A 57,671-nucleotide genomic window follows, 5' to 3' on the forward strand; every position below is an offset into this window, starting at 1 on the left:
CGCCGCACGAGTTCCTTCAATCGGCTCACTTCCGTCTGCCCGACGACGACCATCAGCACAGTCCGTTCCTCTCCCGTATATCCGCCGATCGCTTGCAGCTTCGTCAGTCCGCGATCCAGCTCGAATAAGATCGCCTCGCGAATCGGCTCGGGGTCCTTCGAGATAATAAATGCGACTTTGGAAAAGCTGAACCCGAGCTGTACGACATTAATGGTCTTGCTCGTCACGAAAAGCCCGATCAGTGCGTAGAGCGCTTTTTCCGGCGACAATACGAATCCAGCCGTTACAATTACGGCGCCGTCCAGCATCGCCACGCAAAGACCGAGCGCAATGCCTGTATACCGGTGAATGATCTGTGCGGCCAAATCGAGCCCGCCTGTGGAGCCTCTTCCGCGAAATACTAGCCCCAAGCCGAAGCCGACCAGCATACCGCCGTAGATGCTCGCCAACAAAATGTTGTCCGTTAGCGCGGGAACATTCCGTGTGAGTAAAATCATGAAGGGCAGTACGAGTGAGCCGATCACGGTTTTCACGCCGAACTGGCCGCCCAGCAGCCATAGGCCGATCAAAAACAGCGGAATATTCAGCGCCCATTGGGTTAGCGCCGGCTCAATCCCGGTCAATGCGTTAATAATGATGCTGATTCCGGTTACACCGCCGGAGGCTACTTGATTCGGGCTCAGGAACAGATTGAAGCTGAGTGCGATGACTAGCGAGCCGAGCAGCAGCAGCGCATATTCCCACAATCGACGTCCCCACAAGCCTTCCCGTACCGTCCGGCCCTTCCTTCTTCGCCCGCGAAAGCTATCCTCCGCAACTCCTGCATTTTTCCTGCTCCGCGGTCCCAATCCGCCACCCGCTTCCGGTAATGCCTTACCATCGTCCTCCCGACCTTCTGCCGAATTCAATGTCCACCCTCCCTTGAAGCGCAAAAAATCCTACACCCGGCCCCTTCCTTCAGAGGCATGTATCATAAGTGTAGGATGAACTGGTATTTATCGTTTTATGTCCGGTTACGCTTCTTTTTCCGGTTTATTGATTTGTTGACGCAAGTAAGCGTCGATGAATGCATCCAAATCGCCGTCCATGACCGCCCCGATATTGCCGGTTTCCTCCGATGTCCGATGGTCCTTGACCATGCTGTACGGATGGAACACGTAGGAGCGAATTTGGCTGCCCCACGCAATATCCGACACTTCGCCGCGGATCTCGGCCAAATGCTTTTGCTGTTCCTCGATTTTTTTCTCGTACAGCTTGGAACGAAGCATCTTCATTGCGCGCTCGCGGTTTTTGATCTGCGACCGTTCGGTCTGGCAGCTTACGACAACGCCGGAAGGAATGTGCGTGATACGTACGGCCGAGTCGGTCGTATTGATGTGCTGTCCGCCCGCGCCGCTCGACCTGTACGTATCGACCTTGAGGTCTTCCGTCCGGATATCGATCTCTACGTCGTCGTCGATCTCCGGCATAACGTCGCACGACACGAACGACGTATGACGCCGGCCCGACGCATCGAACGGCGAAATGCGCACCAGCCGGTGAACGCCTTTCTCCGCTTTCAAATAGCCGTAGGCGTTGTAGCCTTTGATGAGCAGCGTCACACTCTTCACGCCCGCCTCGTCGCCCGGCAAGTAGTCGAGCACCTCAACCTTGAAATCGCGCTTCTCCGCCCAGCGGCGGTACATCCGCAGCAGCATTTCCGCCCAGTCCTGCGATTCGGTGCCGCCCGCGCCAGGGTGCAGCTCGAGAATCGCATTGAGCCGGTCATACGGCTGGCTCAGCAGCAGCTGCAGCTCGAAGTCCTCGAGCTTCTTGACAATCGACGCAATGCCTGTTGTAATGTCGGCAGTCATGCTATCGTCCTGCTCCTCCTGCGCGAGCTCGGCCAGCACCGCAAGGTCTTCATATTCCGCAGCCAGCACCTGGAATTGATCGACACTGCCCTTAATCGCATTCATCTCGCCGATCAGCTTCTGCGCCTTCTCGTTATCGTCCCAAAAATCCGGAGCGGACATCTTTTCCTCATAGTCGGCGATTTTCTCCAGCTTCAGATCTAAGTCAAAGAGACCCCCTAAGCTCAGCCAATCGCTTGGCCGTTTCTTGCAAATCCCGTTTTACATCTGCCTCTAACATACGCAACACCTCTACCCGAAAGTTTTCGTTTCTTTTTCTCAAAAAAGAGACCGGAGCGATTGACCCCGACCTCCTGCTTTCTGCTGCTTACTTCTTATTTATACTCCGTGGCACTGCTTATATTTTTTGCCGCTGCCGCAAGGGCACAAGTCGTTGCGGCCGATGACATCGTTGTTGATGACCGGACGCTTCGGCGCCGGCTCTCCGTTCGTAGCCATTTCATGCTCCTCAACGACGGCTTCGCGGACCAGATTTGTCTCCACATGAGCTTTCATGATGTAAGTGGCGACTTCCTCCTGGATGCTCTGCACCATCTCCTGGAACATTTCATAGCCTTCGAACTGGTATTCGCGAAGCGGATCGGTACCGCCGTAGGCGCGAAGATGGATACCGGAGCGCAGTTGGTCCATCGCGTCGATATGATCCATCCACTTGCTGTCTACCGCACGCAGCACAACCACTTTTTCGAATTCGCGCATGAATTCTTCGCCGATCTGCTGCTCCCGCTCTTCGTAAATGCGTCTCATGAGATCTTTAATATAATCGATGATCTCATCTTTTTCCTTGCCCCACAGTTCATCTTTGCTCAGCTGTCCTTCGTGCAGGAACGTGCCGTTGGCGTAGTCTACGATAGCCTGCAGATCCCATTCCTCCGGAACGAGATCGGGCGGACAGTGCGCTTCGACCATACGGTCGACGACCGGCATGATCATGCCGAGCACGATGTCGCGAATGTTCTCCGACTCGATGACCTCGCGGCGCTGCTTGTAAATAATTTCGCGCTGCTGGTTCATGACGTCGTCGTACTGCAATACGACTTTCCGCACGTCGAAGTTGTTGCCCTCCACCCGCTTCTGCGCGGACTCAATGGCCTTCGTGATCAGCTTACTCTCGATCGGCTGATCTTCCTCGAAGCCCAAGCGATCCATCATGCCCATGATGTTCTCGGCACCGAAACGGCGCATCAGCTCATCTTCCAGCGACAAATAGAACTGCGATGAACCCGGGTCCCCTTGACGACCGGCGCGTCCGCGAAGCTGGTTGTCGATCCGACGGCTCTCATGCCGCTCCGTACCTATAATATGCAGCCCGCCGAGATCGGCGACACCTTCGCCGAGCGTAATGTCCGTACCGCGGCCCGCCATGTTGGTCGCAATCGTGACCGCTCCCGGCTGACCCGCACTAGATACGATCTCCGCTTCCTCCGCATGGTACTTCGCATTAAGCACTTGGTGCTTAACGCCTTTTTTCTTCAGCATCTCGGACAGCCGCTCCGAGTTCTCGATCGAAACGGTACCGACCAGCACCGGCTGGTTGTTTTTATGACGCTCCACAATTTCGTTCACGACGGCCCGGAACTTGCTGCCGATCGACTTGTAGACAACGTCCGGCATATCTTTACGGATCATCGGCCTGTTCGTCGGAACGACGATAACTTCAAGGCCGTAAATTTTCTTCAATTCTTCCTCTTCCGTCTTCGCCGTACCGGTCATCCCCGACAGCTTGCGATACATTCGGAAGTAGTTCTGCAGCGTGATCGTCGCCAGTGTCATCGATTCATTCTGAACCTTGATCTTCTCTTTCGCTTCGATCGCCTGATGCAGCCCTTCGCTGTAACGGCGGCCCGTCATCAAACGGCCGGTAAATTCGTCGACGATAATAATTTCTTCTTCCTGAACGACATAATCGACGTCGCGGCGCATGATGACATGCGCTTTGAGCGCTTGCTGTACGTGGTGGTTCAATGTCACATGCTCATGATCGAACAGGTTCTCGATGCCGAACGCTTTCTCCGCTTTCTCCACGCCCGCTTCCGTCAGCGCCACGGAACGAAGCTTCACGTCAATCGTGTAGTCTTCCTCTTCCTTCAAGCTGCTGACGAAATGATCGGCCATATAATACAAATCCGTGGACTTGGCAGCTTGTCCGGAAATAATAAGCGGCGTCCGCGCCTCGTCGACCAGGATGGAGTCCACTTCGTCAATGACCGCGTAGTACAGCGGGCGCTGCACCATCTGCTCTTTATATACAACCATATTGTCACGCAAATAATCGAAGCCGAACTCATTGTTCGTCCCGTACGTAATATCACAAGTATATGCGCTCTGTTTCTCTTCATGCGCCATATTGGGCAGGTTCACGCCGACCGTCATCCCGAGGAAATCATAAATCCTGCCCATTTCGCCGCTGTCGCGCTGCGCCAAATAATCGTTGACCGTTACGACGTGCACGCCTTTGCCTAGCAGCGCGTTCAAATACACCGGCAGCGTGCCGACCAAGGTTTTCCCTTCACCCGTACGCATCTCCGCAATGCGGCCTTCATGCAGCACCATACCGCCGACCAGCTGCACGTCGTAGTGACGCTTGCCCAGCACCCGTTTGGACGCTTCCCGCACAACGGCAAAAGCTTCCGGCAGCAGGTCGTCCAAATCCTCGCCCTTCTCCAGCCGCTCGCGGAATTCGACCGTTTTATTGCGAAGCTCGTCGTCGGACAGCACCTCGATCGAAGGCTCCAACGAATTGATATATTCTACCGCTTTCCACATGCGTTTCAATTCGCGCTCATTCGAGTCACCGAATATTTTTTTCACGAGTCCTAGCATGCTGCTAATCCCCTTCCTTTATCGAACAGTAATCCATAGCCTAAATTGTAGCAGTTTGCGACACGTACCGCAACAAACCACTGCAATTCCCTTAACTACTAAAAAGAGCCTGCCCGAGCCGGCTAGCAAGGCACCGCCCGTCTCCGTGGAGACCTACGATGCACCCTGCCGCCCGCTTGCGGACAAGCTCATTGTCTATTCATGCAAGAACCAAATGAATCCGAGTCATCTAACGGGCCGGCTCGATCAAGCCATACTTCCCGTCATTGCGCTTGTAGACCACATTCACTTGCGATGTATCGGAATTGGCAAAAACAAAGAAGTTATGTCCAACCATATTCATTTGCAGAATCGCTTCGTCTACATCCATCGGCTTCAGCGTAAACTGCTTCGTCCGCACCAATTCGTAATCTTCCTCTTCATCCTGGATGTAGCTCATGCCGGATTCGACCCGGAACAAATCTTTGATGCCGCCTTCTTGGCGAATTTTACGGTTGGCTTTCGTCTTGGCCTTGCGAATTTGTCTTTCCAGCTTGTCCACCACAAGATCGACGGATGCATACATATCCGTATGCCGTTCTTCCGCACGGAGCATGAACCCAGGGAGCGGAATGGTCACCTCGATGGTTTGAAACCCTTTGGCCACACTTAATGTTACATTTACTTCAGATAGAGGGGGAGCTTCAAAGTACCTTTCAAGCTTACTCAGCTTTTTCTCAACATGCTCTCTCAACGCCTCAGTTACTTCGATGTTTTCACCGCGAATGTTGAATTTCATGTACAACTCCTCCTTTCATACCTACATTATACTATATTCCCCCTTCATCTTCAAAAATCCTTTACATCGCCGCGTAAATTAATGACAAATTGCTGCACACAAAAAAACACCCCGGATTGCTCCAGAGTGTTGTTTGTCGCCGCTGCTAAGCTCAAACCGTTAACCATCTATAAGGCGGCCTGACAGGCCGGATGATTACAACTTGATTACGTTAGCCGCTTGAGGTCCGCGTGCGCCCTCTACGATGTCGAATTCTACAGATTGTCCTTCTTCAAGGGTTTTAAAGCCGTCTGTCTGAATTGCGGAGAAGTGTACGAATACGTCGCCCCCGTCTTCGCGCTCGATGAAACCGTAACCTTTTTCAGCGTTGAACCATTTTACTTTACCTTGCATGTAAAACATTCCCTTCATTATCAAATAACTGCAAGCTCTTGCTCACAAATTGACTATATCACTGTCCGAACGCCCATGTCAATCAATACCAGCCATGTTAGCAAAATATTTAGAAAATTCCAGTATTAACATCCAGTGAACAACTCATACACAGCTGAAAACCTTGTCCCATCGCGGTTTTCCGACATTTTTCGCAAAGTTATCAACAGAGTTATGCACATTGTCCACAGGGCATGTGTGAATTGCAAATAAGGCCCTTTTTACAAAGGACCCTAACCTCGATCTACTCATTCATCATTTTTTATAATCGAAAAACATGCTGTCTGTGGTCACATACTCTGCTTCATAAGCGCTTTTTTGGGTGCGACCTCTCTGAACTTTAAGTAAATGTTGTCTTGCTTCATCCTTGAGATTATTCATTGTTGATAAGATGAGTTGGTCTGTTAATAAGAGATTCGAGACGCGTCTGCCGTAGTTTTGGCGTTCTAATTCCGATAACCCCTGCTGCTTCATATTATCAATAATCTCTTCGCGCTTTACCACAAAAGACTCTAACTCTTCAAAATCTGCGATCTCAAGTCGCGCGATCATCTGATTAGTTAGCTGTTCAAGCTCAACAATCCATTTATCCATGCTTCGACGCGCCCGATTGGGAGGATTGCTTGGCCGCTTCAACCCAGGTGCTCTTTAACTCCACTAAATAGCCGAGCACTTCTTCAGCGGGTTCTGGGCGCTTCTTTAAATTTGCTTCGGCAAGACGCTGGTTAAAATATTCATAAAGTTGGAGCAATCCCTCGGCAATAGACGCCTTTTGATCCAACGAAGACATGAATTCGTTAATAATATTTTGTACCTTGCACAGATTCAAATGTGATATCCTATAGTCTCCTTTTTTCATGCCTTCAATACCGATCCTGCAGAATTTTATTGCTCCATCTATTAAGAGGATGAGCAGTTGGGCAGGAGTTGCTGTCTGAACGGATGTTTCAAGATATTTATTTTGGTACGCTTGTTGCGGCAGCATACTATTCCCCCTGGTAACGTTATTGGTTGCTGGTAAACATGCTTGACAAGTATGAGGACTGCGAATTATAAGTGCTGATTGCCTTTTCCATTGCCGTGAATTGTCTATAATATCGATCTTCGATATCGATCAACCGCTTCTCCAAATTTCGAATATCGGTATCCATCTTGTATAATTGTTGCCCGAGAATACTCTGATCTTTATTGTCCGTTGTCGTTCCTTCTAAACCAGCTGTTGTCTTAAATTGGTCCATCGTTGTTTTCAAAGAAGCATACATGCGATCAGCAATACCCACATCCCCTTGACCGCTATTGCCATTGCCATTCGCTGAGAATAGCGCCACAATAGCATTGGGGTCTTCAGCGATCGCTTTTCTCAACTTTTCCTCGTCCTTCAGGTAAAGCTTCCCGTTCTCGGAATAGTTACCTGTCTCAATTCCGATTGCGTATAAAGAATTATATTTACTGCCATTGTCGACTGTGGAAATAGCCGCGGTTCGCAAGCTACTTATTGCACCGCTGATGTAAGGATCGTTTCGAAGCATGCCGCTTTTTGACTTTTCTTCCCACAGCTCAATTTCTTTATCTTTCATATCCGTCTTCTGCTCGTCCGAAAGCGGCGCAAAATCACGATATCTCGTTTCATTCACTTTATCTTGTAAAGTCTTGAGAAATTCATTATATTCGTCTACAAACTTCTTAATAGCATCCACGGTTTTATCGACATCATTGGATACAGTGACTACGGAAGACCCGACGGACTTTAATGTGATCTCCGCCCCATTCATCGTGAACGTATTTGATGTTCTCGTCGTTCTTAGACCGTTAATAATCAAATCAGCGTCAACCGCTGCCTTCGCATTTGTGGTATTGGTCTTATCAACCTTAAGGGCCGATGTTAAAAAGTCCCCATCAAACGAAATATACTTTTTATCCTCGGGGCCATTCACTAGTCCTGTTTCTTTGGCCATAAAGGAGACTTGACCCGTTGCAGAGTCATAAAAGGCCGAAACATTAGACTGGCTGTTGATTTTCGCCAAAACGCTATTTAGCGAATCTGTAGCAGGATCAAATGTTATTTCTTTTCCGTTAATCTTAAACGTATTCGATGTAAAACTATCAAGTTTTGTTCGTTGAGAAGCTAATGTTTGTGCCGGATCAAAGGAAGCATCCTTCTTAATACTCGCCGAGCTGTGATTTGTTGCCGCCTGCGCCAGCCCTACCACTTGTATAGACAACGTACCTACTGAGGTACTTGGAGTAGCTTTGACTGAGACGGCCCCTGCATCACCGGTCACTTCAGCCTTCTTGCTTGAAAGCTCTCCTTCAAGCGTAAACTTAAATAATTTATTATTTCTATAGTCGTACATTTTTTTGTTTATATCGAAATAGTCGTTTCGCTTCCAAGTAACGAGTTGTTCTTTTTGCTTCAGTTTATCCAGTGGCACTCTATGCGCCTTCATTAATTCCTTGACTGTAGCGTCAATATCCATTCCGGTCGCAAGCCCGCCAACACGCAAAACCATCTATGCTTCCCCCTCTATGTCACCTTTTTTCATCCAAAATCAAACCGGTCATTTCACACATCTTAGCAACCATGTCTAAAATTTTTTCCGATGGGATCTCACGGAGGACACTTCCGGTTTCTTTATCCAATACTTTGACCATGATCGATTTCGTCTTCTCGTGAATTGAAAATTCGAATGACGTACTTTTTCCTTCGAGCGCCTTATTCGCGCGCTCGATCATTTTAATAAGCTGTTCTTCTCCTATTGAGATGCCCTTTCCACGCATTTCTTCAAGCTTAAGCTGCTTAACCGTGTTGATTGTAGATCCAGGTACACTATCAGCGGCAGACTTAAGGTCAGATACTATATAACGATCCGCTGATGATGTATTCGAACTACCAATAGACATGCTGGGACTCATTTGGGGACCCCTCCGAAACAACTCTTTACATACTTTATCGGTTTTTGGGTTTGAAACTATTATAGAGAAATGAAAGTTCAAAACCGAAATCAGCTCTTGACGGAAAATCGATAGGGCCAAAATGAAAAGACATCTGCTAACCCTGCACGCGGTGCGAAAGACCGTGCAAATTGTCGCCACAAGCCAGAGCGTTGATCAAATCGCAGCATCGTCTGTCAACCCACCTAAAGAAGCGCTGACAGAAGAGCGCCAGGAGCGTCTGAACGTGCTGCTAAGCTATTCGCCTCTGCTACGAAGCGTATGGAAATGGAAAGAAGCTTTTTCCGCTTGGTACGATTCTTCGCCGAATCATGCGGTCGTCTTACTTGGATTTGAACGTTGGTTTACACAAAGCGATCAGATCGATCACTCAGCTGTTCGATCTATATTGAAAACCATGCGCAACTGGAAATAGGAAATCGTGAATTACGATCGTTGCCGGGGACCAATGCAACGGTCGAGGCCAGGTACAACCGGATCAAAGCCTTCCAGCGCAGTCATTTTTTCACTCGAAGTCGCAATCTCTATATATAGCCGGTATTCTTATTGAATGCAACCGATATCGGTTACTGCGATGATTGTCAAGCACTGATTTTTATTTCGAGTCCCTAAAGAATTGCTTCTCATTGATTCGACGACTGTTACCGTTGGTAGAATATGCTTACCTTGGGCTCCGTATCACGGTGAACGTGTAGGTATTAAACTGCATGTGGCACTTCAAGCAGTGAACCAGCTCCCATTGAATGTTATGGGGAACCCTGTGATTAACGCCACTATCGACATCATTTCATCTCCGCTTTATCAAGTAGTTCCAGAACGACAACTATATTTTTTATTCATTATATCGGGCTAAAATTCGTACATCTATTAATGTCAATCTTCGGGTATCCAGATGTGGCTCCAATAAAAAATAGGACTCTCCTTGGAGAAGCCCTATAACTATGCTTACTATATCTACAAAGACACACTTGTAATCTAATTACTTTTTCCCTGCAACAAAACCACGACAATGAGGAAGTTCCTTCGGATTATCTATAAGTTTCCAACCTTCAACATCTTTAAAGCCTGCCGCATTAACCATGTAAGCCATACATTGAAGCGTTGGAGCCCACCAATTTGTATGATTATTCCCATATTCATTGTTGGGATAAAACTCCATGACCATTTGTCCACCAGAATACCCTTGTCCAAGTCCTCCACGATATGGGCTAAAATCATCGGATATTGCTGATTCTACGAATATCTCCTCTTGACATACAGACGAGAGCTTGTCCAGAGCCAACAAAGGATGGCGCAAATGATATAGGGTGCCAAAACAAAACACGATGTCAAATCTCCCAAGCGCCTCTTGTGATACATCGTACACCGACATCTCGATCCGTTTACACTGTTCTTCTGAATAGCCGAGTGCTTCTCTGCATAAATCAAATGTCCCCCATGCATTTCGGTCCGACTCCTCCAAGTTTCCTAAGTAGTCGGAAAAATCATCAATAGCAACAACTTCCTTCGCTCCTCTTTTTAAAGCCTCAAAAGTCCAATATCCATCCCATGCCCCCACATCTAACACCCTTTTTCCTTTCAAATCAGCAGGTATACCATAGGAATCACGATTAATTGGCGCCCAACCAGGGGTAACTATTCCATTTGGGAGTTCAATTTTATGATACCAAAAAGGGAACTCATCGATTTTTTTTAATAAATCAGATTTACTTATTGTCATTATCCATCCCCCACATTACTTTATTTCAGGAATTACTCCGACAGCATTCTTTGATTACACCATTCTGTCCATACTTCTCTCAACACATATTCGAATTTCCTTGTAAATCCCAAGGAATTCATCAAAAAAGAATGACGCATTCTATTTCTTAAATTGAGTCTCAAATTTAGAAGGAAGTCGGAATCATTCGCCAGATCAACAACTTTTTGTTTATATTCCTCTTTGTTGGAAGCTATTAATTCTGGCAACTCAACGTTCGTCAATAAACTGACACCTACTCTAGACACATGGGATTCACCAGACAACGTGACCACCGGGATTCCCATCCAGAGTGCTTCGCACGTCGTTGTTGTACCATTATAAGGGAAAGTGTCCAATGCAATATCAATTGAATGATATGCTGCAAGATGTTCTTCATTTGCTCGTATTCTACCGATTAGTTCAACTCGATTTTTTGATATTTGCCTGTTCTCAAAGTATTTCCATACCCGTTCACAAACATCAGGGTCGTTAAATCCATCGGATTTAATAACCAGGTGGGAGTCCCGTATCCCCACAAGAATTTCTGCCCAAAGTTGAAGAACTTCCTCGGTAACTTTTGCAAGATTATTGAACGAACCTAATGTTACGTGACGATTACGAATAGCCGGTAAATCGCTAACCTCAGGTGCTCGGTCCGGGGCTTTATAGCTCAGGAAACAATTCGGCAACCTTACAAGCTTCTCTGAATGGAGATGCTCTGTACTTCCAACGGGATCCGTTAAAGCATCAACAATTCTATAGTCCATCGTTTTTAAACCTGTAGTATTCGGATATCCAAGCCAGCTAACTTGAACCGGCGCAGGCTTTCTCGAGAACAATAACATTCTATTATTTGCTGTATGACCCGCGATATCAATTAAGACATCTATATTGTCATCCAGTATCAGTCTGGCAGCTTCCTGGTCCGAAAGGTTCCTAATACATCTCCAAACGTTTGCCTTTTCCTTAAGCCTTTGGGTTACCAAGTCAGGGACGAGTACATCACTGTAACAGAAGACTGTAAATTGTGTCCGATCATAATAATCCAATACGGGTTCCAAAAAATAGGCTACAGAATGGTCCCGAAAGTCAGCTGATACAAAACCTATTCGTAATGGACGGTTTGGTTCCACTTTGTTTGGAAATACATAATTAGGATTAGAAAGTCCTTGGGCATGTGTCATAGCAAATTTAAGGTGTTCTTCATATTTTTCAATCGGACTACAATCATCAATATAATTCAAGGTAAGAAGTAAATTGCTGTGACACTGTGAGAATGATGGTTTTAGCTTTAATACTTCCCGGTAGTATTGTATCGCCTTCTTTGGATTTCCCTGCATATTTGCCAAAGATGCAGTATTATTAAAGGCATCAAGATAATCAGGAGTAATCGAAATCGCTTTATTATAACATTCTTCTGCCTCATGTGGCTTTGCATCGGAATAATACAAGTTTCCAAGATTATTATATGCTTCGGCATAATTCGGCCTTTTTTGAATAGCAATTTTATAATACTTTTCCGATTCTTTTATCATGCCCATTTCATGTAACAAAAAACCAACATTGTTATATATGTCTGCAAACTCCGGGTTAGCTCTAATCGCCAGCATGTACTGGGATAGCGCTTCTCTTTGATTCCCCAACAGATGATAAAGATGGCCTAAGTTATGAAGGGCCTTAGCAAAATTTGGCTTTAACTTAATGGCTTCTTTATAGCACAACTCCGCATCGGTCAGGTTACCCTGATTTTTAAGTGCATTGCCTAAATTATTGTAAGCATCCGCATATTGAGGTTCTAAAGTTATAGCACGGCCAAAATGTGCTATGGCTTGCTCGTATAGATCTTGATTAAGACATAAAACACCTATATTACAGTATACTTCAGGATAATCAGGTCTCAATTCAAGGGCATGTTCGAAGTAATTTTGAGCTTTGTATTCGCTATTCATTAACAAGTTAATGACACCCGCCAAATTGTACACTTCCGCGGTGGCACTGCCCTCAGCAATTAATTTTTCACAAATATTTAAAGATCGGTCAAATTCCGCCTTTTCATAATATTGAACTGCTGCATAATAATTTGCTTTTGAGTCAAGAGTAATATGAGCATGTTTGCGGTTAGACATGCCACTATCTACGTTCTGCATATCATTCCTAGAAACACTAGGTTCTTTAATACTATTCGAGAAATCGTTGCATTTTTGCTCTATACAATATTTATCCCACACTTGTGCGTACAACTTCTCTAAATCCTTCGTAAATGGAACCGCATCCGTTAAGGACGATTGCAAAAACCGACCTCTTATTGTTGAACGCAGATTATTTAAAAGTTCCGGTTGTAACGCAAGACTTACTGCCCTCTCGACATAATCGAATTGTGAATGTGTGATAAATTGTGTTAAACCTATATTCGATAATAAACTAGCACCGACTCGAGAAACATGATATTTCCCTAGTAATGTAATGACGGGAACACCCATTAGGAGAGCCTCACAAGTTGTGGTTGTACCGTGATACGGGAATGTATCTAGAGCAATATCGATCTGATTATATGTCGCAAGGTGATCGGAGGAAGAAGATTTCCAACCGATTAATTCAATGCGTTCCTTATCAATGCCAAATTGAAAGAACTCTGAACGTATTCTTTGCTGTATTTCTTCTTGGTCCAAACCGTTATTTTTTAAAACCAACCTTGATTCAGGCACTTGTTTCAATATCTTTGACCATAATTCAATCATTTCAATTGTAATCTTAGCCAAATGATTAAATGAGCCGAAGGTTACCGCTCGATTTGTTACCGCATCTATATCAATTACTGGGTATTCCTTTGGTGGGGAATATACGAGGAAGCTCTTTGGCATACGTAATAATCGTTCCGTATAGTAGTGCTCACCGTCACCAGCGGGGTCAGCATAGGCATCCGTAATCCTATAATCCATGGTTGAAAGTCCTGTTGTCCCTGGGTATCCGATCCACGTTATTTGAATCGGTGCAGGCTTTCGTGCAAATAAGAGCATGCGATTTTTAGCAGTATGTCCTGCCAAATCAATCAGGATGTCAATCTTATCGCACTGAATAAGTTCCGCAATGTCACTATCGGTCATCCCTGCGATATCTCGCCATTCGGAAGCATACCCTTTAAACCGCAACGTAACATCATCCTGAACAACTACATCACTGTAACAATATATTTCAAATCGTCTTTTATCATGATTAGCCAAAACAGGTTCAATAAAATATGAAACAGAATGCTTACGGAAATCAGGAGAAACATATCCGATCTTCAATGGCCGAACTAAAGACAATTCATTAGAGTAGTAGTTCGGCCGTGCTAACGCTGATCCGTGCCGGCTATCAAAATTACGATGTTCTTCCAATAATGCATCAGGGTCAATATTCGGTGAATAATGCATGGAAAGTAACAAATTACTGTGAGCGATTGTATATTCAGGATTACTCTCTAAAGAATTACGATAGCAATCAGTTGCCTTCTCTGCCAGCCCTTGGTTACGGTATGCATTACCCATATTGTTAAAGGCTCTATCATAATTAGGGTTAATCTTTAAGGCCTTCTTATAAAATCGAATTGCTTCAGTGTCTTTTCCTTGCTCATCATAAATAATACCTAAATTATTATAAACTTCGGCTAAGCCGGGATTTATCTCCAATGCTTTAAAAAAGTACTTTTCCGCTTGTGCGTACTTCTTCTCATCAAGCTTCATAACACCTAAGTTAAGATAGATTTGGGGATTATTCGGACTATGAAACAATGCCTTCTCATAATAGGCGTATGCGCCTGAATAGTCTTTTATTTTTTGCAGGACATTACCCATGTTGTATAAGACCATAGAGTACTCTGGGTCATAAAGAAGTGCTAAGTCGTAACATGTTTTCGCCTCGGTATACATTTCCCGATTAAAATATATGGTCCCTAAATTATTATATGTTTTTGCACTTTTTGGATTAAGCCGAACCGCCTCCATATAATGTTTAATTGCCTCTACAACATTCCCCTGCATATTTAACAATTGACCTAAATAAAAGTGGGCCTGAAAATTGTCCTGGCTAAGCTGAATCACTTGATAAAACCAATGTATCGCCTCTTCAACACGTCCTTGCTCAGCGCAGATTATACCAAGTAAATGATAGATTTCGGCGCAATTCTGATCCTGTTCAGCGCATTTCAACAGCAACTTTTCGGCTTGGAAATAGTCCCCGCTTTGTGACATTTGGCAGGCCGTTTGATACATCTTCTCAACTGTCAATACTTCCTTCTTGCTGATACAGCAAACTTTATACTTCTTGCCGCTACCGCACGAACATAAATCATTACGCTTTAAAACCATATTAATAACCCTTCCTTATTTCATTCACTTGAAGACACCTGATATCAATAAAGGAGACTCCAGCCAAGCAAGAGTCTCCTTTATTGAACTAGAAGAGATTAACGAAGCAACTGCAGTACACCTTGTGGCTGCTGATTTGCTTGGGCCAGCATCGCTTGGGCCGCTTGAGCCAAGATGGAGTTCTTCGTTTGCTCCATCATTTCTTTTGCCATATCTACATCACGGATACGGGATTCCGCTGCAGTCAGGTTTTCGGAAGCAGTGCCAAGGTTATTGATTGTGTGCTCCAGACGATTTTGGTTAGCACCCAATTTGCTTCTTTCTTGAGAAACAAGTTCAATCGCATTGTTGATGACGCTGATTGCGCTATTGGCTGAATCCTTGTCGGAAACATTAATAACGTATTCTGTTGCAGCGCCATTTTTAATGGTATTTGAACCGTACTCCACGTCAACTACATCACCGTTTTGAAGCGTTGCTGTCTGACCGTTTTCATTGGTAGAAGACGTAATGCCCAGTGCTTTAGCACGCATATCACCAACAGCAAGCTTCAAGTTTTGGTCCTTGTTTGCACCAATGTGGAAATTGACGGAAGCATCAGAACCATCCTGGCCTTTTACTTGTGAAGTATTAAAGCCAAGGTTGGACGCAAGTTCACCAGCAGCAATCGTAATTTCGCTGGTTCCGCCTTCTTTACCACTATTGATTTGGAAACGAATACGGTCTGTATCATCTACGGCTAATGTCTTCACAGTAACCTGATCTCTTTGAGGAAGCGTCGGATTACTTGTGTTCCATGCATTGATCGCAGTATTGACAGCCGATTGAATTGCACTTGCTAATACATTTTTATCAGAATAATCTTGGGCGCTTATCGTTAAGTTTGTGTAGGAATTTCCATCGACAGTTAATGAAATAGTATCATTTTTAGCTTTACCTAATTCAATAGTCGCATCAGACAAGCCCGTGATGCCGGCAGCCGCCCCCGTCATTGCGGTTACACCGTTGTTCTTACCTGCAACACCAGTAGCAATGCTGATCTTACCAGGGACCGTCGCATCACCAGAGAAGTCTACATCGGCAGCCGCAGCGCCTTGCGCTACACCTTCACCAGCAACTGTTGATACTGCCCACGCGTTGAATGCAGCTTCAATGGCTCCAGCTGCTGTAGATGGGTTGTTATACGTGCCTGTTGCAACCGTCAAGTTTGCTGTAATCGTAGTAGCTCCGTTATCTTTTGTATATTTAACGGTCATTGTATTATTTGCAGCGTTCCCGTCTGCTTTAACGTCGGAACCATTAAACAGAGCAGATGCTGCATTACCACCGATAATGCTAATCTTACTGTTTGCTCCTCTATCTCCATTGCCATCTGTAATTACAAGCTTACCTCCTGAAATAGCGACGGAGATGTTAGCGCCATCTGCTAATGCTAATCCAGATTCAACTCCACCAGATGCTGTATTTGTAAAGTCGGCACGAAGCAGCGCCTGCAAATCAGCAGCCACAGCAGCATCATTCGCGGAAGCAGTAGAAAGTGTAATCGTACGAACAGCATTTCCAATCTGGATTGTTAACTCGTTCGCGGAAGCATTAACTGCACCCGACAGATTGGTTGTTGTCGCAGACAGCGTTCCACCGCCGACTCCGCTAGTATATGTACCAACAGTACCATCATGAATCGTCACGGCAGCCGTCATGTTAGAGCCAACTGCTACACCCGAGGTTGCCGCACTTCGAACATTAAATACATCAGCACCAGCGCCGATTCTATCGATGGAAGTAGCATTCTTCACCGCAGAAACAGCTTCTGTTTTATCTTTCGATCCATTGATCAGCTTTTGCGTATTGAACTCCGTAGTATTACCAATACGGTTGATTTCATCAGCCAATTGATTAGCTTCGTCTTGAATGCTCTTACGATCACTATCCGTATTCGTTCCATTGGAGGATTGAACTGCCAGTTCGCGCATACGTTGCAGAATGGAGTGAGTTTCGTTCAATGCACCTTCTGCCGTTTGAATCATAGAGATTGCATCTTGAGAGTTACGTGCCGCCTGATCCAGACCGCGGATCTGACCGCGCATTTTTTCGGAAATTGCTAGACCGGCAGCGTCATCGCCTGCACGGTTGATGCGAAGTCCGGAAGACAGCTTCTCGATAGACTTGGATTGGTTAGCTGTGTTAGCAGACAACTGACGGTGGGTGTTCAATGCACCAATGTTGTGATTAATTCTCATTTCTATTCTTCCTCCTTGAAGAAAATATGTAGTGTCCACATCCATGTGGAAGTCTATCCCGTAGGTCGGCCGCCCTACAGAATAGCTTATAATACATATATCGACAGAACCACTCGAAGATTAAAGAGTATATTGATAAAAAAATAAAAAAACAGCCTCAGGGCTGCTGTATCTCAAATTAGCTCTTATTTGTCACTCCCTCCCTCCGTTTTCCACGTAATGTTTGGGAATTTTTGCATATTGAAAGAGCTTTGCATTGCCTCCCGGTTAGACTGCTGAATAACAGAGTATAGTTCTTGTCTGAAAACCGGGATCGATTGGGGTGCGCGAATGCCAATTTTCACTTGTTCTCCCTCTTGGCCAAGCACAACAATTTCGATTTGATCCCCTATGATTATAGATTCGCCCTTCCTTCTTGTAAGCACCAGCATTGCAAGTGTCCTCCTTGAAATAATGTTAGCTTCGGCTTCAAAGCAATAATTTATGTTTAGTATGATACTCCGTCTCATGCAAAATTAGCTGCATACCTAATTTTTCGCTATGATTAATAACAATAGGCGCTTGAAGGTTTAAAGTCGCTTGTTGGATATCATCTTTAATGGTAACAATGGACCACACCATTATATTCTCTTTCTCCTGGACTTTAAGCTGCTCAAGTGTACTCGGGGATAGATCAAACTCGTAGTCTTTGTAAAACCAAAATGGATTAGTAATAATAAACGAGATCCTACCGTTCCCAACAGACTGTAAGAAAGAAAATGGAATCTCCTTGTTAGGCTGCAATATAACAAATCTTCTTTCCTGCTCAAATCCAGGAATGGCTTGTGGAAAAGCAATAATTTCATCTTCGTTAATCTCGATTATGCCAAACCGCTCTGTTGTTATTTCCATAATTTCACACCCCAAGTTAAATTATAAAAAAATAAAAAGCTACAGATACCAGATCTATAGCTTTATTATATATAGTATTATCTACGCTCATCAATAAGAATCCCGGCCATCTCTTGCATTTTGGCAACAAAGTCCAGTGTCTTCTCTGGAGGAATTTCCCGAATAATTTCACCGGTGTCTTTGTTAAGCACTTTTACCATGATTTGTTTTGTCTGTTTATGAATAGAGAAGTCTAAAGATGTCATTGGACCCTCGACCGCTTTTATCGAACGCTCAATAGCTTTAATCAATTGTTCATCGCTTATGGATATCGACTCGCCTTTCAATTCCGCTTGCTTCAATTCCTTAGAAGACTTGATCGAGGAAACAACAGAACCTTCCTGCTCCCTAGCCATCCTTACTGGCCCGCTATCAAAAGATGGACTACTATAGGTACTCTGTAATCCGATACTTTGATTCGACATATCCGCACTCAATATTTACCCCTCCGCCAAACAGGATCTATTTACTGTATATATCGGATGGCTGTTCATATATGTTTAGCATAAATTTGTATAATTAAACTTTCAAATCCATTTCAGGTGGGATGATTTCAATGAATGCTTTTTGCGCCAAATATATATCAAGCTTTCCTCGAACATACTCTATACTGGGCGCGTTGACTTTAGTTTGAATATCTAGCGTTGCAGGGGTAAACTGAATATTCGGCTTACGGGCTACGTATTGGATGCTGACATTATCAGGTGCTGCTGACGTGCGATATTCGATATCAAGATCATCAAATGCTCTCATTGCAAATTCCGGTATAGGATCATTCTTGTTGGTCAAATCTGCCATCCGATTGCCGTCCTCCACTCGTCTTGCAATACCTTGGAGGGCAATTCTTCGAGCCTCGGAAACAATGGTATCCATTAATCGGTAGTTGCTGCCTATGCCAAGCGCATCCCACGCTTTGCTTGAATCGATAGAAAGCTCCCCTGATGGCGATTCCATCTCCAATCGGGATGGTGTTGTCTTATATTGCTGATCAGGCCCGGGCTGCTTTATCTCGTAATGTCCCGGCTCTGTATCTATCCCGATCCGAGAGTACTGCTGGTTGATGCGGATTTGCGGTATAGAGGTCATGGCTCTTCACCTATCTTAAGAAATCGACCAGGCTCGGTTGGATGATCTTCGCCCCTACGGACAATGATGCTTGATAAATATTTTCTTTCACCTTCAAATCCGTTACGACCTCCGCCAAATCTGCATCTTCCGTTTTGGATTGCAACGTTTGGAGGTTCAGGTCAATGTCCTTTAATCTCTCGTCCGCCAATTCAATCCGGTTTAACTTGGCTCCAATATCGGAACGCACTTCAAGGAACTTGTTAATCCTTGAGTCTAATTCGCCTAAAGAGCTGGAGACCGAGGCAGTATCCCCTGCGGCTAAATAACCCGCAATATCATCCAAAATCTTGAATGCGTTATCCGGATCATCAGGCTTTCCAAAGATGTTGTTCCCGGTCGTGTTAACGGGAATTTTAATGCCGACGCCGATTTCAAACTGAATCAAACCTGGGTCCGTTACGCCTAGATCTGTGTTCCCTGTGCCGTCGTCGTAGTTCTTGGCACCGGGCAATTCGGAATATGGCGCTTTATCCGTAATTTGACCGTTAAAAACATATTTGCCATTGAATTCGCTGTTTCCAATTCGTACAAGCTGCTTTTTCAATTGCTCAATCTCAGCTTTCACGGCGTCTTCCGCAATTTGGGGATTGGATCCATTCGCCCCTTGAACCGTGAGTTCCCGGACTCTTTGCAACACGCTATTGGCTTGATCAAGCATCGTATCGGTATATTCCAGCCATGATATCGATGAGCTTACATTTTGCTGATACTGATCGTTTGCCGTCAGATCGGATCGATATCTCATGGCGAAGCTGATTCCGACCGGATCGTCCGATGGCTTATTGATTTTACGCCCCGTCGCCATCTGGTTTTGCGATCGATCCATGCTATTTAAATTCGTATATAAATTGCGCACTAGCTGCGTATTCATCATGCCTTGCGTAATCCGTGAGTTTGCCACAGGCATTCACCCCTTAAACTAAAAGTTGATAAAGCCGCGCACTATCTGCCCACGACACCCATACTGTTAATGACTTTATCGAGCATTTCGTCAAATGTTGTTAACGCTCGCGCAGAAGCATTGTATGCATGCTGATACTTAATCATATTGGCCATCTCCTCATCGAGGGACACGCCGCTGACCGATTGCCTTCTCGTTTCGATTTGATCCACGAGCGCCTTCTGGTTATCCGTTTGCCGTATGGCCTCCTGCGTCTGCACCCCGAGCTGTCCGACGATGGCACGGAAAAACTCGTCAAAGGAACCGTTCTTCAAGATCGGAATTCCCGTCGTCTGCGGGTCAAAGTCAAGCCTGACCGTCCGCATCCCGGCCGCGAGCAAGGCAAGGTCATTATTTCCTTTTACGACAGTTTCCGTACCGTCAGCATTCTTCTTAATCGTTCCGTCCGTATTGGTCTCCACGCGAAGGGAAGACGCAATCTTGGCCGGACTGTCAATGATCGCCTGATTTAGAGTAATCGATGCCGCATTATATTCCGTAGCTCCACCCTTCAATGCGAAGAACGGGATTCCCGATTGCGGAGGCGATTCCAATGAATAGCCTAGCCCGTGAAGGCCGTTAAGTCCTTTCACCGTAATCTCCAGTCCCGCATCCGCAGTAACAACTCGTTCTTCGTCCGTGAGCGTTTCTTGTCCGTTAAACGTTCTCGTGCCAATAACGGTCCCTGCTGGAGGCTGTTGAGGAAGCACGGAGCCTTTGGGCAACGTGATCTTCATATCGCCTTGCGCCAATGCTTTCACCATGGAGTCCAACTGGAACTGATAGCTTTGCACGTAATTATCGCGGGAGTAGATTAGGCCGTATACCTCGCCGTTATTGAGCGTGCCGTCCTGAAATGCGTCTTCAAAATTGATTTTCGTGCCTGGAGTCGTATCCCCCGGCGTTTCGAACGATGCGGTAACGTTGACCCCCTCAACCAAACGCGTCGAACCCATATTGATGTTATACCCGCTCGCCGTATTTTCGACGGTAATGTTGATAATCTTCGACATATTATCCGCAAGCAAGTCCCGCTGGTCCCGCAGATCGTTAGCATCGTTGCCTAGTCCTTCTATGCGGAATATTTCTCTATTCAACGAAGCCACTTGCGTAAGCATCGTATTGATCTCTCTTGCTTTCACATCGATATCTTCCGTCAAATCCGATTTCAGTTCAGATAACTGCGTCGCTGTATGATTGAACGTGTCGGTCATTGCAAGCGCATTTTCTTTGAGCGCGGCTCTCGCCGTTGTATTCTCGGGTTCCTTGCTGACCACTTGCCAAGCGTTCCAAAAGTTTTCAATGACTTGGCGCAGACCGGTATCGGAAGGTTCATTCGTAATGGCCTCGAGCTTATCGAGGGTATCTTTGCGTACCGTCCAACTGCCATAGCTTTTATTTTCACCATAAAACTGCTGATCCAGAAATCCTTCGCGAATTCTCTTGATCGAGTCAAATTCCACGCCGGTGCCGATTTGGCCGGGAACGTTGCTTCGCATCAACCCTACAGCCTCCATCGGTCTGGATGCAACCAGGTTAACGACTTGTCTCGTATACCCTTGTGTATTCGCGTTGGCTATATTGTGTCCGGTTGTTTGCAGAGCTGTTTGCTGTGCAAACAAGCTGCGCTTGCTTACCTCAATGCCGCTAAAAGTCGACCTCATATCCCTACTCCTCCGCTACGCTCTCGAATCGAATAAACCCACGTTCCTATGTCCGTACCCTTGCTGCTTGGATTTATGGTAAAACACTTCATCTTCCGGTGGCCCAACGATCAAATCCAATGAATAATCTATGAAAGCGAGCGACTGCTCGATCAGCTGTTGATTGACTGCGTTTAGTTCTCTGAGCTTCCGAATCGTGGACAGCAGTTGCTTTTGCGAATCAATTAATTCTTTCTTTTCCTCTATATTAAAAATGATCTTTGTCAAATCGCTGATGGTTACCCTTGGGTTGGGCTTGTACCCCTTCTCTATCATAAATTCGCCAATGACGCCGATCCGCTCTTGATCAAGGTCCGCGACTTGCTTTATTAGTTTATTTTCTTTATTAGAGATTTCCATCAGTCGCTCAATTTGATTATGAATGAGTACCTGTCTCTTCTGTTCAGCCAACTCCAGCAGGTTCGCATGAATATCGTTCAACGCCGTCATCAGTTGTGTCAATGCCAAGAAAGACATTCATTCTCGCCTCCGTTTTTTATTTCAAAAAAGGGAATAATTTCTCCGCAATTTTCCGTCCATCCACACGATACGTTCCATCTGCTACTGATTTTTTTAATGTTTCAATTTTGTCTTGCCTTGCTTCGCTCATCCCTTGACTGCCGAGCAGCTCCTTGGCTTCGGTAGAGATTTCAACATGGTCTTTCTTGCTTCCCGTCTTCTTGGAAACTTGCTGCTGCGACTCATAAGACTTCTTATATTGATTGACCGATCCAACCCGATTCGTCCCGTCGATTTTCACTTGAATCACCTCGTATTCATAAAATAAAACCCACCGCGTAAAAGCTTTATTACTTTTATCGGTGGGCTTATATGAAAAGTTTATATTGTGTTTATAATGTTAATTTAATCATAGCTCATTTTAATCTGTCTTTCAATCGATCCTTAATGTTGTAGCTGGCGTTGTTTTCTTGCTGCTGTTGAGCCAGCCGCCGTTTTTCATCCTCCTGAATATGGCTTGCCTCCTTCGCAAGCCGCGCCCGGCAAGATTCGCAAATTGTCCCTTCCCGGATATCCGTACCGCAAACTTCGCAGTGGTATACAACATTAGGGTTACTCCGAATCGAAATGCGGCCTTCCCGAATAAATTTCGTAATCACATTTACCGGTACCCCGGTTGCGTCGCTTAACTCCTGCAGGGTGCACTGTTTATTTTGGCGCAAGTACTCGGTACACTTCAAATATTGTTGCTCCACTTCCTTTATGCAGTTGGGACACATATTATAGCTATTCTTTATATGAATTTTCCCGCATCGGTAACAATTCACTACATTCAGGCTCATTGCCGTTCCCCCATATCCCAAGGTTTTGCCGTTAACTACTCCTATATTCCTATTATATCGGCAAATTTCCGGCTTTATTAAGATCATTTTGCCAACAATTTATAAAATTTGGTGAACAAAGGCCTGCTACTACCTTGCCCAACTGATCCCATAGACCTCTGCGCTGGCCTTCTTCCTGATGGTCCTTGCACATTCGTTCAGCGTACTTCCGGTCGTATATACATCGTCGATCAAGTAAATTCGCAGCCGCCCTGTGCTACCGGACACAGCCTTCATTCGAGCCAGCCCCTCCTCGTCGACTTCGAAAATACCCTTCATATCGTCAAGCCGGGCCGCCCTGCTCTTAAAGCTTTGCTTGTCCGTGTGGCGGGTGCGCCGCAGCAAAGAAATGACAGGCAAGCCCGTAAGCCTGCCAAGCTCTTCGGCCAGCTGTCTTGCCTGGTTAAATCCCCGTTCCCGAAGCCGTTCTTCGCTTAACGGCACGAAGCTGATCCATTGCGCTCCCGGATCGCGCTGCGCCGGTTCAACCGGATGGCGACGATGCAGATGATAAGCATGCAGCAGCATGGGGCCGAGCAGCCGCCGCAAGCGTTCTTTGCCGCGATACTTATAGAGCGCCAGCCATTCCTTCATCGTGTCGTCATAACGAACGGCGCTGCGGTTTTGAGAGTAGTAGGTTGTTTCCCGCCGGCTGCAATCGGTACAGTGCTCGAAGCGGCCGCACCGGCTGCACAACACTTCTGTGATCCACGGGATCGACGCCCAGCAGCCGGAGCATACCGGCAAAGGCTTCGAGCCGTCACAGCCAGCTCCGCAGGACAAACATATTGGCTTGCTGCCAGACAACAGCTTCTCCAGCGGAGCCAGCCATTCCAGGCAGCGCCGCACCATCGAACCTAGCATGTTCCCCTCCCCTTATCACAAGACTTCCGTTTCGATAACACAGCCTCAGCCCCACCTGCAAAGAGCTGAAATTGCGCACATACGATACACTTGCCCTTCATTAACTGTTACTTCCGCCATGTAGACAGCCCGGCCTGCCCGAAAGACATGACTAATCGATATGCCCCCGTTTTTTGGCCAAAGCATTCATCTCTTTGATCTGGCCGATCGCGTTCACTTGAGAACGGTTTTTCTCCCTTGCTGCAAAATACACCTGTCCCCGCGGGTCCTGCGCCGATCTCCCGGCACGCCCGGCCATTTGCACAAGAGCCGCCGCGTCGAACATGGAGGAGTCGCTTTCCAGAATGAACACATCGGATTTCGGAATCGTTACGCCTCGCTCCAAGATGGTCGTTGTCACAAGCATTCGAATATCGCATGCACGAAAGTCGACTACCTTTTGCGCCCGATGCTTGTCCTTGGAGGATGTTCCTTCAATTCGAATGTCGGGAAAATGCTTGCGAAGCAAGCCCACAAGCGGCTCCACGAGAGCGATTTTAGGAACAAACACAAATGCTTGCGCCCCGCGCCGAACCGATTCCTGAAGCTTCTGAAATAGGCGTGCGTGCAGTTTCGATTGCTGAAGCATCTGGTTAATAGAAGGTATCATCATCAACTGAGGCACCGGTAAAGGATGCCGATGGTATCTTGCAGCCACCCGGGCATGCGGCAGCCTCCCGAGCTTCACCGCCTGCTGCAATGCTTCCGGAGGGGTCGCCGATAGTAAAATATAAGCGCCGCCCGGCTTGCATACCTGCTGGGCCGTATACTGCAGAATTGGATTGTTGTGATAAGGATACGCGTCGATTTCATCAATAATGACCAGGTCAAATGCATGACGGAAACGCATCAACTGGTGGGTCGTGGCGATCGTCAGCTCCCCGCGCTCCCACCGCTGCTCGCTTCCGCCGTAAAGCGTGACGACCTGTGTGTCGGGAAAGGCCTTCCCCAGGCGCGGCTTCAGCTCGAGGACGACATCCCGGCGCGGTGTCGCAACGACGACGCGGCCGCCGCGATACAACGCATATTGAATCATGGGGAAGATCATTTCCGTCTTGCCGGCGCCGGTTACAGCCCAGATCAGAAACCGAGATTTAGGTATAGGCGATCCAACTTCATGTTTAACCCTTATATGGGTTTCATTTGCTTTCAAAAACTCGAGCGCCGAACGGGATGCATCCGCCTGTACGCTGCTTAGTCCCCAAGGGGCCAGCAGCATGTCCATTTCCTTCTCACTGGCGCTACCGCTGCTCCTGTGATGCGGATGCTCCACACCGCAGATCAACAGCGTACAGTACCTTGCTCTTCCCATCGTCAGGCATGCCTCACAGCACGGACACGGCCCTCCGCAGCTGGGGCAATCCGTCCAAGAGATCGGCTCGCTTGCAGCCTTGGTTTCACTTTCTTCACGGCTCTGCTCATTGCCGCACCGTCTGCAGCGGCACCATGTTTGCTTCCGCAGCAGCAGCGGCATTTCTCGAACGTTCCGGCTGACTTGGACAGCGCCTTCGATCTTCAGCTTTCCTTGAAGCCATGCCAACTGCAAGTAATAGTGCGGATGGGCAGCAACCTGTTCTAATCCTTCATGGATCATCAAAGATTTGAACTCTTCGGCCATCAAGCTCCGCCCGGCCATTCGCTCGCCTACTGAAGTTACAAGCCGCAGCAGCTCCGGGTCCGCTATAACCGCGGCATTCGGCACCCAGTTCCACAGCCTCCAGCGCTCCCCTAGCCGCTCTTCCCGTCCCAGGGACTTAGCTGCATGAAGCAGGAGCACAAGCTGCCGGCTCAAGTCCTTTCCCTCATCTTTATGATTCATAATGCCGACCAGCTCGCTGGCTTGTCCAAACGACAAAGACGGCTCCAGTACACGCAGCTTGAACGATAGCCCGTACTGCCGGGTCCAATGGTCCCGATCCGCGCGCATATCCAAGGAAACGTGCCAGGAGCAGTTGTTCTGGCGTATGATCGCATAAACCCATGCCTTCATATGTCACCCGTATAATAAAGTGTGAATTCCGATCATAAATATTTGAAAGCGGTTTCCATTTCGCTATGACTAATCCGTACTGCAACCACCTGCTCCTCGTCATGCTGCCGGATCCATGCGTCCCAATCCAGCGAAGCGTCCGTACTTATATCGAGGTGATGCTCGCGGCTTAATCTTTGCGCAATGGCCATTGTATCGTCGGTCGATCCTTCGTCCGCAATCGTGATCCGTATTGTCCTTCCTTTGATCCACGAAAAGAAAGACAGCGATCTTATATACCATTCCAACTGCAGCTGATTGTTGAACGTTCGCAGCACGTAATGCACCGTTCGGTCCGATCTTTTTTTCTTCCATTGCCAGTGAAGCAAGTGAAGGATGACGACACCCGCGGTGTAGCAGCCAACAATCCAAACCAAGCCTAACATCATAGCGGCTCCCTCCCTTGGAAACAATATATGCCGCTATGAGTCAGTTGGTTCCTTCCTGCCGCAACAATCGTGTTAGGCTTCTCCTATGAACGGGAACCGCACTTTCTTCTCTTCAGCACTTTCGGAATGCAGAGCGCAATGCTCCCGGCTTCATTCCGCTTCATTTGAATGCAGTTACAACGTGACCCAGCCGTTCTTGATCGCAATGATCACCGCTTGTGTCCGATCATCCACTTCCATTTTTTGCAAAATACTGCTCACATGATTCTTGACGGTCTTCTCGCTAATATATAAAAATTCCCCGATCATCTTGTTGCTCTTGCCCTCCGCCATCAGACGCAAAACTTCCGCTTCTCTGCGCGTCAGCGGACTGTTGTCCATATGCACGTACTTGACACCGGCTTCTTTGGAAATCGCCCCTGAACCAGCTATGCCTTGTTCGTCCAGATAAGTCATACGGCGAAGCTGATTAATCAGCTTCCCGGTCACCTTCGGATGAATGTACGCGTGTCCTGCCACGACCGACCGGATTGCGTTAATGAGCGATTCCGCCTCCATGTCCTTCAGCAGATATCCCATAGCGCCTTTACGCAGCGTTTCGAATACATAACTCTCGTCGTCATGAATCGACAAAATAATCACTTTAATGTCCGGAAAAATGTCCTTGAGCTTTTCCGTCGCGACTACACCGTTCTCGATCGGCATGTTAATATCCATCAGAACAATATCGGGATGAAGCGCGTTACAGAGCTCGATGACCTGAATGCCGTCGCCACACTCGCCGACAACCTCCAGATCGCTCTCCATATTCAATATCCGTTTGACCCCTTCGCGAAAAAGCTGATGGTCATCGGCTAAAACCAGTTTGATCGGACGATTATTGCTGCCCGCTGTTTCCATTATTTATTCCTCCTTCGATTCCGCCTTGATCGGTATGACCATCGATAGTTTCGTTCCAGCGCCTACGCTCGATTCAATGTCCATCCGGCCTTCGAGCAAATCTACACGTTCCCTCATTCCCATGAGCCCGTAACGGTTGGCTCTCTCGCTTCGCTTGTCGATATGGTCCACAATGAACCCTACGCCATTGTCAGCCACCACGATCTTCACCATTTGCTGCTGCATCGTGATTTCCAGCGTCACATGCGACGCTTGAGCATGCTTCACGACGTTAGAGAACGCCTCCTGCACCAAGCGATACACTGCAACCTCCATTCCCGAAGGAAGCCTCATATCTTTGCCGATCAGTTCGAATTTGGTTCTTATCTTCGACTTCTCTTCATAATCCTGAACGAATTTGCGGAGCGTAGGCACCAGACCCAGATCATCTAGTGCCATAGGGCGCAGGTTGAAAATAATTTTGCGAACCTCTTCAATACCTCCGCGAACTTGCCCTTTCAAATCGTACAATTCTTCTCTAACGGCACTGTAAGCTTGCTTGGTCATCATGCGTTCCATGATTTCCGTGCGCAGCACGACATTAGCCATCGTTTGCGCGAGCCCGTCGTGAATTTCCCTGGCGATCCGCTTCCGCTCTTCCTCTTGGGCCAAAATGATTTTTAGCCCGAGCAGTTGCCGGTTTTTCGCCGACTCGAGAAGCCGGGTGACCTGGTTCAGGTCACCTGCCAAATACTCCAGCACGACATTCAGCTGGGACACCAGCGTCTCCGCTCGTTCCAGCTGCTTGTCCACGCTCTTCAATCGCTTTTGCAAATCGTCCCGCCGCAATTTCAAATGAAGCTCTTTCTCGCGGTAAATGGCGAGCTGCGCTTGAAGCTGCGTCGCCGCCTCATAAGCCATTCGAATATCTTCTTCATTGAATCGTTTGAAGTCTCTGCTTACTTCCGTTAATCGAACACGGGACCGCCGATATTCGACTTCAAAACGGTCCACCGTGTCGATTGTTTTTGCCGTTTCGTCAATAACCTGCTGCAACTCGTTATTTAACGCTTCACGCTCTGCCCGTACGCTTTCGCAAATCTCGAAAAGCTGGTACTTGCTGTTTTCCATCACATCTATAGCGTTTTTGATGACGCGATCAATTGCATCGACGGACATCCGGACAAAGCTCCTTCGCCATTTTTCTCATCGTACTAGCAATATAGTACCACATTTAGATCAGATTGTGAGAGCTTATAGAACTAATTATTGCAGCTTGATCTGTTGTGTCTTCCCGTCCCAAGTGACTTTCCAGCCCAAATTTTCCGACAAAATGCGCAGCGGCACCATTGTAAGGTCCTTCATAATGGTTGGCGCTACCTCTGCTGTTGTTCGTTGCCCGTTCACGATCAGGTCGGGATTATCGATCCACAAATCGACCATTTTATCCCCGCGGATAACCGTCACTTTCCGCTCCGCATCGTCCCACCGTACGGTACCACCCAAGGCGTCGGTTACAAAACGGATCGGGATCAGCGTATTGTCTTTTACAATAACCGGCGCTTGTTCGAGCGTCATCGCTTTTCCATTCACAGTCACTTCTTTTTTATTAACGGTCAGTTGAATCGCGTTATTCGACTGTTTCGGAACAGGCCCGCGGTACGTAAACATGATATCGTCGATTCCAATCTTGCTTACGGCTTTCCGCTCATCTTGCCCAATTTCTTCATTAACCACATATACGCTTTTCACCCGAATGGGGTACGCCATCTTATATTCGGTCAAATCGGCCATCAATAGCTTCCAGCCGGTCCAGTTGATGCTTCTGGCGAAATCGACATAATGCACTTTACCGCTGTTGTCGACGATTTCGGCGCGCAGCCAGTTCAAGCTTTCGTCGCCGTTCACTTTCATTTTCATGTATTGCGGCTCGCCTTCGACCAATATGCCCGTATCCAGCGTAGCATACGCCCACTTATTGCCCTTCCCGTTCGTAAAGTTATAGTTGAGCTCCAAGTATTTGTTCCCCGTTTCGGAGGAACGAACATATACGGCCGCCGTCACTTCTTGCGGCTTCACGTCAGACAGCGTCATGACTGCCTTATCATCGAGATTGTACCATATTTTATCGACGCCGACCGGAATCGTCGTAATGGTGCTGAAGCCGTCATATTTCGCGATCAACTGCGCGGCGGAGCTGCCGGCCATGCTCTTTACCGTCAGCATGCCATTCTTCACTTCGCCCTGTATTCCGAGCACTTCCCACTGGATCAGCTCCGGCGGAACTTCTCTCGTTTTCCCAGACTTGGTGGTCGCTACGACTGGCACTTTATACGATTCGCCTTCCGTCAACGCCAGCTGATTCGCCGATATTTTCAACCCGCTCAGTTGATCGCGGCCCGCCACTTCAATATCTGCGGACGAACTGCCTTTTCCCGATACCGCCGTTACTTTGGCCGTACCGGCCTTCGCAGGAGTAAAGACGTTGTCCTTGAAAGTACCCATATTGTCGGCTACTGCCCACTGTGCGGCCACTTTATCGGTTTCCACCGGATTATAGTATTCGTCATACGCTTTGAAGCTAAGCTGCGCCTGTTCTCCGATAAACAGCACATTCGGCGTCTGAATGAATAACCCCTTGACTTCGCCTTTCGGCGCGAGCGAGTATACGCCGACTCCGTTGACAACTTTACGCTGAATACCGGTTTCCGTCTTGTTGATCAGCACCGGTTTCGTTTCGCCCAGCGGACGGGCTACCATCTGCGTAGAACCGCCTCCGTCCAGATTCAGCCCTTTCCAAACACCGACCTTGATCATGAACTGCTGCAGCTCTGCCATGCTCAAACCTTTGCTTTCGCCGCTATAGTCCGCTGTGATAATATAAGCGGTCTTCTCATCCTTCGAGTAACCGAGCGCGGTCCTCGAGCGCGTGCAGCACAAACTTGCCACTTCCCGCGAAAATTCGGTCGGCTGCCCCTCATCCACCAGGATCGTATGCCCGCCGATCATCATTTTGAACGTTTTGGCATCGTACGTTTTGCTAGGATCCTGCGGCAGCACCTGATAGTCGGCAACGATCGGCTCGCCTACTTTCACATGCTCTCTTACAAAATCTGCCGCCTTGCCCGAAGCTCGCAGAATATATCCGTCTTTGGGAGCAATCATGTCGATGATGCCGTTGTCTGCAATTCTCACAACGACTCCGTTTTGTACCAGCACCTCCGTCGGCACCGTCACCCCATCGTTCGAACGATCCACCTGACCCCAGGCGCTCGTATACATAAACATACCGTCGATATGGCTGTGTTCCCCGTCCGGTTCAAACCAATAATACGTCTTGTTTATTCCTCCGAGCGGATAGGTCGCGCCGTCTCTGGCAATCATCGAGCCCTTAAACGTAAATAGATCGACGATCGGTTTATTATTCTTGTCTATCGCAAACGTATAAAATCCTGGCAAATACGGCGGAGTCGCCATCAGCTGACCATTCGAAATTTGGGGACCCATCGGCACCCCTTCCGCCTGTGTATTGTAAAAGTCGCCATTGACCCCGGCCACGGCTTTTGTTTCCGTTGCCATGCCGAGTACCGTCTGCTTGCGTGTAAATTGATTCTCCGTGCCTGTCATCACATCGATTTTTACATAAGGATTCGTTAAGTCCACTTCAACGACGTTCGCATTTACTTTAATTTCTTTGTTGCTCCGCGTCGTATTCCACACATACTTCTTAAGCACAGCGCCTGATGTTAGCGTTTCCTCACTACTGACAGTTAATGTATCTCCTGCCGCATTCACCGTGCTCATTCCGGCCCATGGGGATAATAGCATCGCCGCGGCCAGTATAATGCACGACATTTTTCGCCATTTTGTCTGCAAAATCACGCTTTTGTTCTCCTCTCTCATTCCACTCTCCTCTATAATAGACTCTATTAAACTATAAAAAGTTACGAAGCGAAACTATGAAAAATGTATGAAGGGATAGTGACGGACTATTAAAGGAGTTTCAAGACGCATTACTATACCTGTTGTAATCAAAAAAACAAAAAGACGACCCGAAAAATTCGGATCGTCTTGCTTAGACAGATCAGATGCTTTGCCTATTAGCCTAAAGCGTCTGCTTTCAGAAGCTCTGCTTTGTCTGTGCGTTCCCAAGGCAGGTCGATGTCTGTACGGCCAAAATGTCCGTATGCAGCTGTTTGCTTGTAAATCGGACGACGAAGATCGAGCATTTTGATGATGCCGGCCGGACGAAGATCGAAGTTTTTGCGGATCACTTCAACCAGCTTCTCTTCGCTTACTTTGCCTGTGCCGAATGTATCGACAGCAATCGAAACTGGCTTGGCCACGCCGATCGCGTAGGCCAACTGAATTTCGCATTTGTCCGCCAAACCCGCTGCTACAATATTTTTGGCAACGTAACGTGCAGCATATGCACCGGAACGGTCCACTTTAGTCGGGTCTTTACCGGAGAACGCACCGCCGCCATGACGTGCATAACCGCCATACGTATCAACGATAATTTTACGGCCAGTCAAGCCGGCATCCCCTTGAGGTCCACCAATAACGAAACGGCCTGTAGGGTTAATAAAATATTTTGTTTCCGAATCCAGGAACTGTTCAGGCACAACCGGTCTGATAACATGCTCCTTGATGTCAGCATGAATTTGCTCTAAAGTAACATCTTCTCCGTGCTGCGTCGAAACAACGATCGTATCGATACGAACCGGCTTGTCCCCTTCGTACTCAACGGATACTTGCGTTTTACCGTCCGGACGCAAATAAGGCAATGTGCCGTTCTTGCGAACCTCTGTCAAACGGCGTGCCAGTTGATGCGAAATCGAAATCGGCAGCGGCATCATTTCCGGCGTTTCGTTGACAGCGAATCCAAACATAAGACCTTGGTCGCCTGCGCCGATCGCTTCGATCTGATCATCCGTCATTTGGCCTTCGCGCGCTTCGAGCGCTTTATTAACGCCTTGGGCAATATCAGGGGATTGCTCGTTCAAAGAAACGAGTACTGCGCATGTTTGGGAATCGAAACCAAACTTCGCGCGAGTATAGCCAATATCCTTAATAGCTTGGCGGGCAATTGCTTGAATATCAACATATTCGGATTGGCTTGTAATTTCGCCAATGACAAGAACAAGGCCGGTAGCAACCGATACTTCGCAAGCTACACGTGCATTCGGGTCATTCTTGAGAAACGCATCTAAAACTGCGTCGGAAATTTGGTCACAAATTTTATCCGGATGCCCTTCAGTAACAGACTCCGAAGTAAATAAGCGGCGACCGATTGGATTGGACATGTAAACGACCTCCTACTGTTACTAGTATTGATTATCGAATAAGTACCCATACAAAAAATCAACCTTTTCCGGTTGGAAAAGGTTTCTTTAACTGTTACCTTCTTTATAGTATGTTACTGGATTTGTCGATGACTGTCAATAATTATATAAGGACTATAGATTGAACATCATTTCTTCTGCTCTTTTAACTAATCGAGAAGTAATCGTACCGCCTACAGCTCCTGCATCTCGGGATGTAATGTGGCCCCAATAGTCTTCTTTGATCGAGTGGGACGGAATCGAACCAAGCTCCGTAGCAAATTCAACATTCGCCCCTGCAAGTCCTTGCTTTCCGACCGGTAACCCGAGCTCTGCAGCTATTTCATACTTTAAAGCATCCAACGCTTTTCCGCTCTCCGGCACGACTTTTTTGTTGTTCTTAGACATATCTGATTACCTCCCTTAATGGAATGTAATCATAGTATTTCCGCAGCCTGCAAGGTGACTCGTATTAACTATTGGCTTTATGGGTAAAATTATGGTGTAGCCTTGGAACCGTCTGCATTCGTTAGTAGATAGTTGCCTCGAACCATAACGTAAATTTCTTGATTGTTTTTAGGAGCCGGCTTAATGCCTCGGCCTTCTCTGGGGACGATCAATAAATGGTTCGTTTCGACCGTTGCACCAGCTGCAATATCTTTGCCGATTGTAACATCAGGTATACCATTCTCATCAGAGCTAAATACCGTGGTTTGACCGGTGCGAACGATGAATTCCGTTCCATCGCCGCCATAAAGCATTTGACCCGCACCCAGTTGGATAATGGACATATTTGAAGTCGAATCAGATGTTGAAGAACTTGTTGAAGGAGTCGTCACTGGATTAGATCCAGTGGGGTTGCCTCCATTGATATTTCCCGCGATCTTGGCAACTTCAGCAGCAACGAGCTGTTTGAGCATTTCTTCATTAACCGTTTGCTTTGTCATTTGTTCGGCAACTTGCTTTTGAATGTTTTGCTCGAAGTAACTTTTGGTTATAACAGGGTCATCTACGGAACCAGGTTGTGTTGTCGTGGTGGCTGAATCGGCGTAAGCAAAGCTTAGTGCGGATAGGGATAAGATTGCGGCGGTGAGAGTTACTTTTTTGATACGAGAAGTCATATATTCACACTCCATCGGGTTATGTAAAAAAAGAAGACCCGAAGGTCTTCTTTTTTAGAAAAACTAGGATTAGTCGACAACAACTTCAGTAGATACGGACAAGCCGCTTGGTGCAGTTGCTGTGAGGTTGAAGCTTGATCCTTTAAGAGATGCTGGGACGTAAATGTTGTTACCATCGATCGTAACTGCTTCGTTGTCTGCAGTAAATACAACACCATGCAAGAAGTTGAAGTCAGAGACGTCTACACCATCGATAACCACACCGTATTGGTCAGTTATCTTAAGATCCATTAAGCCGTTGGAAACTTCGGAGTCATATTTATCAGCAATTTTGTATGCTGCAGTTCTGCCTGTTACTTTCACTTTGTTCTTACCAGCTGCCAGATCGACAATTTTCACGCGCTCATTCTTGATTGTAACTGGAGTCGTAACGACTTTAGGATCACCCTTCGCATTCACATAGCTAACAGAAATTGTTGCGCTTCCTGTTTTATATCCGAGTACATACCACTTATTGTCATACGGATTTTTGCCAGCGAAAGCGGAAATTTGGTCAGAAGACGTTACATTCCGAACTGTATCTCTTGTTACAGCTACTTGATCGCCTGCACCATTAGTTACAACCAATTTAACTTCTTTTCTGTAAGGAGAATATACAGCAGAGTTAATTGCATTGTTCAGGGTAACGGCAGGAGTAACACCTGTAATGTTTCCGCTAGGACCAGTGTTGCTCAGTCCGCTGTCACGAGCGTAGAACATGTTGCCTAACGATTCAACGCTGTAGTTCAGATCGGAGTTAGCAGCAATGACTTTAAGCGATTTTTCAACGGACGTCATAACTTGCGGCGTTCCGCCATTCTCACTCTTCTTAATTTCAAAACGCAGTTTTGCTGCCGCATTTGCCGCAGCACCTTTTGCTGCTACAACTCTCAACCCATCATTGATGGTCTTGAACGAATCAAGATTCCATTCATCTGCATTAGTAAATTCTTTAGAATCGGATTTAGATACCAGAGCTGTTCCTTCTTTAGTATCATCGTCCAACGTTACAGTAAATGCGTCGCTGCTATCGCTAGTGAAACCAACGTAAACGCTGTAAGTGACGTTTTTACCATCTTTGGACACCGGCAGGTTGTAATTCATTGCCTTACCGTATTGATCATACACTTGGAACTTGAAGCTTGAAGAAGCATTCATAGTTGCCGATGGAGCATATTCTTTAGCAGGAACCGCAACTTCTTTGATTCTGTCCGGATAACGAGTATCGGATACAGTGTAAGTTTTTGTTGCAGTGCTTGTTGCGTTCGGGCTTGCAATTACTGCAGTGATTGCTACAGAGCTCTTCGAAGGAGCACTTACTTTCTTGATATGAACGGATCCCTTGTGAGCGCCGCTGTTTGTAATTTTCCCTTCCCAACCTTCGTCTTTGTTACCTGCACCGGAAACGGAGATTTGGATGCGATCGCGGTTTGAATCACTTGTCAAATCATCGATGCTTAATTGGTTGCCTTGAGCATCATAAGCGATAATCGGGATATAAACATCGTTGTCGCCATTTGCGATAACATCGTTGAAGTCGCCCAATTCAACTTTTGTTGCAATTTTGCTGGATTGAATTTTAAGCTTGGATGTAGCAGTTGCAGCCTGAGTTGTAACTGTGAAAGTATACTCACCGGACTTATCAACATTCTCATTCAAGGAAAGTTTCAGACGAGGAATGTTGTTTCCGTTGTCTTCAACTGTTTTGCCAATGATCGATGCGCCGCTCGAAGTGGAGCCGATGTAATCATTCCAAATTACGTTTACGCTTTTCTCCCAATCAGTGTTAGGATCTCCGAAGATATCTTTCATGTTGGAATCATAAGCGATGTTGCCGCCGTATTGATCATAGAGATTCAATTCAATCGTAGCGTTGTCGCCTTTTGCATTAATTGCTTTTGCTTCCTCATTGGAGTATTGAACATCGCCAAGTTCCAATTTAGTAAGGATAGGAGCAACACCCAACTTGAAGCTCTTCGAAACTGTTACGTGCTGGTCATTGTTAACAACTGTAACAGGAATTACAGTAGCGCCAGGAGAAAGACCTTCAACATCTGTTCTCATGGAAAGCAACAATGTGCCGTCATCATTCTTAGTGATTTTCGCATCTTGTGCGCCGGAAGTATAAACATCATATCCACCAGCGGAGAAGGAAGCTTTTTCACCGTATTGGTTTTTAGCAGCAAGCTTAAGAATAACTTTGCTTGCTTTAGCAACCGTGTCGTTTGCACTCAGGAAGTCGATGTTTTTCAGCACTTCGTCTTCAGCTGTGAATTTTGCAACCGTTTTGTCAACGTCTTTTGCATCCAAGCCGCCAAGCGTTACAGAATACTCACCTGCGTTAATTTTAACGTCAGTCAGTGTCAATGTAGCGGATTGCTTATCGTCTGCCCATTTAACAGTCGTTGCCACATCAGCTGTACCTTTTTTCAAGGAAAGCGTAGCTTTTTTCGTGTCAACTTCTCTGTCCAATTTCACTTGAACAGTGTAAACACCAGTTGGTTTCGCTTCAGTTACGGAAGCTTTAGCCGGTTTGTTCAAGTTTTTGTATTGAATTTGAGCTTCATATGCGGAAGTAACAAGCAGGTCACGAGTTGCTGCAGAAGAACCGCCAAACGTGCCGTCAGTGCCGCTGCTCAGAAGCTTCAGTTGGATTGCAAGTGCAACATAACCTTTAGCCCAGTCGGAAACTGTTTTGTCAGCAACGCCTGGAGTCGCTTGAGCTTCTTTGTCTTTGTTCAGACCGCGGATCAAGAAAGTAGCGAGTTGTTCTTTCGTTACTTCGCCAGCCGGGTTGAATTGACCAGGAGCATAACCGTCTGTGATACCGGCTGCTTTAACCGCTTCGATGTAAGGCAGAGCGTATCCGTTCGCAGGATCGTCAGCTTTTACGTCTGTGAAGCTGGAAGTTTTCAAGGAAGAGTCAACTTTCAGACCGAAGATCAGAGCCGCTACTTTCGCGAATTGCGCGCGGTTCATTTTTTCTTTCAGACCGAATGTACCTTCTTTAACGCCGTCGAATACGCCAGCGGAAATCATTGCATCGAATTTCGCTTTTGTTGCTGCGTCGAGATCTTTCAAATCGCTGAAGTTAGCGGATGTTTTTGCAGCATCAGCATTTTCAGCTTCAGTTGCAGTATTGTCACCCTCGGCTGCAAGTGCCACAGAAGAAAACATCGAGAACGCCATAGCCAGGGACAAGATAGCAGATAAACTTTTTTTCATAACCTTTTTTTCTCCTCCTCGAATATCTTTCGGTTGTTGAGAGTTCTTTTTAGAATTAAAATTATAGCTCGATTCCCTCATTAGCCGATTCACCCCCTTCCCAGAGTAGAGCGTAATTGATTTAGAATAGTTAAGTCTGCAATGTATAAATTGCAGAAACTAGTAAACAATAACTACTGGTCGATAGAGACTTGCATGCCATTTAACATTATACACTGACATGCATGCAAGGTAAAGAGCTAATTTTGAGAAAATTACCCAGTGTATTCAGCTCTTTCGCTTGCTTTTGTTTCTGTTTCATAACATTAAACGCAGAGCTTTTTAAAAAGTTGCGCTCTTTGAAAAAAACTTTTTTTGTTTTTTTCGAGGAGCTTTGCGCTCTGTTTCAGCGAATCGTATATCATTTCGTCTATCAATCTGATATAACACTCGCTTACGAAACTTAGTATACAACGATCTATCCGCATCGTCATCCATTAGTATTTTCCAGATGGCGATCATAACAGAAACCGCCGTCTCCGTAGAGATCGGCGGTTTCATCGTCTTTATTTAGGAAGCTTTTTTTGCTTTTTCAATATGCGTTCCAATACTGCCGCGGCTTGAACTCTCGAGAAGCTCTCCGTCGGATCGAATCGATAGGTTTTGTTTTTCTGACCGCTGAGCAGCACGTTCTCGATGCCCTCAATATAGCCTTCCTTCGCAGTCGCCTCCACAGAAGCCTTGGCGTACGTATCAATGTTACCTGCATCGGTAAACAGCTTATTGAGGTTCGCATCCACTTTGGCGGAGTCTGCGTTCAGTTTCAGTTCGGCCGCACGTGCGATCATGACCGCCGCATCCTGCCGCGTAATGCTATCTTCCGGACGGAACCTGCCGCCTTCTGTTCCGCGCACGATACCTACGCGCGCCGCCGTCTCGATATACTTATAATCGTACAACGGGTTAGCAAACGAGTTATAGCGCTGCACATCGTTGAACGTCCCAGTTCCGCTGTAATTGAGCGGAATATCGAAGGCCTTCACGAGAATGGTCGTGAACTCGCCGCGGCTGATGTCTTTATTCGGTACGAAAAGACCTTGCAGCTCGTTCCGCATGTATCCTTTGGAATACATCGTCTCGAGGATATCTCGTCCCCAAGCATGCGAGGTAATATCGTCAAAGCTGTCGTACATGTACATCACCTGGAAGTAGCCAAAGTGATCAATCGGCACCGTAATCGTATTTTTGTTTTTGTCGACCACGCCACCGATGTTTTTCCAAGCGATCGTCGTTATGCCATTATGGTTTTCGTAAATGTCCATTTGGTATACGGTAACGTATTTCCAAGCGTCTGCACGAATGCTCTGATCGTATTTCAAGGTAAGCTCGCCGCGCTTGGTTGGTACAACCATATTGCGTAGTTCGGCCTCATTCTGCTTCTGATAAAACTTCACATTGCTGGCCGTCGTTTCAACATTGTACGGATCGCGTCCGGAGCCCGTCAACGCTTGCTGCAGCTTATCGTTATCCAAGTAATCATCTTGTCCGATAAAGCCGCCGTTAATCCAATACAGTTTGCTGGCCGGTCTGAACTTGTTCTCCGGGTCTTTCAAAAAGAATGATGCCGTTGCGTCCGACGCATAGCTTTTATTGACCCGGCCATCTTGCACATTCGCAATGCCGAAAAATAATTTACGGTCGCTCGTGAGATACTGATATTGTGCCGTCGGGTCGTTGCGCATCAGCTTCGTATCTTTCGGGAACGTAAGCTGAAAATCACCTTCGAACAGCTTATAGCTGTTTTTCAGCACTTCCAGCCATTGCGCACCCTCTACAGATGTATTTACGTTATTGACAATAAAGCTGCCGTTCGTCTTTTCAGTGCCGCGGAACACTGTGAACTTGATCGTCGTTTTGCCCGACTTCAAGCCTTCGTAACGATAGTTGAAGTAAGGTTTGTTATCCGACAGGTCGAGTTCCGGAGACACCATATCCTTACCGAACTGAATGCTCGTGGCATTCTCAGCGGAAATGCGGATATCGACAAAGTTTCCGTTCACAATCGCCAGTTCTTCGCCTTTAGCATCTTTAACCCTTTCAGGGTAAATAATATCGTAAGGTACTGGCTCACGGCTAATCGTGAGTGTGCGAATTTCTGTGACGCCGCTTTTGTTCGAAACGGCAAATTCGAAGACGACGTCGCCGCGGTACGGCAGCGTGAACTCCGCCGTCGTAAAGCTTGCATCAGCGCCACTGCTTGCACCTGATATTCTCAAGTAATTTTTTTGGTCTTTATCCGGCGATGATGGATAGGCGTAACTGTTAGAAGATTGGCGTGTGTCGGTCGTCACAACCGCTTTGCCTGTACTATCTTTTTCCCGCACGGTCAGCTTGACCGTCTCCGATCTTAAAAAAGCACCCGCAAACGAAACGGTCGTCGAATTCGTTACATATTTGTCCGGAGTTTGGGCTTTTACGAACTTTTCCAACGGAACCGGATTAATCTCCGTAAAGCTTGGTGTCGGTATTGTAAAATAAAAAATTTCGTATTGTACGGTCGTTACGATCGCATTGTTCATCTTCAAGTTGATCTTGATGGTGTTTCGGCCCTGCTTCAGGTGGCTGCTGTCAGCGTTAGCGTTAGGTACTTGTGGACTCCACCGTGCTGAAGTGGGATCCAAATCGATCATGAATATGGACGGATTGTTCGGGTCTCTAAAATCCGACGAAGTAGATGAAGTATTCAATATTGTCATCCGATCGTTGACAATCACTTCGACATTGCCGTACTCGGAAGCCGGTAAATTCATAATCTTTGCTTCGATACAAGGTAGTGTTCCACTCGCGGTTACCGTACACTTTGGATTATCCAACGTGGCATCTTTAATGACCATCCCGTTGTAAAAGCTGATCGGAATCACGTATGGTGTACTGGTAACGACAAGCGGGATGGTCAGCTTACCGATACTTTGCTCGACACCGCCTTTGACAGGGATAACTTCCAAATCCGTAATTCCGTCGCGAATACCGTCCAGCTTCACTGTCCATTTGTCATAGTTTGTCGCGCCTGGAACTAAAGTTGCCGTAAATTGCTTCCCGCCGGCCGTTACTTTCACCGTGTCGTTATTGCTAAATTTCGAAGTCGCGATAATGAGTTCGACCGGAAGCTCGCTGAGCTCATTGTTGCCGTTCGGATTCAAAGCCACTTCGATATTCGCATCGTTGGCATCCTTACCCACCACGCGGCTAACGGACGAAATATAAGGCTCGTTAGTGTTAAAATATTCAAACTCAAACGTCTGCTTCGGAGGTGCGCCGATCAAGCCGCTTCTTGTATAAAACGTAATAACGAGCGACTGATTGCGATCGTCCGGCATCGACAGCGTCGATAAGCCAACTGGCGCTAGATCATATAATTTATAGGTGCTGGCCGTGCCAACGGCATTGAGCTGGATCCCCGTCGGATCGCCGGGGGGCGGCGCTACATCGAAGTAAACTCTTCGCGATCCTCCCTGCACCAGTTGAAGATCCGCATAAACATACTTCGTTACCGTAGAGGAACCGGCTGTCAAATCAACCTTCAGCTTTCCTTGCAAGTCAACGCTTTTGCTCCCGACGCGCGCAGGCGTCTTGTCGACCAAATTTTGCGTTACCGCGTTTTCTACCAGCTGCGCTTCGTATAAATAAGGCTCACCGTTATTAAAAACAAATCTCGTCTCCATCGAGTTGGTAATCGTGTCATTGCTGGCGACTATTTTCAAATAGTTGTCTCCGCCCTGCATGACAAAGTCCGTTCGATTCGGAATAAACGTAAATGCACCATTGGTGTTGCGATACGCTGTGACCGGGTTGGCTTGTCCTGCCAAGTATCCTTGCACGTACTTGGCGTTAGGAGCCATCCCCGTAATTTTATAAGTCGTTTGCGACGGATCTTTCGGATAAATATTGCCGTCAGTCATCAACTCATCGTTAAATCTCAAATCCGAAATGGTTGTCGCCGGCGTAAAAATGACATAAATCGGCGGAGCTGTGTATTTGCTAATGTCACCCATAATAAAGGTAATCTTGTTCGTACCCGTCGTCAATTTAACGCCGTTGAAGACGACTTCCGAGGTGGACACTTTCACCCCTTTAATGGTGGTCACTTCTGCGGGTTCGCCGCCGACCGATATATTTTGAATTTCATAATAAATCGATCCGATTTGCGAGTCGTCGATGTTTTCCGTTTCTACGGTAATGTTCACATACTCGCTCGTTACCGTCGAAGGGCTCCCCGCATTCGTGCTATAGCCTTTCACTTTCAACGCCGATGTCCCGGCTCCCATCGCGGTAACAGGCAGCAACAGCGAGATCAGCATCGTCATGATCAATAATCCGCTTATGTACTTGTTGCATGCTCGATTCAAGATGCGTTCCTCCTTCTTGTGAGAAAATATATTATGCATGATCCTGCGTATTCAACCTGATGATTCTAAAATGACCTCCCTTAGCTCTGTATCTGCATCGCTAACCTACAAATCATGCAAAAAAATAGTGTACTTATTTTATCGGCTTTTGAAGTTGAAATATTTAGGAGTTGAGGACAAAAATCGAGGCTAATGCTTAGGTCGCTAGTTCATACGACCATGCTGGTTTACCGCCGGAGGGATGATCAGACACTCAAAGCGATCGGGCCGCGCCGAAGACTTCGTCATTCCTGCTATATATAATAGAAGAAATAAAAAAACCTAGCCCATGAAGAAGGCCAGGAATCTCAAGGAAGATCTATTATAATACCTCGTATTATTCATAAATCGGGCGTTCTGTTCCGTGCGCTCCCCGATCATTTGGACATGCGGGAACGCGTGCTCAGCTGCGCCGTCTTGACGCGTACTTTATTTATGAAATGCAGCACAGGCTTTTTTGTTTTGCTTATGATTCCGATCGCTTCCGCACCGAGCACAAGAACCAACAACAGCACAGCGATCAGAATGATCGCACCCCACAGCGCCTGCTGCTCGGAAATGTATGATAGAAGCACAGCACAGCAGCCAAACACCGCAGCAACAGCATAAATGATCAATACGGTCGTCCGGTGACTGAAGCCCATACCGAGCAAGCAATGGTGAAGATGGTTTTTGTCGGCGGCCGAAATCGGCAGGTTGTTCACCCATCGCCGCATAATGGCAAAAAACGTATCGGACAACGGTACGCCCAGGATCATGATCGGAACAAGCAGCGATACGACCGTCGCTTGTTTAAAGCCGAGCACCGACAGCGTTGCAAGGCAAAAGCCGAGAAACAATGCCCCGGAGTCCCCCATAAAAATTTTAGCCGGATGAAAGTTGTAAAACAAGAAGCCGGCGATACTTCCAAGAAGCACGATACAGAGCAAAACAACCGTTGTATTTCCCATCATTAAAGCAAGAACCAATATGGTCGTTGTGGCGATCCCGGACACGCCGGCAGAAAGGCCGTCCAATCCGTCGATCAAATTAATTGCATTCGTGACACCGACAATCCAAAATATCGTAAGCGGTACAGCTAGCCAGGTCAGCGATACGACACCGTCGCCAAAAGGCACGTTGACCAAGTCGATTACGACCCCGGAGTAGACGACAACGCACGCGGCCAAAATTTGCCCTAACAGCTTAATCTTCGGAGATAAGTCGAAACGGTCGTCAAGTGCCCCGATCAGAACGATGATCGTTCCTCCGACCAGCAAACCGAAGACGACATCCATTTTTAATGTATCCATCGCGGGTGAAACGATGAAAAAAGCACCGACAAACGCGATGAAAATAGCCAATCCACCAAGGCGAGGCATAATGCGGCTATGTACTTTGCGATGGTTCGGCGCATCAACGGCCCCGACCCAGAAAGCAAAGCGCTTCACCAAAGGTGTCATCAGCAGCGCAATAAGCAATGCAGCAGCAAAGCCGATTCCGTATAACAAGTTCATGTGTAATTTCACAGCCCCTTTTTTCTATGAGAACCCCCAAACACTACGATTATACTCCGAAGATTGCAGAAATACCATCGCGATTTTTTTGCAATTTGGGCGATTTTCAGGTTGTTTCACAGCTCTTGTCAAGGTTTCTGCACATTCTCTTTTTCACGGATGACTTTCATTGCGAATTTCGGCAAAACAAGCATTCTTTTATAACGCCAAGGCTCCTGCAGAAGCCGATAAAACCATTCCAGCCGCAGCTTTTGGAACAACAGCGGCGCGCGTTTCAGCTTTCCCGATAATACATCGAAGCTGCCACCTGTACCCATCATAACCGGTACGCCAAGCTGTTCTTTATACTGCGCGATCCACGGTTCCTGTGTCGCCGCCGATCGGCCCACCAGCAATATATCCGGCTTCGCTTCACGAATGGCGCGGATCACATCGCTGTCTTCTTTTTCACCAAAAAATCCGTCCCTGAAACCGACAAGCTTCAGCTCGGGATATAGCTGCTTCAAGCGGTTCGCCGCGGCTTCGATCACCTCGGACGAGGCACCGACCATATAAACGCGCCAGCCGCGCCGCTGCCCGGCCTTCATTAGCTCCTGCAGCAAATCGTACCCGGCCACTCTCTCCTGCACCGGGTTACCGACATACCCCGCTGCCCATACGACGCCCGCACCATCCGGCACGATCAGCTCTGCTTGCTTCATCATTCGCATATATGCCGGATCTTGCAGCGCACTCATGACCATGATCGGGTTGGCCGTAATCACTTGATGCGGCTGGCGCTTGTCGATGGCTTGCGCCAAGTAATCGACGGTTTGATTCATATTCATTTTCGAAATCGGTACACCGAATATCGTCACAGTCGGAAAACTCATGTTCAATCCCGTCCTTTGGCATAAAATGAAGCGATCAACGCCGCAGGACGCTGCGCTTCGTTTTTTAACCGCTCGATCGCGGGATGCTTATCTTCTTTCCACGCTTTACCGTTCGCCAGCAATGCAAGCGAGTGCTCGGCGATATCGGCCGCGCTCGCCGATTGCGTCGACGTCGCCGCTTTCATATCCAGCCGGTTCAGAAACTGATCGATTTTGGGATCGTAAGAAACGCCTACCATCGGAACAAACTGGCTAGCCGCATAGATCAGCGAGTGCAGGCGCATCCCGATTAAGAGACGGCACTCCGCTACCTCGGCGAGCATATCTTGCGGATGGACGATCCCGTCGGCAAGTGAGATGCGATGCTCGTAGTTTCCCCCGATTTGGCCAAGCACATACAGCGAGGCCTCTTGATCCGAGGGCAGATGAAACGGAAGAAACCGAACATGCGCTTCCGTTTCGTCCAATATCGTACGCAATGCTTGCGCAATCGCATGCAGCTCGGCGCGGTCCGTTCTCCAGAAACGGACGGATACGCCAATGATACAGTTCGATCCGTCCTCACGGTTTTGCGGCGGTCGGCTGCGGAGCGGCATGCCCATGACCGGGTCGGGCACGACCTGAACGCGATCTGCGGACAGTCCCGTGCGCGTAAGCAACGCCTTCGATTCCTCGTCGCGCACAGTGATATACGTACACCGCTGAAACGCGGATCGGACCCATCCGTGAAACATCGGTCTGTTCACGGGGCCAATCCCCTGGGAGTAAATAAATACCGGCTTGTTCAGCCACTGGGCCAGACGAATGACGGCCAAATAATACGGAATCGTTTTCCAGCCGGTTTCATCTTGCAGCAAGCTTCCGCCGCCGCTGATCAATCCATCCGCCCCTCGCAGAGCAGCCCATACTTCGCCCGGCTTCATCCGGTGTACAGACTCGACGCCGTACGTCCGGCTCGTCTCACCTGGAGTGACGGACAGAACGACAGGGACGAATAGTACGCCCTGCCGTTCTCCTTGCTCTTGCAGCGCCAGCAATATCGATTGCAGCACCGCTTCGTCGCCGCTGTTATTGAAGCCGTAATAGCCCGATATTACGATTCTTTTAGCCGGGGTACCCATCGCTGCCAACTCCTTGAAACAATTTCCCAAACGGCGATCAACACCAGCCCGATCAACGTACCGAATACGAGACCGTACACGACCCGAATCGAAGAAATGACGAGCGGCGTGTGCAGGTGCGCGAACGTGTCTACGATCGACGCTTGTCCGATGACACCGACCAACAGCAAAATGAGCGCGCTGCGATACTTAAAGGCCATGTAGCCTCCTAGCAAAAACAGCGGATGCGAAATAAGAAACTCCTTCGTGCGCGGACGAACACCGAGCGTGTTTTCCAGGAACGAACGGAAGTAACGTTCAAACGCCGACGCTTGTCCTTCATTTCCTGTACGGGATAAGTAGTAGAATCCTGCAGCCGCAATGACAGCCGCGGCAATGACCCACAGCACGCTGATATGGGACGCCAATATTTGCCGAGCCCGCGCAATTCGGTCGCCGTAGGACATCTTCTCGGTAAAGAGCAGCCAATACACGGCCACGATCGCAATCGGTGCAAGATGCAGCACGCTGACGCCGCGGAATTGATCCAGCACATACATGTAATGAATCTGATTCAGCAGGCCGACGATGAACAAAATGCCGGTAACGGAAATGAGCGATGTGCGAATGAGCAGCGACAACGAGAACCCGAGCTTCGATCCCGTCGGCCGCTCCAGCTTTCTTTTTCCTGCACGCAGCGCGTACATGATTGCTAGCGAAGGCGCGCACGTTCCGGCGCCGAGTGCGAGCACCTTGCCGAACAGACCTGAATTCAACACCAGAAGGCCGGCTGATCCAAGCAGACCGAGCACGAACGCCGCAAGCGTAATTTCAGGAATAAAATACGATATCGTCAGCGCGATCAAGGCGATTGCTCCAAGCCAGAGCAGGCCTTTCGCTACGTTCTGCCAACCGGAATGCACATAGTCGAACTCATGAGCAGTCCCCAGCACAAAGCCCGCGTCCTTGATCCGCGGAATGGCGCCATCCGGCCCATCGAGCGAATCGTAAATCGCATCAAGCGGATGGAGAATGACGCCCTTGTCGACGTTCTTCACCGCTCTTGCGTTCAAAAATACCATCCGTATGTTGCGATCCTTCACGGCGAGCACGAAGCGGTCCGCCACGCCTTGAACTCGTTCGCGAAGCTCCTCTTCGGTCAAGTTCTCCGTCAGCTTCTGCCCGTCCGTTTCCGTGAAGGAATGCAGTCGAACTACATTATAATGGGTTCGCTTGGCAAGCGTATTAAAGCCTTTTTGCTGCACCTTCTGCAGCTCGATGTTAGCCAGTCCGATGTGATGCTTTTCCATCAGCTCCGCCATTTCTTCCAGCTTGCTCGTATCCTTCTCGCTTGTAAAGCCGGGCACGGTTGCGCCGTCGATAATAAAGCGTGAAACGCCCATATTATGCAGATGACCGAGCAGCGTATCCATTTGGGAAGCGATAAACGGTCTGCGGTTGGACATGCGCACGACGATGCCGAAGCCTTGATCCTTCAGCATTTGCATCGTGATCGGGTCCGGGTCCATCGTGCGAAGCATCGCCTGCTCCATCGCCATCTCAATAATGAGCCCAGGCTGGTTTTTATAGCTCCACGGGCGCGTTTTCACGTTCAAAGAATTAAACGTTTGGTTAATGAGCGGCAGCAGCTGCTGCTCCGAATCTTTCTCTGCAAATATCAGATACGTAAAGTTTTCGTTCGCGGAGATCGGCGTCTGTGTCAGTGCCGTCGCCTCATGGGAGGAGAACAGCTCGATTCGGCGGCTCAGCTTCAGTTCATTGAGCGTCGATTCGTATACAGCTACCGACCCGATCCCGTGTTTCTTCATTTGCTGCAGCTGTTCGGTCACAAATCGCCGCGGGTCTGTTTGCGTATCCGAAATTTCAAGCAAATCGCGATAATCAAATACAAACTCGACTTTGCGGCTGCTTTGTTCGGAAAGATGCCGTTCGTAAGCAACGGGGATAGCGGCCAGCATGCCAAGAATGACCAGCCACCACAGTCCCTTCAACAGCAATTTATTCCACTTGCTATACATGCTCAAAGCTGTCAGCTCCTAAGCTTATTGATGTTGATCTACGCGGGACATAACCTTTTCCACCAAGAGTCCGATCGCATTCGATGCTTCCTGCGCGGAGCCGCCTCGCACTGCAAAATACACCTTGATTTTCGGTTCTGTGCCAGACGGTCTAAGGCAAAACCAGGAGTCATCCTCCAGCGTGTATTTCAATACGTTTTCCGTAGGCAGGCCGTATAGCCCTTGAGAGAAATCCTCCACTTTGGTCACACGAAGACCGTTCAGCTCCACTGGCGGATGATTGCGCCAATCCTGCATAATGCCTTGGATCTTCTCCACGCCGTCCTTCCCCTTCAGGGTACGGGACTCCAGCTTCTCTAAGAAATAGCCATGGCGCTCATACAGCTCCTGCAAGACGTCGTAGAGCGTCTTCCCCTGGCTCTTGTAATACGCCGCCGCCTCGCAAATAAGCATCGACGCGATAACGGCGTCTTTGTCTCGCGCATAGCCGCCGGCCAGGTAGCCGTAGCTCTCCTCGTAGCCGAACAAAAACTGCAACTCGCCTGTTTGTTCGAACTGCGTCATTTTTTCCCCTATGTATTTAAACCCAGTCAGCGTATTGATCACACTTGCCCCGTAGTGCTCGGCAATGACGGCTCCCATTTCGCTCGTTACGATCGTCTTGACGACAACCCCGTTGTCTGGAAGCTCGCCCTGCTCCTTCATGCTGCCGAGCAAGTAATCGACCATGATCGCGCCCGACTGGTTGCCTGTCAGCACGAAATATTCGCCGTTAGCGTCTTTGACCACAGCTCCCATCCGGTCGCAGTCCGGGTCTGTCCCAATGATGATATCGGCATCCGTTTGCTTCGCCAGCGCGATCGCCAGCGCAAATGCCTCCCGTTCTTCCGGATTCGGCGATTTGACCGTCGAAAACTTGGCATCCGGCAGTTCCTGCTCCGCCACGACATCAACTTGGCTGAAGCCGATCGCGTCGAGCGCCGCCCGAACGGACAAGTTGCCCGCACCATGCAGCGGAGTGAAGATGATACGGAAATCGTCGCTCATCCGGCGGACCAGTTCCCGGTTGCGGCTTACCGCCGTTACCGCTTCGATGTATTCCGCGTCGATTTCTTTGCCGATCCATTGAAGCAATCCTTTCGCTTCTGCATCAGCCCGCAAGCTCCGCTTCACGTCGGAGAACGACTGCACGTTCTGAATTTCGGCTATTACTTGCTCCGCCTGATCCGGCACCAGCTGCCCGCCGTCGCCGCCATACACTTTGTAGCCGTTATATTCGGGCGGATTATGGCTCGCCGTTACGACAATGCCCGCGTCTGCTTTCAAATACCGTACCGCAAACGACAGCTCTGGCGTCGGACGAAGCGATTCGAATACATAAGCCTTTATCCCGTTGCCTGCAAGCACCTTTGCCGTTTCCAGAGCAAATTCCGGAGACTGGTTGCGGGAATCGTACGCGATAACGGCAGAAAGCGACGGCTTGCCCGAGCGCAGCAAATATTGCGCCAACCCTTGTGTAGCCCGCGCCACGGTATATGCGTTAATACGGTTCGTCCCCGCTCCGATTACCCCGCGAAGGCCCCCCGTTCCGAACTCCAAATCGCGATAAAAGCGGTCTTCCACCTCTTTCGGTTGATCGGCTATGCCTTGCAGCTCCTGCTTGGTTGCTTCATCGATGGCCGGATCTTGCAGCCAAAGTTGATACTGTTCCTGTACTCGCGATTGCAAATTCATTTCTCCAACTCCTCGCCCATGTGGTTTTGCCGGTCTGGCGTTATTTGCGAACTCGCTTGCTTACGATTCGCTCTTCTCTCTATCGCTCAAAGCGAACATCAATTCCCCTTCAGCCACGACCTTGTCCCCTACTTTCGCCGTCGCTTGTCCTTTGCCGATCGGTCCTTTCAACCGGGTAATCTCAACCGAGAGCGTAAGCACATCGCCCGGGGTGACTTGCCCGCGAAATCTGAAGTTATCAATCCCTGCAAAAAATCCGAGCTTGCCCCGGTTCGCTTCGACCATGAGCATCGCCACCGAACCTACCTGAGCGAGCGCTTCAACGATTAATACGCCCGGCATGACCGGATAACCCGGGAAATGCCCTGTAAAAAAGGGCTCGTTCATTGTCACGCATTTGATTCCGGTTGCGCGGATCCCCGGCTCCACCTCCGTGATCCGATCGATCAGCAAAAACGGGTAGCGGTGCGGAATAATTTCTTGAATTTGTACGGCATCTAACAACGCGGATGCTCCTTCCTTGTATGGGAGATGGAATAAAACCGATAGCGTTAACCTACACTAACAACTGTCCCTTCATGATCTGCAGTAGTGAAGGTTTGATATAAGGGAGCTTATGTTCACGCTTGCTACAAGCAAGGCAGGCCCGAACATAAGCTCTTTTTATGAAGAAAAGCTATAAATCGAAGCCTTTCGATGAAAATACATTCGGGTTGAAAATACATCAGAATGGTTCAGCTAATGAAAGCTATGCATGGATGTGACGAAGATGCAGCCTTTGCGCTACATATGCGGCCGGTTGTCTCCTTTAGTTTGCTCGGTCGCCGCCTGATCCCGATTGAGCGAGTGGAACTGCACGATATAGATCATGGAAGCAATAAACGAAACGGCGATGACAAACCATAAGTAAGCAGCGGCATAGGGGAGCTGGAACACGACCAGAAGGATTGATACATAATAGAGTACCGTCGTTAACTTGCCCAGCGCATTCGCCGGCACGGTCATTTTACCGCGAAAGTGGAAAAATGCCGATCCCGCAATCATTCCCGCATCCCGTAAAAACATCGCGGCCGCGGCTTGCCAAGAGATCATCTGGGACAATACGAGCGACAAAATGACGGCGATCATCATGGATTTGTCTGCAAGCGGATCCAGCATGCTGCCCAGCTGCGTAACCAGCTTTCGCTTCCGCGCAATATAGCCGTCCAGCACATCCGTTAAGCCTGCGGCAAGCAGTACAAAAAAAGCCACTTTCGGATACCCGGCCCCAAAGATAATCAAATACACCGGTATGAGCAAAAAGCGGCACAGGGTCAGGATATTGGGCAAATTCCACACATTCGATCCCCCTTGTAAACGGCCGACAGACTTGACTTGCCGCGTTTATGTAATCCGTTCCCATCCATACATTATACCGTTATCAGGAAAAAAATAAAACTCCCCAGCGGGAGCCCCATGTTAAGTATTGGAAAAAACAAGATCGAACAGATGACGCCATGTGGAAATTTCAAACACATCGTCCATGCTCTGCTTTCCGATATAGACATAACCGATAGCAAGCCCGGCAGCCAGGGCGGCAGCGCATGTCACGGGAATCCAAGTCCATTTGATCGTCATTCGAATCGCCTTCACCCATCCTTTTCGGCTTGCCGGCGTCTTCTTTGGTTTTTTGCTCAAAGCTCCAACCTCCTGCTGCAACCGCTGCCGTGTAGAAACGCAGGAGCAGCCGTTCACTTCAGCAGCCGCTTCCGCGCATCGATGCAGCCTTGCCGTCAACACAACACAGCCGTTATGCCCTCAAATTGTTCGCCAAATTCATCATCGTATCCGATGAACTGATCGCTCTGGAATTGAGCTGGAACGCTCGCTGCACTGTCAACAGCTCCGTCATCTCGTCCGAGAGATTTACGTTCGATTGCTCGATAAACCCTTGCCTCACGGTAATCGGGTCGACATCGTTGTTATCCGGCGTCACGGTTTGCAATATAGCTTCCTGCTGCTGCAAGTTCAGGTCCGAGGGCAGCGCGTACAAGTTGTCGCCAATCTGCTGCAGCAGCTGCGGGCGGACGACGCGAACGAGCTTCAGCTCGCCGACCTGCTCCGGAGGCAGCGTTTTATCGGCCTCATCGTAGGCTAGAACGGTGCCGTCCGTACCGATTTGGACGGAATGGTTCTTCGGAATCCGAATCGGCTCGTTGTCCGTACCGAGTACGTAGTGGCCGTCTTTGGTCGTTAGGAACAGGCTGTCCGGATCCCGAAGATCGGCGGACGGCGACAATTCAAACGACCCGTCCCGCGTCCAACGCGTCGTCTGCACCGGCTCATTGTTCGCATCGCGGGACGTGACGGAGATTTCGAACAAACCGTTGCCTTCCAGCGCCAAATCCAGTGGACTGTCCGTCGCTTTCAACGACCCTTGCGCCATGTTCAACTGCGGCGCCGCCAGCTTAGCGCCCCATCCGTGGTTATATCCAAGCGGCGTCAAGCGGCCTTCCTTCTGAAATCCGCTAGGCTGCGACTTGATGCTCGTTAGTACGTCTTGGAACGAAGCCTCGCTCCGTTTAAACCCGGTCGTATTGACGTTCGCAACATTGTTCGCCATCAAATCGATTTTTTGCTGGAGCGCATGCATCGATACGGACGAGTTAATCATCGAGTGGTTCACACGGAATCCTCCTGATCAATCAATTAAATGCGGCCGATTTCGTTGACCGCCTTCTCCATGCTTTTATCATAGTATTGGATCATCTTCTGATTCGCTTCGTATGCGCGCAAGGCCGACATCATCTCGACCATCGACTGGCCCGTATCCACATTGGACCGCTCGATATACCCTTGGCGCACCTCAACCTGATCCTGATCGTCGATCGGCCGAATCGCCCCCTGGTCTTCCTCCGGAAGCCGGTACAAGCCGTTGCCTTCCCGAATGAGCAGGTTCGGGTCCTCTACCCGGGTGATCAGCAGACTCATCGGCTGGCCCCCCGCTCCGAGCAGCGGTTCTCCGTCGGCATTCGTGAATTGGCCTGTCCGGCTGATGCGAAAGTTGGTGACCGGCGTATTGTTCGCAGGGTCGACGAGAACGATCGGCTGAAGATCCCGGTCCATCACCTGATGTCCTTCCTGATCGATCAGTTGACCGTTCGCATCGACCGAAAATTTACCGTTCAGCGAATAGCGCTGCTCTCCCGCCGCATTCATGATCGTAAAAAATGCCTGCGGCTGAATGACACGGGTCCCATTCTCATCCACATATTTGCCCGTGCTATCGAACCGGGCTCCCGGCACCTGAATATTGGAAATGAGCGCAAAGTCAAACGGGTTGCTCGTTTCCCGAATATCCCCCTGGGCATTCAGCGATACGTTCTCCTCCGCCATAACACCGGTGTTGATCCGGCCGACGGATACGGCCCCGGGCTCGTCCTTTCCGTTTCTGACGCGGGAAATCAGCACCTCAGGAAAGGAACGGTTAATCCCTGTGCCGCCCTTGAAGCCGGGCGTATTCAGGTTGGCGATATTGTTCGTTACGATATCATGCTTACGCTGCTGGGCAATCATGCCGGAAGCTGCGGTATACAGACCTCTTAACATGGGGGCTGCGCCTCCTTAAAATTTGCGCTTCGACACTTTGTCCAAATTGTCGAGCATGATTCCGGTGCCCTTCACAACGCAATGCATCGGGTCCTCGGCAATCAAGATCGGCACCCTCAGCTCGTCCGCCAGCAGTTGGTCGATTCCATGCAGCATGGCGCCTCCGCCTGTCAAAATAACGCCCCGGTCAATAATATCGGCCGACAGCTCCGGAGGGGTCCGCTCCAGCACGCTCTTGGCCGCAGTTACGATGTTCGATACCGGCTCCCACAGCGCTTCTTGAATTTCTTGCGAATCGATGGTAATCGTCAGCGGCAATCCGCTCACCATATCTCTGCCGCGGATATCCATCGTCTCCATCTTCAACTCAGGGTGCACCGTACCGATGCGCACCTTGATATCCTCGCTTGTCCGCTCTCCGATCAGCAGCTTGTATTTGCTTTTGATATATTTCATGATCGCGGAGTCAAACTTGTCCCCGGCGATTTTAATGGAAGAGGAGGTCACGATGTCGCCCATCGACAACACGGCAACATCGGTCGTCCCTCCGCCGATATCCACTACCATGTTTCCGCTAGGCTGGAATATATCCATGCCGGCGCCGATCGCAGCCGCTTTCGGCTCCTCCTCCAAAAACACCTCTCGAGCCCCGCTGCGCTCCGCAGCTTCCCGTATCGCCTTCTGCTCGACGGAAGTAATGTTCGTCGGCGCACAAATAAGAATGCGCGGATGACTGTACCACTTCCGGCCTCCAACTTTATTAATAAAATATTTCAGCATCATTTCGGTAATTTCAAAGTCCGCGATCACGCCATCCTTCAGCGGGCGGATCGCGATAATGTTGCCCGGCGTCCGGCCAACCATGCGGCGCGCTTCCTCTCCGACGGCAAGCACCCGCTTCGTATCGCTCTCAATCGCGACCACAGACGGCTCATCCAGAACGACACCACGGCCTTTCACATGAATCAGGACGTTTGCGGTCCCCAGATCTATGCCGATATCCTTGCTTAACATCTAACGAATCCTCCCTAAAGCAACCGTCCGGCCTCAAAAAAGAAGCGGCATTACTATTATATACGTTATTTACATGAATTCGCCATAAAATCGCAAATTCCTCTTTTTTAGCGCATATCATTCGACAAATGCCGCATGATTCCGGCGGCTCTGCGGGGAATAGGGAACGTACCGTCAGGGCGCGCTGCAATCCAGCAAACGCGCTGCTCACGGTACGACGGGAAAACCGGATGCTTATTTAACGGTGACCAGCTTCTCCTGCGATTTCGGGCTGCGGGTTTTGCGGTATTTAATCTTGGTCGCCTCACCTCCGCGCAGGTGACGAATTGACTTATGATATTCCAGAATGTGCTTTACCTGATTCGCCAGCTCCGGATTAATTTCCGGCAGCCGTTCCGTTAGATCCTTGTGCACCGTACTTTTCGAGACACCGAATTCCTTCGCAATGGTGCGAACCGTATGCTTGGTCTCCACCAGGCAGCGGCCGATCTTAATGGTTCGCTCTTTGATGTAATCGTGCACTCCCCTCGCCTCCCTACTCGAGTTAGTTTGGTACATTATATGAGGGGTGTGGACTTATATTCTTTGTTTCGCCTTGCTGACAAGCCCGGGAAGCCATTTATTTTCGCGGACAAGTTGCGCTTTTCGCATCATTTCTCTCCAGAATGCATCGGACAAGCTATGGCGGCAAATAAAAAAAGCAGGGAAGCCTCCCTGCTTTTCGCTTATGCTATTCGAATTTTATTGTTCCCCGAGGTATTGCTCCGGGTTGACCGCCTGGCCGCCTTGGCCTTGACGAAGCTCGAAGTGCAGGTGCACGCCCTGATCTTTCTCCAGCTCGTTGCGTCCCGCTTTCGCGATGACGTCGCCCTTCGTCACGTCTGCGTCCTTGACCACCTTCACTTCAGCCAAACTCTGGTAGACGGAGACAAGTCCGTTGGAATGCGTGATTTCCACCAGGTTGCCGACGACCGGGTTTTTCTCCACAGTCGTTACTTTACCGCTCATGACGGCTTGCACGTCAAACGCTTGATTGTCAGGTCTTGCAAAATCCATACCCATATGAGGCGTGAACGTGTCGCCATATTCCACCATGGCGGCTTGTCTGACTTCGTTGGAAGCCTTGCTGTCGAAATACGGCAAAATCACATCAAACTCGCTGTGTTCTTTGACAGGCCATTGCATCGTTTCTTGCTTTGCATTCGTTGCTACAGCGTCAGGTCCGGAAACGTTGCCTGTGACCGTACCGGATTTGCTAGAATCGACGCCGACACTTGTGTCAAGCTTCGATGTACCCGCACCCTGATACACCCACATTAACGTTAAAATGATTGCCGCTGCTGCCATGTACGTTGCCGGGAAAACCCACTTCTTGGCAAGCAATCTCTTCCAGGATGACGAACCGCTTTGCGCTCCTTCGGTCGATTTAGGAGCTTCTTGATCTTGCAAATCTCTTTTTTGTTCATTCATATTATATCACCTCGCTAACCAGTGTTGCCAGGTTAACGAGATTTATACGCGGGAAAACCTACTTTTAGAAACTTTTCCCTTTCAATAGATTTGAAGCCTTATCCACCTGGATGCCGGTGTAATAATAGGTCACAATTTGCTCCGCTGTGCGGCCTTCCTTGGCCATACCGTTGGCACCCCACTGGCTCATGCCGACCCCGTGACCGTACCCGAATGTCGTAATGTTCCACTCTCCGTCTTTGAACGCCCATTGGAACTGGCTCGAATTGAGCCCCAGTTTCTCTCTTACTTCCCGCCCCGAGAACGTCTTGCCGCTGACCGTCAGCTTCTTGATCCGCTGTCCCTTGCTCTTCTCTATGATCCTGAATCCGTTCGCACCGCCAGACGATGCCGGAACCGCGCTCGGAAGACCCAACTTTCGCTGTAGCTCCTGGGGCTTGAAAGAAACGGTCTCTTTGTACTTCGGCGAGAGGGACGCATCCCAAGGGCTGGCCACGCTCCGCAGATACGGAATCGACTGATTCCAGTAGTCTTCCGAATTTTCCGTATATCCGTTGCTGGTAGAGAAAAAGCTCGCCTCAATCGGTACGCCTTGGTATGTCAGGATCAGATCCTTCGTCTCCCCGACAGCGCGATTCAGCTTGTCCATATTGGCCTGGTATGCCTCGCTGCTCCATCGCGATTTCAGCTCCTCGTCGGAGACAAATACCTGGTGCGCGGTCGTATCGGTCACGAGCGCTTCCGACGATGACGGCACATTCGTTTTGTCCCCGTCCAGCAGACGGCGGACAATATACGTGCGCGCGGCCATCGCCTGTGCCTTGAGTGCCTCCAGCTCGAACTCGATCGGCATTTCGGCGGCGACGACGCCCCGGACGTACGCCTCCAGGCCAAGACGAACCGTCTTCTTCTCTTTGTCCAAATAGACCGGCACGGTCGCGATCTCCCCCGTATCACCGGCGGCCGGAATATCAGCAGGGCGGGATCGATGCAGCGCCGACTCTTGCCCGGGCAGGGTGCGAACAAGCAGTCCCGGCACGACGATCACGACAGCCATAAAACTAGCGAACCAAACGGCGACCCAGCGAATCCAAGCTTTTTGCTTCGGATTCCATTTGCGAGACAAATTTACATGCAGCCTGTGCTTCATCGCCACTTCGTCCTCCATCTTCACCCAAGTAACATCATCTTATGAGGACAAAAGATAGGATAGAACAAAAAGAAAGAGAACCGCTCCTTCAGATTGAAAGAGTAGGTTCTCTTGAATTGAGCTTGGTTTAGGCTAGGCTGGGCTGTACCGCGAACAGCGGAAGCGCCGTCTCTTCTTCTTCGAGCTCGATGACTTCCAGCGGTACCCGCTGAATATCGGCTCCCAGCTGCGCTAGCTTCTCGGTGATGTCCACATAACCGCGATCGATGTGATGGAGCCCCGTAATTTCGGTGTCTCCCTCGGCCGCAAGCGCCGCCAAGATCAGAGCGGCTCCCGCGCGCAAGTCGGATGCGCACACTTTGGCTCCTCTCAGGCGATTGCCCCCGCTGACCACAGCAGTACGGCCGTCGACCTTGATTTGCGCATTCATATTCGCCATCTGCTCGACATGCATGAACCGGTTCTCGAACACCGTCTCAGTAACAATGCCGGTCCCTTCCGCCACAAGCAGCAGCGCCATCATCTGCGACTGCATATCCGTCGGAAAGCCGGGATACGGCAGCGTCTTCACATCCACCGCACGAAGCGGACGGTCCGCATACACGCGCAGTCCGTTCTCGTCCTCATTGATTTGTACGCCCATTTCCTGCATCTTGGAAATGACCGGCCGCAAATGATCGGCAATCGCGCCTTCAATGAACAAATCGCTGCGCGTAATGGCTGCGGCAATCATATATGTACCCGCTTCGATCCGGTCGGGAATGACCGTATGTACTGCACCTGTTAACCATTCGACCCCATCGATGCGGATCAGCCCGGTGCCGGCACCGCGAATTTTGGCGCCCATCGCGTTCAAATAGTTGGCCAAATCTACGATTTCCGGCTCTTTGGCCGCGTTCTCGATCAGCGTCGTCCCCTCGGCCAGTGTAGCTGCCATCATAATATTTTCGGTCGCGCCTACGCTGGCGACGTCCAAATAAATTTTGGCGCCTTTCAGTTTGCCGCTGACTCTCGCTTCAATATATCCTTGACCGAGCTCGATATTCGCTCCCATCGCCTCGAACCCTTTTAAATGCTGGTCGATCGGCCGCGTACCAATCGCGCAGCCGCCGGGCAGCGATATTCTCGCGTGTCCCATGCGGGTCAGCAAAGGCCCCATGACGAGAAAGGAAGCCCGCATTTTCCGCACCAATTCGTACGACGCTTCGCAAGTCCGAACATGCTTGGCATTGACGCGAATCGATTCATCTTTATACTCAACTTCGATTCCTAGACTTTCAAGCACTTGATTGATGACGTTGACATCGTCCAGTGGAGGCGCGTCGTGAATGACGCTTTCTCCTTCCGATCCTAATATAGAGGCTGCGATAATCGGCAGTACGGCGTTCTTGGCGCCGTGAATTCGTACCCTGCCGGATAGCTTCTTGCCGCCGCGGACGATTATTTTGCTCATCATGATCCCCCTCCGCGTGTTTCCTTTTTTGCCTTTACCAGTGTAGCATCGAACCGCACGGCCGACAATATGACATTGCCTGACAGGTGCGATTCGGCCGGTCATGATATGATTCGTAGCGTTATCGGTTTTTACAACGGTTGTACTATCCATTGT

General features: G+C 48.6%; 47 protein-coding genes and 2 pseudogenes (1 of these 49 only partly in view). 2 read left to right on the top strand and 47 right to left on the bottom strand.

The window, feature by feature from the left end; all coding sequences use genetic code 11:
* The 9 genes from KXG62_RS17305 to KXG62_RS17345 form a co-directional block, all read right to left on the bottom strand.
* A protein-coding gene (locus KXG62_RS17305) for a YitT family protein (protein WP_425517350.1) crosses the window boundary here: on the bottom strand, window positions 1–908 show its 5' portion. The gene continues 91 nt to the left of window position 1, outside the view; 908 of the gene's 999 nt are visible here — the first part of the coding sequence; it begins with the start codon at window positions 906–908; its stop codon lies beyond the left edge, outside the window.
* A gap of 105 nt (window positions 909–1,013) precedes the next feature.
* A protein-coding gene (gene prfB, locus KXG62_RS17310) for a peptide chain release factor 2 (protein WP_218093253.1) occupies window positions 1,014–2,133 on the bottom strand; the annotation gives its coding sequence in 2 pieces (ribosomal slippage) (window positions 1,014–2,060 and window positions 2,062–2,133; 1,119 coding nt in all).
* Between the two features lie 98 nt (window positions 2,134–2,231).
* Entirely contained in the window at window positions 2,232–4,736 is a 2,505-nt protein-coding gene (gene secA / locus KXG62_RS17315) for a preprotein translocase subunit SecA (protein ID WP_218093254.1), read from the bottom strand.
* A 229-nt stretch (window positions 4,737–4,965) separates the two neighbouring features.
* Window positions 4,966–5,514, bottom strand: a complete 549-nt coding sequence (hpf, locus tag KXG62_RS17320; protein ID WP_218093255.1) for a ribosome hibernation-promoting factor, HPF/YfiA family — start codon at window positions 5,512–5,514, stop codon at window positions 4,966–4,968.
* 195 nt (window positions 5,515–5,709) lie between these two features.
* Window positions 5,710–5,907: a cold shock domain-containing protein gene (locus KXG62_RS17325; RefSeq protein WP_036682971.1), complete on the bottom strand. Its 198-nt coding sequence runs from the start codon at window positions 5,905–5,907 to the stop codon at window positions 5,710–5,712.
* A 294-nt stretch (window positions 5,908–6,201) separates the two neighbouring features.
* Entirely contained in the window at window positions 6,202–6,540 is a 339-nt protein-coding gene (fliT, locus tag KXG62_RS17330) for a flagellar protein FliT (protein WP_218093256.1), read from the bottom strand.
* Window positions 6,533–6,931: a flagellar export chaperone FliS gene (gene fliS, locus KXG62_RS17335; protein ID WP_218093257.1), complete on the bottom strand. Its 399-nt coding sequence runs from the start codon at window positions 6,929–6,931 to the stop codon at window positions 6,533–6,535. The genes fliT and fliS overlap by 8 nt, the downstream gene beginning before the upstream one ends.
* Before the next feature lie 19 nt (window positions 6,932–6,950).
* Window positions 6,951–8,456, bottom strand: a complete 1,506-nt coding sequence (gene fliD / locus KXG62_RS17340; RefSeq protein ID WP_218093258.1) for a flagellar filament capping protein FliD — start codon at window positions 8,454–8,456, stop codon at window positions 6,951–6,953.
* Window positions 8,457–8,475: 19 nt separating this feature from the next.
* Complete coding sequence (locus tag KXG62_RS17345) at window positions 8,476–8,859, bottom strand: flagellar protein FlaG (protein ID WP_218093259.1); 384 nt, start codon at window positions 8,857–8,859, stop codon at window positions 8,476–8,478.
* Between the two features lie 170 nt (window positions 8,860–9,029).
* Here KXG62_RS17345 and KXG62_RS34665 point away from each other — a divergent pair.
* A pseudogene (locus KXG62_RS34665) lies at window positions 9,030–9,476 on the top strand (ISL3 family transposase); the annotation flags it as partial.
* A gap of 23 nt (window positions 9,477–9,499) precedes the next feature.
* Window positions 9,500–9,649, top strand: a pseudogene (locus KXG62_RS17355) (IS4 family transposase); the annotation flags it as partial.
* Window positions 9,650–9,877: 228 nt separating this feature from the next.
* Here the strand turns inward: KXG62_RS17355 and KXG62_RS17360 are convergent.
* The 38 genes from KXG62_RS17360 to murA all read right to left on the bottom strand — a co-directional run bounded on the left by KXG62_RS17360 (window position 9,878) and on the right by murA (window position 57,515).
* A complete protein-coding gene (locus KXG62_RS17360; protein WP_218093261.1) occupies window positions 9,878–10,618 on the bottom strand; it encodes a DUF1698 domain-containing protein in 741 nt (246 codons plus the stop codon).
* 32 nt (window positions 10,619–10,650) lie between these two features.
* Window positions 10,651–14,985 (bottom strand): O-linked N-acetylglucosamine transferase family protein, encoded by a 4,335-nt coding sequence (locus KXG62_RS17365; protein WP_218093262.1) that lies wholly within the window; start codon window positions 14,983–14,985, stop codon window positions 10,651–10,653.
* 98 nt (window positions 14,986–15,083) lie between these two features.
* Window positions 15,084–17,225, bottom strand: coding sequence for a flagellin N-terminal helical domain-containing protein (locus tag KXG62_RS34385; protein WP_281426857.1), 2,142 nt, complete (start codon window positions 17,223–17,225; stop codon window positions 15,084–15,086).
* Window positions 17,226–17,410: 185 nt separating this feature from the next.
* On the bottom strand, window positions 17,411–17,656 hold the full coding sequence (gene csrA / locus KXG62_RS17380) for a carbon storage regulator CsrA (protein WP_218093263.1): 246 nt from the start codon (window positions 17,654–17,656) through the stop codon (window positions 17,411–17,413).
* Window positions 17,657–17,693: 37 nt separating this feature from the next.
* Complete coding sequence (gene fliW / locus KXG62_RS17385; RefSeq protein WP_218093264.1) at window positions 17,694–18,116, bottom strand: flagellar assembly protein FliW; 423 nt, start codon at window positions 18,114–18,116, stop codon at window positions 17,694–17,696.
* Window positions 18,117–18,193: 77 nt separating this feature from the next.
* Complete coding sequence (locus KXG62_RS17390) at window positions 18,194–18,511, bottom strand: flagellar protein FlaG (RefSeq protein ID WP_425517355.1); 318 nt, start codon at window positions 18,509–18,511, stop codon at window positions 18,194–18,196.
* 163 nt (window positions 18,512–18,674) lie between these two features.
* Window positions 18,675–19,241: a DUF6470 family protein gene (locus tag KXG62_RS17395; protein ID WP_218093265.1), complete on the bottom strand. Its 567-nt coding sequence runs from the start codon at window positions 19,239–19,241 to the stop codon at window positions 18,675–18,677.
* A 10-nt stretch (window positions 19,242–19,251) separates the two neighbouring features.
* On the bottom strand, window positions 19,252–20,184 hold the full coding sequence (gene flgL, locus KXG62_RS17400; protein ID WP_425517351.1) for a flagellar hook-associated protein FlgL: 933 nt from the start codon (window positions 20,182–20,184) through the stop codon (window positions 19,252–19,254).
* Window positions 20,185–20,225: 41 nt separating this feature from the next.
* Entirely contained in the window at window positions 20,226–21,887 is a 1,662-nt protein-coding gene (gene flgK / locus KXG62_RS17405; RefSeq protein WP_218093267.1) for a flagellar hook-associated protein FlgK, read from the bottom strand.
* A gap of 15 nt (window positions 21,888–21,902) precedes the next feature.
* Window positions 21,903–22,403 (bottom strand): flagellar protein FlgN, encoded by a 501-nt coding sequence (locus KXG62_RS17410; protein WP_218093268.1) that lies wholly within the window; start codon window positions 22,401–22,403, stop codon window positions 21,903–21,905.
* 19 nt (window positions 22,404–22,422) lie between these two features.
* Window positions 22,423–22,686: a flagellar biosynthesis anti-sigma factor FlgM gene (gene flgM, locus KXG62_RS17415; protein WP_218093269.1), complete on the bottom strand. Its 264-nt coding sequence runs from the start codon at window positions 22,684–22,686 to the stop codon at window positions 22,423–22,425.
* A 115-nt stretch (window positions 22,687–22,801) separates the two neighbouring features.
* Window positions 22,802–23,227 (bottom strand): flagellar protein, encoded by a 426-nt coding sequence (locus KXG62_RS17420; RefSeq protein WP_218093270.1) that lies wholly within the window; start codon window positions 23,225–23,227, stop codon window positions 22,802–22,804.
* 129 nt (window positions 23,228–23,356) lie between these two features.
* A complete protein-coding gene (locus tag KXG62_RS17425; protein WP_218093271.1) occupies window positions 23,357–24,130 on the bottom strand; it encodes a ComF family protein in 774 nt (257 codons plus the stop codon).
* A 151-nt stretch (window positions 24,131–24,281) separates the two neighbouring features.
* Entirely contained in the window at window positions 24,282–26,159 is a 1,878-nt protein-coding gene (locus KXG62_RS17430; RefSeq protein ID WP_218093272.1) for an ATP-dependent helicase ComFA, read from the bottom strand.
* Between the two features lie 32 nt (window positions 26,160–26,191).
* Window positions 26,192–26,587 carry a hypothetical protein gene (locus KXG62_RS17435; protein WP_218093273.1) on the bottom strand — a complete coding sequence of 132 codons (396 nt, stop codon included), beginning with the start codon at window positions 26,585–26,587 and terminating at the stop codon, window positions 26,192–26,194.
* A 174-nt stretch (window positions 26,588–26,761) separates the two neighbouring features.
* Window positions 26,762–27,487, bottom strand: coding sequence for a response regulator (locus KXG62_RS17440; RefSeq protein ID WP_218093274.1), 726 nt, complete (start codon window positions 27,485–27,487; stop codon window positions 26,762–26,764).
* A 3-nt stretch (window positions 27,488–27,490) separates the two neighbouring features.
* The gene (locus KXG62_RS17445; protein WP_218093275.1) at window positions 27,491–28,645 is read right to left on the bottom strand and encodes a sensor histidine kinase; all 1,155 of its coding nucleotides are present in this window, start codon (window positions 28,643–28,645) and stop codon (window positions 27,491–27,493) included.
* A gap of 87 nt (window positions 28,646–28,732) precedes the next feature.
* On the bottom strand, window positions 28,733–31,348 hold the full coding sequence (locus KXG62_RS17450) for a stalk domain-containing protein (RefSeq protein ID WP_218093276.1): 2,616 nt from the start codon (window positions 31,346–31,348) through the stop codon (window positions 28,733–28,735).
* Window positions 31,349–31,566: 218 nt separating this feature from the next.
* The gene (gene metK, locus KXG62_RS17455) at window positions 31,567–32,772 is read right to left on the bottom strand and encodes a methionine adenosyltransferase (protein ID WP_281426859.1); all 1,206 of its coding nucleotides are present in this window, start codon (window positions 32,770–32,772) and stop codon (window positions 31,567–31,569) included.
* 153 nt (window positions 32,773–32,925) lie between these two features.
* Window positions 32,926–33,198 carry an alpha/beta-type small acid-soluble spore protein gene (locus tag KXG62_RS17460; RefSeq protein ID WP_218093277.1) on the bottom strand — a complete coding sequence of 91 codons (273 nt, stop codon included), beginning with the start codon at window positions 33,196–33,198 and terminating at the stop codon, window positions 32,926–32,928.
* Window positions 33,199–33,287: 89 nt separating this feature from the next.
* The gene (locus KXG62_RS17465; RefSeq protein ID WP_246627498.1) at window positions 33,288–33,911 is read right to left on the bottom strand and encodes a hypothetical protein; all 624 of its coding nucleotides are present in this window, start codon (window positions 33,909–33,911) and stop codon (window positions 33,288–33,290) included.
* A gap of 69 nt (window positions 33,912–33,980) precedes the next feature.
* A complete protein-coding gene (locus KXG62_RS17470) occupies window positions 33,981–37,256 on the bottom strand; it encodes an S-layer homology domain-containing protein (RefSeq protein ID WP_218093278.1) in 3,276 nt (1,091 codons plus the stop codon).
* 464 nt (window positions 37,257–37,720) lie between these two features.
* Complete coding sequence (locus KXG62_RS17475; protein ID WP_218093279.1) at window positions 37,721–41,560, bottom strand: S-layer homology domain-containing protein; 3,840 nt, start codon at window positions 41,558–41,560, stop codon at window positions 37,721–37,723.
* Window positions 41,561–41,976: 416 nt separating this feature from the next.
* On the bottom strand, window positions 41,977–43,095 hold the full coding sequence (locus KXG62_RS17480) for an MraY family glycosyltransferase (RefSeq protein ID WP_218093280.1): 1,119 nt from the start codon (window positions 43,093–43,095) through the stop codon (window positions 41,977–41,979).
* 128 nt (window positions 43,096–43,223) lie between these two features.
* Window positions 43,224–43,967, bottom strand: coding sequence for a WecB/TagA/CpsF family glycosyltransferase (locus KXG62_RS17485; RefSeq protein ID WP_218093281.1), 744 nt, complete (start codon window positions 43,965–43,967; stop codon window positions 43,224–43,226).
* A gap of 2 nt (window positions 43,968–43,969) precedes the next feature.
* Window positions 43,970–45,088, bottom strand: a complete 1,119-nt coding sequence (gene csaB / locus KXG62_RS17490; RefSeq protein WP_218093282.1) for a polysaccharide pyruvyl transferase CsaB — start codon at window positions 45,086–45,088, stop codon at window positions 43,970–43,972.
* Window positions 45,061–47,106 carry a DUF5693 family protein gene (locus KXG62_RS17495; protein WP_218093333.1) on the bottom strand — a complete coding sequence of 682 codons (2,046 nt, stop codon included), beginning with the start codon at window positions 47,104–47,106 and terminating at the stop codon, window positions 45,061–45,063. The genes csaB and KXG62_RS17495 overlap by 28 nt, the downstream gene beginning before the upstream one ends.
* A gap of 24 nt (window positions 47,107–47,130) precedes the next feature.
* The gene (locus tag KXG62_RS17500; protein ID WP_218093283.1) at window positions 47,131–48,840 is read right to left on the bottom strand and encodes a phospho-sugar mutase; all 1,710 of its coding nucleotides are present in this window, start codon (window positions 48,838–48,840) and stop codon (window positions 47,131–47,133) included.
* Between the two features lie 60 nt (window positions 48,841–48,900).
* On the bottom strand, window positions 48,901–49,344 hold the full coding sequence (fabZ, locus tag KXG62_RS17505) for a 3-hydroxyacyl-ACP dehydratase FabZ (RefSeq protein ID WP_218093284.1): 444 nt from the start codon (window positions 49,342–49,344) through the stop codon (window positions 48,901–48,903).
* Window positions 49,345–49,623: 279 nt separating this feature from the next.
* Window positions 49,624–50,178, bottom strand: a complete 555-nt coding sequence (locus tag KXG62_RS17510) for a CDP-alcohol phosphatidyltransferase family protein (protein ID WP_218093285.1) — start codon at window positions 50,176–50,178, stop codon at window positions 49,624–49,626.
* 120 nt (window positions 50,179–50,298) lie between these two features.
* Window positions 50,299–50,517 (bottom strand): DNA-directed RNA polymerase subunit beta, encoded by a 219-nt coding sequence (locus KXG62_RS17515; RefSeq protein ID WP_246627499.1) that lies wholly within the window; start codon window positions 50,515–50,517, stop codon window positions 50,299–50,301.
* 112 nt (window positions 50,518–50,629) lie between these two features.
* Window positions 50,630–51,505 carry a flagellar hook-basal body protein gene (locus tag KXG62_RS17520; protein WP_218093286.1) on the bottom strand — a complete coding sequence of 292 codons (876 nt, stop codon included), beginning with the start codon at window positions 51,503–51,505 and terminating at the stop codon, window positions 50,630–50,632.
* A 23-nt stretch (window positions 51,506–51,528) separates the two neighbouring features.
* Window positions 51,529–52,428 carry a flagellar hook-basal body protein gene (locus KXG62_RS17525; RefSeq protein ID WP_218093287.1) on the bottom strand — a complete coding sequence of 300 codons (900 nt, stop codon included), beginning with the start codon at window positions 52,426–52,428 and terminating at the stop codon, window positions 51,529–51,531.
* A gap of 15 nt (window positions 52,429–52,443) precedes the next feature.
* Window positions 52,444–53,442 carry a rod shape-determining protein gene (mreB, locus tag KXG62_RS17530; RefSeq protein ID WP_218093288.1) on the bottom strand — a complete coding sequence of 333 codons (999 nt, stop codon included), beginning with the start codon at window positions 53,440–53,442 and terminating at the stop codon, window positions 52,444–52,446.
* 234 nt (window positions 53,443–53,676) lie between these two features.
* The gene (gene spoIIID / locus KXG62_RS17535; protein ID WP_144847675.1) at window positions 53,677–53,964 is read right to left on the bottom strand and encodes a sporulation transcriptional regulator SpoIIID; all 288 of its coding nucleotides are present in this window, start codon (window positions 53,962–53,964) and stop codon (window positions 53,677–53,679) included.
* A gap of 219 nt (window positions 53,965–54,183) precedes the next feature.
* On the bottom strand, window positions 54,184–54,912 hold the full coding sequence (locus KXG62_RS17540; protein WP_218093289.1) for a M23 family metallopeptidase: 729 nt from the start codon (window positions 54,910–54,912) through the stop codon (window positions 54,184–54,186).
* A 64-nt stretch (window positions 54,913–54,976) separates the two neighbouring features.
* Window positions 54,977–56,080, bottom strand: a complete 1,104-nt coding sequence (spoIID, locus tag KXG62_RS17545; protein WP_246627503.1) for a stage II sporulation protein D — start codon at window positions 56,078–56,080, stop codon at window positions 54,977–54,979.
* Window positions 56,081–56,189: 109 nt separating this feature from the next.
* The gene (gene murA / locus KXG62_RS17550; RefSeq protein ID WP_218093336.1) at window positions 56,190–57,515 is read right to left on the bottom strand and encodes a UDP-N-acetylglucosamine 1-carboxyvinyltransferase; all 1,326 of its coding nucleotides are present in this window, start codon (window positions 57,513–57,515) and stop codon (window positions 56,190–56,192) included.
* Window positions 57,516–57,671 lie beyond the last annotated feature (156 nt).

It is taken from the genome of Paenibacillus solanacearum (assembly GCF_910593845.1).
GTDB classification, from domain to species: domain Bacteria; phylum Bacillota; class Bacilli; order Paenibacillales; family NBRC-103111; genus Paenibacillus_G; species Paenibacillus_G solanacearum.

Bases quoted from the DNA above. Each gene is read 5' to 3' on its own strand.
- secA (WP_218093254.1), bottom strand. From the start codon at position 4,736: ATGCTAGGACTCGTGAAAAAAATATTCGGTGACTCGAATGAGCGCGAA.
- hpf (WP_218093255.1), bottom strand. From the start codon at position 5,514: ATGAAATTCAACATTCGCGGTGAAAACATCGAAGTAACTGAGGCGTTG.
- KXG62_RS17325 (WP_036682971.1), bottom strand. From the start codon at position 5,907: ATGCAAGGTAAAGTAAAATGGTTCAACGCTGAAAAAGGTTACGGTTTC.
- fliT (WP_218093256.1), bottom strand. From the start codon at position 6,540: ATGGATAAATGGATTGTTGAGCTTGAACAGCTAACTAATCAGATGATC.
- fliS (WP_218093257.1), bottom strand. From the start codon at position 6,931: ATGCTGCCGCAACAAGCGTACCAAAATAAATATCTTGAAACATCCGTT.
- fliD (WP_218093258.1), bottom strand. From the start codon at position 8,456: ATGGTTTTGCGTGTTGGCGGGCTTGCGACCGGAATGGATATTGACGCT.
- KXG62_RS17345 (WP_218093259.1), bottom strand. From the start codon at position 8,859: ATGAGTCCCAGCATGTCTATTGGTAGTTCGAATACATCATCAGCGGAT.
- KXG62_RS17360 (WP_218093261.1), bottom strand. From the start codon at position 10,618: ATGACAATAAGTAAATCTGATTTATTAAAAAAAATCGATGAGTTCCCT.
- KXG62_RS17365 (WP_218093262.1), bottom strand. From the start codon at position 14,985: ATGGTTTTAAAGCGTAATGATTTATGTTCGTGCGGTAGCGGCAAGAAG.
- KXG62_RS34385 (WP_281426857.1), bottom strand. From the start codon at position 17,225: ATGAGAATTAATCACAACATTGGTGCATTGAACACCCACCGTCAGTTG.
- csrA (WP_218093263.1), bottom strand. From the start codon at position 17,656: ATGCTGGTGCTTACAAGAAGGAAGGGCGAATCTATAATCATAGGGGAT.
- fliW (WP_218093264.1), bottom strand. From the start codon at position 18,116: ATGGAAATAACAACAGAGCGGTTTGGCATAATCGAGATTAACGAAGAT.
- KXG62_RS17390 (WP_425517355.1), bottom strand. From the start codon at position 18,511: ATGGCTAGGGAGCAGGAAGGTTCTGTTGTTTCCTCGATCAAGTCTTCT.
- KXG62_RS17395 (WP_218093265.1), bottom strand. From the start codon at position 19,241: ATGACCTCTATACCGCAAATCCGCATCAACCAGCAGTACTCTCGGATC.
- flgK (WP_218093267.1), bottom strand. From the start codon at position 21,887: ATGAGGTCGACTTTTAGCGGCATTGAGGTAAGCAAGCGCAGCTTGTTT.
- KXG62_RS17410 (WP_218093268.1), bottom strand. From the start codon at position 22,403: ATGTCTTTCTTGGCATTGACACAACTGATGACGGCGTTGAACGATATT.
- KXG62_RS17420 (WP_218093270.1), bottom strand. From the start codon at position 23,227: ATGAGCCTGAATGTAGTGAATTGTTACCGATGCGGGAAAATTCATATA.
- KXG62_RS17425 (WP_218093271.1), bottom strand. From the start codon at position 24,130: ATGCTAGGTTCGATGGTGCGGCGCTGCCTGGAATGGCTGGCTCCGCTG.
- KXG62_RS17430 (WP_218093272.1), bottom strand. From the start codon at position 26,159: ATGAAGGCATGGGTTTATGCGATCATACGCCAGAACAACTGCTCCTGG.
- KXG62_RS17435 (WP_218093273.1), bottom strand. From the start codon at position 26,587: ATGATGTTAGGCTTGGTTTGGATTGTTGGCTGCTACACCGCGGGTGTC.
- KXG62_RS17440 (WP_218093274.1), bottom strand. From the start codon at position 27,487: ATGGAAACAGCGGGCAGCAATAATCGTCCGATCAAACTGGTTTTAGCC.
- KXG62_RS17445 (WP_218093275.1), bottom strand. From the start codon at position 28,645: ATGTCCGTCGATGCAATTGATCGCGTCATCAAAAACGCTATAGATGTG.
- metK (WP_281426859.1), bottom strand. From the start codon at position 32,772: ATGTCCAATCCAATCGGTCGCCGCTTATTTACTTCGGAGTCTGTTACT.
- KXG62_RS17460 (WP_218093277.1), bottom strand. From the start codon at position 33,198: ATGTCTAAGAACAACAAAAAAGTCGTGCCGGAGAGCGGAAAAGCGTTG.
- KXG62_RS17465 (WP_246627498.1), bottom strand. From the start codon at position 33,911: ATGACTTCTCGTATCAAAAAAGTAACTCTCACCGCCGCAATCTTATCC.
- KXG62_RS17470 (WP_218093278.1), bottom strand. From the start codon at position 37,256: ATGAGGGAATCGAGCTATAATTTTAATTCTAAAAAGAACTCTCAACAA.
- KXG62_RS17480 (WP_218093280.1), bottom strand. From the start codon at position 43,095: ATGAACTTGTTATACGGAATCGGCTTTGCTGCTGCATTGCTTATTGCG.
- KXG62_RS17485 (WP_218093281.1), bottom strand. From the start codon at position 43,967: ATGAGTTTTCCGACTGTGACGATATTCGGTGTACCGATTTCGAAAATG.
- csaB (WP_218093282.1), bottom strand. From the start codon at position 45,088: ATGGGTACCCCGGCTAAAAGAATCGTAATATCGGGCTATTACGGCTTC.
- KXG62_RS17495 (WP_218093333.1), bottom strand. From the start codon at position 47,106: ATGTATAGCAAGTGGAATAAATTGCTGTTGAAGGGACTGTGGTGGCTG.
- KXG62_RS17500 (WP_218093283.1), bottom strand. From the start codon at position 48,840: ATGAATTTGCAATCGCGAGTACAGGAACAGTATCAACTTTGGCTGCAA.
- KXG62_RS17525 (WP_218093287.1), bottom strand. From the start codon at position 52,428: ATGTTAAGAGGTCTGTATACCGCAGCTTCCGGCATGATTGCCCAGCAG.
- mreB (WP_218093288.1), bottom strand. From the start codon at position 53,442: ATGTTAAGCAAGGATATCGGCATAGATCTGGGGACCGCAAACGTCCTG.
- KXG62_RS17540 (WP_218093289.1), bottom strand. From the start codon at position 54,912: ATGAATGAACAAAAAAGAGATTTGCAAGATCAAGAAGCTCCTAAATCG.
- spoIID (WP_246627503.1), bottom strand. From the start codon at position 56,080: ATGGAGGACGAAGTGGCGATGAAGCACAGGCTGCATGTAAATTTGTCT.
- murA (WP_218093336.1), bottom strand. From the start codon at position 57,515: ATGAGCAAAATAATCGTCCGCGGCGGCAAGAAGCTATCCGGCAGGGTA.